Genomic DNA, 52,990 nt, shown 5'->3' with positions numbered 1-52,990 from the left:
TCTTCATGTCGCCGGGCAGCAGCCCGGTGTAGTCGTAGGTGGTGCCGGCGGTGACCGTGGGCCCGAACGGGACGCCGTCGACGAGGACCCGCACCTGGCCGGTGCCGCCGCTGGACGCGGCCGTGCTGATGGCGAGCCGCATCTTCGGCTGCCAGACGGGGTTGGAGCAGCGGGCGATGGTGGTGAAGGCGGCGGCGGTGGTGGAGGGCCACTTGGCCGGGTCGGTGGCCAGCGGCGGCATCAGCTGCAGCCAGGGCCGGGCGAGGCCGCCGGTCATGATGTCGTCGGCGAAGATCTCGTGGCTGTAGCCGTCGAAGATCCGGAACAGCGGCCGGGTGATGGTGACGCTCCCGGACGGCGCCGGCCGGAACTCGTTGACGGCGGGACGGGTGTTGACGGCCGTGGACAGGGCCTTGAGCCGGCGTTCCATCTGGTTGAGCCGGTCGATGATGTCCTCGGGCAGCTGGGGCATCAGGCCTCCTCGAGGTAGAGCTCGGCGGTGTCGGGGCGGCCGCGCTCCGGCGGGGTGATCTTGGTGCCGACGATGCGGTAGCGGGCGTCGAGGCCCTGGGAGTACCACTCGTCGGTGATCCGGATGCGGGCGACGCGGCCGAGGAGCGCCGGCGGGACGATCCCGCCGAGGTGGATGCTGATCGAGGGGATCACCACGGCGCCGCGCGCCTGCGCGAGTTCGGTGGCGGCCATCGAGTCGAGCGCGAGCGGGTCGGTGATCTCGTTGTGGTCCGAGGACAGGTCGATCAGCGGCCAGCCGTCCACGAGCAGGTCGCTGGCGTACTGCTGGGTGGAGAAGATCGGCCGGGACTCGGCGGCGGCGTTGGAGTTGGTGGAGGCGCCGCGGGCCAGGGCGGTGGTGCCGCCGCGGGTCGCGTCGTACGGGAAGGAGTACGACAGGATGACGCCGGGCCGGTCGAAGACGAGGTCGGTCGCGCCGGTGACGATCTTGGGTTCGCCGATGCGGAGCTGCCGGATCCGCCGCCCGGTGACCGGGTCGCGGTAGACCATGATCTGGTGCTCGAAGCCGTTCTCCGTGGCGGCGAGCTGGTCGAGCGCCTCCAGGTAGACGGTCTCGTCGCCCTTCCGCCACGAGGCCGTCTTCTGGAACTTGGGGATCTCGTCGCCGAACGTGATCCCGATGCGGCGGGGTTCCGCGCCGTCGGGGGCGCCGGGATAGGCCTGGACGTCGAGCTCGCGCCAGAGCCGGCGGGCGATCTCCAGCTGGTCGGTGGGGGTGTCGTACGTGATGTCCGTGCGGATGCGGCGGCGCCCGGCGTACGAGTCGAAGGTGGCGGCCTGGATGCCGAGGGTCAGCACCCCTCGGCCGCTGGACTGCAGGGTGCTGGTCCAGACGATGCCGCCCCACCACAGGTCGCCGTCGCGCTCCAGGTAGACCGCGGTGCGGCCCTCCCGGACCTTCTTGACGCGGTCGGCGATGGCCTTGTCGGGGATGGGGATCGTGCCGGAGAGCGAGCCCGCCTTGCCGATGTAGTCGTCGAACGAGACGTCCCGCAGGGGGAGGATGTCCAGCGTCTGGTCGGTGAGCAGGTCGCAGAAGATCGCCCGGTAGGGCGTGTCGATTGCCATCGAGGGCCCCCTTACAGGACGTAGGTGGCGGAGATGCGGATGTTCCGTCCGGCGGTCAGGGTGCCGTTGTAGGACCAGGTCCGCAGGTCGACGCGTCCGTCGGCGCGGATGTTGGCGGCGCCGTCGCCGTACCCGTCGCTGGCCGTGGCCTCGAAGTCCGTGGCCGGACGCCAGCCGGCCGGGATGGTGCACAGCTGCTCGTCGCCGATGTTGCCGGAGCTGTCGACGTTGACCTGGGGGCCGGTGCGGGTGACGGTGGCGGTGACGGTGCACAGGCCGCTCTTGGTCCTGCGACCGGAGAACGCCACCATCGACCAGTTGGTGAGGGCGACGGCGCCGGTATTGGTGGTCTCGATCTCGACGGGCGGCTGGTGGGCCGCCCAGGCGCTGCCGTTCCAGCGCTGGAGCTGGCCGTTGTAGTCGCGGTACTGGCCGGTGTAGCTGCCGGTCGTGACCGTGCCGCTGGGCGCGATGCCGCCGATCTCCTTGGGGTAGGCGACCCAGGCGGTGCCGTCCCAGCGCTGGAGGAAGTGGGCGTTGTCGTTGTCCTGGTACTGGCCCGGGTAGGCGCCGGGCACGCCGGCGTTGTTGTAGACGGGCAGGATGCCGCCGGAGGAGACGGTCGTGGTGCGCAGGTCGGTGGAGGCGCCGCCCGCCCAGTCGATGCCGCCGGTGCCGGCGGAGGCGCCCTTCTTCACCTTCACCGTGAACAGGGGCAGGGAGCGGGCGGGGGCGGCCGGGGCGGCCGGCACGGCCGCCGGGGTGCCCTTGACGATCTGGATGCCGGCCTCGTACTTGCCGAGGGCGTCCACGTCGTTGTCGTAGACGCGGACCACGACGAGGTCGATGCGGTCGTTGAGCGGGTCGCCGTCGGCGAAGGTGATGGTGATGTCCTCGTCGAGGGCGACCGGGTAGGCGCCGTCGGTGGTGGCCCCCTGGATGACGGCCTTGCCGTGGTAGACGGTGGCCGTCATCGGGCCGGTGGAACTCATCCACAGACCGCCGACCCGGAACTTGCCGTCGTACGTGCCGGGCAGGATGCCGGACCGTACGCCGAGCGGGTTGACGGGGGTGGTGGCGCCGATGTCGGTGATGCGGGTGTTCTGGCGGGTCTGACCGGTGGGCATCAGCCATCCGGAGCGTACGGGCATGGGGATCTCCTGGAAGTAGGGGCGGCGGCCCGGTGGACTCAGTACTGCGGGGTGACCTGGATGAAGGTGTTGTCGAACCAGGCACGCACGTTGGTGTTGGTCGTCCGGTAGTACGCGGTGATCGCGTAGGTCGCCCCCGGCGTCAGGCTGGAGAGGCGCTGGGTGGTCGAGATGGAGACGGCGTCCGTGGGGTCGGCCGACTTGGAGCCGACGACGGCGTACTCGTCGTCCACCTCGCGGACGACGGTGGTGCCCTGCGTGACGCGCACGCACATCCAGGCCGAGCTGGCGATGCCCGTGGTGCCGGAGTTCAGGTCCAGCTCCACGCGCGAACCGAAGCTGAGGATGACCTGTCGGGTCTCCGGGGCGACGAAGGTCACCGTCAGCGGGTTCGTCGCCCGGTCGATCAGCGTGTCCACGTAGGTCGTCGAGAGCGTGTAGCCCGCGTCCAGCGAGTCGTTGAAGTAAGGGCCCGGGTACGCCGACACCCACCCCGTGCCGTTCCAGCGCTGGAGCGGACCGGCCGCGGTGCCCCGGTACTGGCCCGTGTAGCTGCCCGGGGTGGTGGAGTTGACGGAGATCGGGACGATGCCGCCGACCGCCTCCGGGTAGGCGACCCACCGGCCGCCGTCCCAGCGCTGGAACTGGTTGTTGGGGGTGTCCTGGTACTGGCCCGGATGCGCGCCCGGCAGGACCTGGCCTTCGACCGGGAGGATGCCGCCGAGGGCGACGACCGGCGTGCGCAGGTCCTTCAGGGAGGTGTTCCACGGGATGCCGCCGTTGCCCGCGCTGGCGCCGGCCGGCACCGTCACCTCGTACAGCGGGAGGCTGCGCGGCGGGGCCACCGGGGCCTTGGGCGCCTGGCCCGGCGTGCCCTGGATGATCTCGATCTTCGCCTCGTTGCGGGTGCTGCCGTCGTAGAGGTTGTCGTAGATCCTCAGGACGACCAGGTCGATCCGGCCGTACTGGGCGTCGCCCGGGGCGAAGGTGATCTGCTCGGCGGCCGGCAGGGTCACCGGGTAGACGCCCTGGGAGATGTCGCCCTGGATGACGGCCCGGCCCTCGGAGACGGTCGCCGTCATCGCGGAGGCCTTGTCCATCCAGAAGCCGGACAGCCGGAACTGGCCGCTGTAGGAGCCCGGCAGGATGCCGGAGCGGACCTGGACGGGGTTGACCATGGTGGTCGCGCCGACCTGGTTGAGGCGGGTGTCCTCGCGGGTCTGGCCGGTCTCGGCGACCCAGCTGCTGCGCAGGTTCATGGGGTTCTCCTAATCGGGGTTGCGAGGAGGGCGGTTCAGGACCGGATCCACTGGGCGGTGAGGGAGGTGTAGTAGCCGGAGCCGCCGAGGGTGCGGACCGAGGGCGCCTGGTTGTGGTAGCCGGAGAGCTGGAGCACGTTGCCCGCGGTGAGCTTCACGAGGCCCTCGCCGCCGACGCTCGTGGCACCCATGGAGGCCGCGGCCATCCAGGTCATCCGGGGCACGCCGACGCCGCCGTTGACGACGCGGGCGCCGCGCACGCCGTTGGTGGAGTCGCCGTTCCAGGTGATGTTGGCGGAGACCCGCCACCAGCCGGTGCGCGGGACGACGTAGCTGTCGGTGCCGTTCCAGCCGTTGAAGTCGTCGATGTCGAGGTAGTTCATCGTGATCGGCGTCCACGCGTTGGCCGGCACGGTCTGCATCGAGGTCTGCGCGACGCTGAAGAGGACGGTCGCCTTGCCCTCGGCGTACTGCCAGGCCGCGCCGTCCCAGCGCTGCAGGACGCCGGCGTTGTCGCGGTACTGGCCGGTGTAGGCGCCGGTCGTCATCGTGCCGTGCGGGGCGATGCCGCCGATCGGCTTCGCGTAGGAGACCCAGGTCGTGCCGTCCCAGCGCTGGAGCAGGCCCGAGACGTCGCGGTACTGGCCGACGTAGGCGCCCTTGAAGCCGCTGGTCGGGATGATGCCGCCGAGCGCGGTCATCGGGTAGTGCAGGGTGGTGACGACGCCCGGGGCGTTCCACTGGACGCCGCCGGTGCCGGCCGAGGTGCCGGCCGGCACCGAGACGCTGTAGAGCGGGAAGGCGCTGCCGGGGCCCGAGGCGGGCACGGCAGGGGTGGCCGCGGGGGTGCCCTTGACCAGCCGGATGACGGCCCCGGTGGAGCCGCTGCGGTCGTACGCGTCGTCGAGCACGGCCAGTTCGATCAGGTCGATCCGGCCGTACTGCGGGTCGCCGTCCGGGACGGTCAGCGTCTCGGGGGCGGTCACCGCGAGCATGTACGGCCCCTGGGCGGTGTCGGAGCCCTGGATCACGGCCCGGCCGGTGCCGATCGAGCACTGCATCGCGGACGTGCCGGTCAGCACCAGGCCGCCGGGCACGATGCCGGGCCGCGAGCGCAGCGGAGTCTCCGCGGCGCTCTGCCCGTTGGGCGTGAGGAGCGCGGCAAGGGCGAGCCGGGTGTCCTCGCGGGTCTGGCCGGTGGATTGGAGCCAGGCGGCCCGTACGGTCATGGGTTCACCTCTTCTGTGCGGGGTGGGAAGGGGTTCGGCGCCTAGGCGGCGGCGGTCACCATTCGGCGCTGCGCCAGCGGACCGTCATCAGGGCCTCGGGGGTGGCCGAGTCGGGCCGGAACGACAGCTCCGTGCGGCCCGGTTCGAGGAGGAACAGCTCCTCCGGGCTGGAGTCGGCCATCGCCGTGTGGCGGCGGGAGGCGGTGTTGTTGAGCATCACCGTGCCGTTGGCGGTGTCGACGACGAGCTCGTCGCCGGCGGCCAGGTCGATCGCGTACCGCAGCCGGCGCTTGGAGACCCGTTCGGTGACGGTCGGCATGGAGCAGGGGCCGCGGAAGACGATCACCGGATGCGTGGCGGCGGAGCCGGTGTTCTCGGCGACGGCGTCACCGGTGGACTTGGCCTGGCCCCAGTTGAGCGGCCAGGTCAGCGGCCACGTCAGGCCCGTCTCCGGCTGCGGCGGCGTGGTGGAGGCGCTCTGCTCGTTGACGCCGTAGCGGCGCGGGTCGGAGGCGAGCCACTGGATCGACATCTTCGAGCTGCCCTGGGTGGCGAAGCCCTGGTCCGCGGGGACCACCCGTTGGGCGATCCGGGCCCGCACGGCGAGGAGTTCGCCGTGCAGCCGGACGGTGAGCCAGCGCTCCTCGTCGAGCAGGGCGAGCGACTGGCGCAGGGCGCGGACGGCCTCCGTCGCGCCGTCGTACTCCGGCATCAGCACGATCGTGCCGCTGATCTTGCGCGGCTTGGCGTACCGGGAGCCGGGCCAGGCGCCGTGCGAGGTGGGCCGGTCGGCGTCGGAGGAGTCGTACTCCGGCAGGTCCTCCCAGCCCTGGAGACCTGACCGGTCGACGTTGAACGGCGTACCGGGGCCGATGAGGAGCCCGGCCCACTGGATCTGCCCGTCCTGGGTGATCAGCGAGCCGGGCGCGAGGTCGGCGGTGAGGTCGCTTCCGGCGTATGTGGTTGTGGTCTCGGCCATGGGGCCGTCACCTCACTTCTGGGGGCTGTCGGGCTTCTGGTGTCGGAGGGGGCTTCAGCCGTGGGCGGCGACGAGGAAGAGCAGGTCCTCGGCGGTCGACCGCGGGCCGGCGCCGGGCTCCTCGTGGAACTCCGCGATGCGGTGGGGCTGCCGGGGAGCCTCGGTGAGGGCCGGGACGCGCCGGTGCTCCAGGACGGTGAGCGGGTCGATGCGCGGCGCGCTGTCGGCGCCGGGGAAGACGAGACCGCCCTCGGCGAGCATCGGGATCTTGTCGATGTCGACGCCGAAGTGCTTGCCGAGGAAGTCGAAGCTCAGCTTGTCGAGCCCGTCGATGATCCAGTTGGCGAAGGCGATCAGGCCGTTGACCGGTCCCTTGACGACCCCGAGCACGGCGCTGAGGGCGCCCTTGATCAGATCGCCCATGCCGCGCAGGGCCTTGGCGACGGCGTCCTTCGCGTGCCGGAAGAAGCCGGGGATCTTGTCGGTGATGAAGGACAGCACCGGCTTGACGGCGTCCTTGACGCCGCCGATCGTGCGCGTGGCGATGCCGCGCAGGGCCTGGGAGGCGGAGCTGACGGTGGTGCGGACCCTGGAGATGCCGCTGATGCCGGAGCCGATGAGCTTCAGCGCGGTCGTGAACAGGGTGAGGTAGGCCTTGAAGTAGGTCCCGACGGCCTGGCCGATGAGCTTGATGACCGGCTGCAGGAACTTCCAGACGGACTGGAAGCCCTTCAGCGCCTGCTGCATGACCTGCTTGATGATCTTCTGTCCGGTCTCGCTGTTCACCGCGTACTCGACGAGCCAGGAGATGACCGGCACGAGGATGCCGAGGACGAAGCCGAGCGGGTTGCCGCGCATGGCGAGGTTGACACCGGTCATGGCGACCGAGGCGATGGTCATGACGGTGCCGTAGGTGTCCATCAGCTTGGTGATGGTGTCGGTGATCGGGAGCAACGGGGCCAGGATCGCCAGGACGGCGCCGACCGCGGGGCCGAACTTCCCCGCGGCGGTACGGACCTTGCCGGCCGCGACGCCGAGCTTCTGGATGCCGACGGCCGCCTTCGACCGCTGGATCCGGCCGACGGAGGTCGCGGCGCCGGACGCGGTGTTCCCGAGGGTGCGGACGGAGGTGCCGGCGGTCCGCAGGTCGGTGGCGAGCCTGGCGATGCCGCCGGCCGCCGCCTGGACGTCCTGCTTGAGCCGCTTGAGCGTGCCGCCGGCCGTGTCGGCGCCCTGCCGCAGGGAGGTCATCGTCGGCGTCAGGCGCCCGAACGCCGGCATGCGGACGGCGGCGGCACTCATCCGCGTGCCTTCGCCAGGTACATCAGCGCGTCCGCCGTGGACTGCGGGTCGCTGTTACGGGCCGCGTGGTAGTGCTCGATGTGCAGTCCGGCCCCGCCGCCGCTGCCCGACTGCAGCTGCGCCGTCATGCGGGCGCGCCGGGCGGTGAGGGCGAGCAGCCGGTCCAGCTTGGACAGCGGCAGGACGGCCTCGGCCTCGCCGGCCTCGGCGAGGATCGCCGGGACGCCGCCGCTGCGGGGCATGACGACGCCGCCGGTGGCGAGCATGGGGATGGTGGGGATGTTGACGCCGAAGGTCTTGCCGCCGACGATCGGCACCCAGCCGGGGACGCTGACCTTGACGCCGTTGACGGCCCTGATCATGCGGTTGATCAGGCCGATGACGGCGTTGATCGGGCCGGACACACCGCTCTTGATGCCCTCGAACGCCCGGGACGCGATGTCCTTGAGGCCGTTCCAGATGGAGGACATCTTGTCCTTGACGGCGGTGAAGGCGTTGGGGATCGCGGACTTGATCCAGTTCACGACCGGGGTGATGACGGCCTTGATGCCGTTCCAGACGGCGCCGACGACCGTCTTGATCGCCTTCATGACGGTCGTGATGACCGTCTTCCAGATGTTGACGTAGGTCTTGATGACGGTGGCGACGGCCTTGACGACGGTGGAGACGGCCTTCTTGATGCCGTTCCAGACGGTCTTGATCAGGTCGCCGGCCTTCTTCATGATCGGACCGATGGCCTTCATGACCGAGCTGATCACGGTCTTGACGGCGTCGAAGGCCTTCTTCAGGATCTTCTGCATCGTCTTCGACTGCATCGCCATCTCGACGATCTTCTCGATGAGAGGCATGAAGAGTTCGATCAGGCGGGCGAGGAAGTTGCCCTTCATGGACTTGTTGAGCTTGTCCTGGCCCTTGGACGCCTTGCCCGCTCCGGATTCGTACTTGCCCATCTTCTTGCCGGCGGACTCGGCGGTCGTGCCGGCCTTCGACATGGACTTCTCGGCCTGGTCCGTGGCCGTCTTGAGGTTCTTGAGCTGGGTGTTGGAGCCCTGGGCGTTGGTCTTGAGGGTCTTGAGCTGCCCGGACGCGGACTTTCCGGCGTCGCCGACCTTCTTGACCGAGGTGCCGGCGCCGGAGGCCTGGGTCTTGAGGTTGCGCAGACCGTCGGACGCGTTCTTGAGGGACTTGACGAGAGACATGGGTTACCTCCTTTCGGGGTGGTGGGGGATCAGGCGGTGGCAGCGCCGATGGCCTGGTCGAGGGACTGGACCGACTGCCTGAGCTCGTTGAACTTCGTGCGCAGGGTCCCGCTCGCCGTGGCGAGGTTGGTCATTCCCGTGGCCGAGGCCTCCAGCTTGGGGCCGTCGGGAATCTTGGTCGGGGTGAAGCCGAGCATGGCGGTCTTGAGCTTTCCGACGGCCTTGGCGACCTTCTCGACCTTGCGGGGTTCGGCGTTCCGCATCGCGTTGTTGATCTTGTTGACGCCCTCGGCGACCGGTCGCAGTTGCGCGTGGTCGACGCCCGCGACGGCATCGGAGATCTTCTGGATGGCGTTCGCGGCCTTGGTGGCCTTGCCCTCGGCGGGCAGCTTGCGGAACGACTGGATGAAGGCGGGCGCCCGGTTGTTGAACTTCAGCAGCTCCGGGTTCAGCTGCTGGAGCTGGGCGCGCAGGTTGTCGAAGTTCGCGTCGGCCGGGATCTGGTCGAGCAGATTGCCGCCGCCGTTCTGCTGGGCCTGGATGTCCGTGAGCCGCTGGCGCGTCCAGGTGCCTTCCTGGTTCGGGCCGTAGGTGAAGCCGCCGTTCCTGCCGGCGTGCCACGTCTGCAGCTTCAGGATCAGCCACGCGCCCAGGGCGGCGGTGAGGATGGGGACGACGACGACCGCGAGGGCGGTCCCGATGGCGCCGAGGGCGCCGAGGATGCCGCCCTCCAGTCCCGCCTTGATGATCTCGGCCAGGGTGCCGAGGCCCACCGTCTCCATCCATTCTTCCCAGGGGGCCTTGGCGGCCTCTTCGGCGACCTTGTCCTGCTGTGCCTTGAGTTCCTCGACCAGCTTGTTGATGGGCGCCAGCTGCTGCTTCATCCAGTCGGTCGTGGGCAGCCAGCCCCCGTCCACCTTCCGCAGGTAGTGCCTGAGGCCGGCCACCTGGATCGAGAGGTCCTCGTTCGTTACTTCTGCCATGGTTGCTCCGCTTCCGGCCGGTGACGGCCAAGCGCCGAAAAGCCCCTGCCGTCATGGAGCGTCGGCAGGGGCTCGTGCGTGGGGCGGGCGGTTCGGGCGGCTAGGCGTCGTCCCGGCGGGAGCCGTGGCGCATCGTCGCGAGGGCGTCGTTCCAGCCCGCCGCGTACGCGAGGGTCTCGTAGCGGCTGACCTCGGCACACAGCGTGCCGAGCAACGCTCTCTTGTCGAGGGCGACGGGTCCGTCGAGGAGCTGGCGGAGGCGGTCCTGGAGGGGGATGTGCGGTCGGGATCCCTCGGCCTGCTGAGTCATGGACGCCTGCCTTCCGGTTACTTGCCCGTGCGTGCGTGGCGGCGCCGCGGAGTGAGGCGGGGGCACCACGTTATCGAACTACTGTGCGAACAGAGTCTGGGGTACCTGTTCGGGATTTGTCGAGCGGGAAACGTCTGACGGTGCGTCTTCTTGCCATTCCTCCCCATGGGTTGGTCCTCGAACAGAGCTTCTGTTCGACCGGGGTACCCTGGAAGGCGCGTTCCCCGGACCTGACTTATTCGGGGAGCCGGGGGCGCGAGGGGCGCGTGGGGACCCCAGGGGGTCGGAAGGCAGTGCTGACGCATGGACACGGAGCCGGGCGGTAACCGGCGCGAGCAGGTCACCGACTGGCTCGAATCCCACCCTGATCTGCCTCACCTCTTCGCGCGGCTCGCCGAACTCGTCCACGTCGCCGGGTACGCCCCCGAGGACCTCGTCGTACTGCCCCGCACCGAGGTGGACCGCCGCGAGACCGCCGCGTTCACCGCCGGCTGGGCCGAAGCCGTCTCCGACGAACTCCCCCGCATCCGCAGGGAGTACGAGCGGCGCGTGGCCGACGCCTACGCGCAGGGCCAGGGTGACGCGCGTGGAGTGCGGCGCCCGCAGCGGCGCACGGACGCCGCCCACCCGGACGGGGCCCGCGTCATCCCGCTGCCCTTCGCCCGGCTCATGGAACCCCCGGCCGCGGTGGTCAGGGCCGAGGAGCGCGTCCGCCGGGAGCGCGAACTGTTCGAACAGCGCCCCGAGCCGGAGCACGAGGAGTACGAGCCGGAGCCCCCGCCCGCACCCGTCTCCCTGCCCGGGTACGAGTCCGGGCCGGAGCGCGCCCCCGAACCCGAACCGGCGGCCGGGCCGGAGCCCGAACCCGACGCGGACGTGCGGACGAGCGCCCAGGAAGGACGCCCCCGCAGGAACGCCCAGCCGGTGCGGAAGGTGGTCCGGGGCAAGGGCGGCCGTCCGATCGTGCCGCCGATCGGCGGCGTGCCCGGCCAGGCCGGGGGGACCCCCGAGCGGCGTGGCCGTCGGCTCTCCGAGCGGGCCAGGACCCTGGAGGAGGAGCTGGCCGCCGAGCGAGCACGGGAAGCGCCCCCGGATCCCGCTTCCTGACGGGAGCGGGAGCCGGGGGCGAAGGGGGCGTCAGCCGAAGAAGCGGGCCAGGGCCGAGGAGGAGATCGTCTCGGTCGCGCCCTCCGGAGCGGACTCCCCGTCCTGTTCCTCCCCGTCCTCGTCCGTGCCGCCGGGACGCGGAACGGGCTTCGGCGGATCCGGGGTCTCGTCGTCCTCACCGGTGTTGACGCACTGGAACATCCAGTTGGCGACGGCCAGATGGTCCACGGCCGCGGCGAGGAGATGGTCGGTGAGGGACCACTCCGCCGCTTCGCCGTGGATCTGCCGCTGCGCCGCGCTGTCCGCCGGCAGGTGCTTGATCATGACCATCAGGCGCCGGCTGGAGAGCTCGCCCCGGTACCAGTCCAGAAGGTCGGTGGCGTAGTAGCGGAGCAGGTCCGCCTCGAGGGCCTCGGCGTGTTCGTCGACGAACTCGACGAGGCTCAGTCTTCCCCCAGGCCGAGCCCGGTCTCCTTGCCGTAGGCCTCCAGGATGGCGGCGATGTCCTGCATCGTGAGGTCGTGCTCCTCGAAGCGGACGTACTGCTCCTCACCCATCAGGAGTTCGAGCAGACCGTCCACGTCGTTGTCGTCGAGCTTCCGCAGGGCCTTCGCGGTCTTGCGGGAGAGCTCGGTGGGAAGCGTGTAGGACTCGCCGTCCAGCTCGAAGGACCAGGTGCGGCCGTGGGCCTCCAGGCGCTGGGCGCGGGCGGCGTTGACGTCGAAACGGGCCATGGTGATGCGTACTCCTTGTTCGGGTGAGTGAGGAGGAGAGGGGCGGGGCGGGACGGCGGTGCGCCGTCCCGCCCCGGGGGGAGAAGGATCAGACGGTCGCGGAGTACTGGCTGTCCTTCATGAGGAAGGTCGCCAGCGGCTTGCCGTCGCCCTTCGACATGGCGGTGAAGGTGACGCCCAGCTGGGAGGCCGCCTTGCGGGCCAGCTTGATGTCGTCGGTGGCGGTGACCTGGCCGCGCGGGATGATGAAGCGGTACTTCACCGCGGTCGTGCCACCGGCCTTGACGTCGGTGAACTCCAGGCCGAGGGCGCGGACGTCCGCGAACGGACGCTCGGCGATCTCGTACCGGTAGGTGTCGACCGCCGGGGTCGGCTCGGCCTTCACCGCGTCGCCGCCCATGAAGAACGGCAGCGTGTCCTCGTTGAACTGGAGCAGCGAGAACTTCAGCGACAGGTCACGGCTCGAGTAGATGTAGTGGACCGGGGAGACCGACTGCCACGAGTCGATGGCCTCCAGCTTGTCCTTCTTCGAGAACGTGACGCCGTCGCCGGAGGTGAAGCCGAGGTCCTTCCAGCCCGCGCCGGACCAGTCGGCGGCGGAGTCCGTGCCGAAGGTGGCGGGGAGGGAGGTGCCGGCGTCGGCGACGTAGAGCTTGCCGATGCCTGCGACGCGGATCTCGGCGGAGTTGTTTCCTGCCATGGTGGTGTTTCTCCTTGGGTTGTGAGGGCTGCCGGTGCCCGGAGGCCGGCTCCGGGTACGGCAAAGGCCCCGCCGGACGGCGAGGCCTGGTCTGTGGGTCGCTGGGTGTCTAGAAGACGTTCAGCGAGAGCTGGATGACGCAGAGGTAGCGGTTGGCGCCCCGGTAGAGGTAGTCGGGCATCCAGCGCGGCCCGTCCTGCTCCTCGACGTCGCTGACGAAGTGGGCGCCGAGCTGCTTGCCGATGGTGGCGAGCAGCGCCTTGCGGGCGGCGTTGGCGAGGACGTGGGCCGCGGTCTTGGTCGGGCCGTACACCTCGAACTCGATCAGCGGCTTGTCGACGTGCAGGTCGCCGATCCAGGCGCCGCCGCGGCGGTTCACCAGGACGGCGCTCTGCGTGCCGTCGAAGCCGGCCGGCGCCTGGGCGGCGACCGTGACGCCGGCCAGCGCCGGGTCGGCCTTGAGGACGTCGACGACCAGCTTCTCGACGTCCGGGAACGCACTCGGGGGAGTGGTCATGACGGTTCTCCTCGGGAGAAGGGGAGGCGGGACGGGCGGTACGGGGGCCGCCCGGGGCGCTCGACGCGGGGAAGGGGGCGGGGGCGCGGAGCGCCCCCGGACGGCGAACGGCGGAGACTGCGGCCCGTCTCGCGGGCACAGCTCCGCCGCTGCACCAACTGTGACAGAGAGCGTGCGCGCACGCAACTAGTTGTGGGGCTCGGCGGGAGAAGCGGTGCGGCGGAGCCCCGGTGCGGGGCCCTGTCCCGGACTCCGCGCCCCTCGCGGACCCCCGCGGGAGCCGTCGGAAGCAGTCGGGAGCCGTCGGAAGCAGTCGGGAGCCGTCGGAAGCAGTGGGGAGCCGTCGCGGGCCGGTGCGAGGGGACCGCCCCCACCCTCCGGGCCGCCCGTCGGAAGGGCCCCGTTAGGTTGGGCGCCCCCGAACCACCAGGAGCCGCCCCGTGTCCCGCCCCCGCCTGCTCTACGTGACCGACCTCGCCTACCCCGCCCGTGGCCGCCGGTACGGCGACGAGGACGTCCACCTCACCGCCCGGCTGCGCGAGAGCTTCGACCTGGCGCTCTGCCATCCGCTCGACGCCGCCGCCCTCATGGACCGCTTCGACGCCCTCGTCGTCCGCAACACCGGCCCGGTCATCGGGTACCGGAAGGAGTACGAGGCCTTCCGCGAGCGGGCCCGCGCCCTCGGCACCCGGGTCTACAACCCCCTCCACGGCCGCGGCGACATGGCCGGCAAGCAGTACCTCCTCGACCTCACCGCCGCCGGGTACCCCGTCATCCCCACCGTCGACCGGGCCGAGGACCTCCACCTCCTGCCGGAGGCCGCCGAGTACGCGGTCAAGCCGAAGGCCGGCGCCGACTCCATAGGCCTGCGCTTCCTGCGGCCCGAGGACCTCACGGAACTCGCCGGGCTCGCCCACGGCGAGCTCCTCGTCCAGCCGCGCGTCGACTTCCGGTACGAGGTCTCCTTCTACTTCGTCGACGACCTCTTCCAGTACGCCCTGTACGCCCCCGACCCCGAGCGCCGCTGGGTCCTGGAGCCGTACGAACCCACCGCCGACGACCTCGCCCTCGCGCGCCGCTTCATCGACTGGAACACCCTCGACCACGGCGTCCAGCGCGTCGACGCCTGCCGCGCCCCCGGCGGCGAGCTGCTCCTCGTCGAGCTGGAGGACCTCAACCCGTACCTCTCCCTCGACCGCGTCCCCGAGGAGACCCGCGACCGCTTCGTCACCGCCCTCACCGACTCCCTCCACCGCTTCCTGGAGGCGTGACGGCGGCACGGCGAAGCGCCCCGGGTCCGGAGGGGACGCGGGGCGCTTCGCCGTGCGGGTGGGGGCGGGGGATCAGGCGGTGCGGGGCCGGCGGCGGGCCAGGCGCTCCGCCGCGAAGACGTCCTCCAGGCGGAAGAGCTGCGCCCGGCCGGCCCGGCCCGCGGCCCGCAGGTGCCCGAGCTGGACCCACTTGCGGATCGTCGCGGGCGCCACCCCCGCCTCCTCGGCGGCCAGCGGGCCGGGGACCAGCGTGGGCAGGGCGGGGGAGCTCAGCACGAGGTCTCCTTCGGGTCGTCCATCGCGGCCTCGATCTCCTCGGTACGGGTCCCCGAGGCCTCCGACAGCTCCTCCCACCGGTCCTCCGTCCACAGGTGCCGGTAGGCCGGATCGTCCTGGCAGCCGCAGACCTCGTCCGTGCAGATGCAGGCCGGGTTCACGCACAGCACCGCGCGCCGGTCCGGGAACGCCCGCAGCGACACCGAGTCGCACCAGGGGCAGCGGCCCGAGACCCGCACGATCGTCTCCGCGTCGCCGAGCGTCCGGGCGCAGCGCCGGGCCATCCTGCGGATCTCGTCCCGCACGTGCCGGGCCAGGTCCGGGTGGACCGCGATCCGGTCGAGCAGCGCCACGAGGCGCCGGAGGCGGTCGATCACCCCGGCGCGGGGCGGCCGGGGCAGCGCGAGCCGGGCGCAGACCGCCTCCTCCAGCTCCACCACCCCGTCGGTGATGTCACGGATGGCGTCGGAGACGTGCAGCCGGATCGGGGCGGCTCCGTGGCCGGGGACGGCGAGCCCGTGCCGCTGTTCGAGCAGCAGTGCCTCCCGGCGCTCCTCGCGGATCAGCTCGTCGCGGCCGGCGGGGGAGGGGCCGGTGGGGGAGGGGGCGGGCCCGCGCCGGCCGGGCGCGAGCTCCTCGGCGAGCTCGGGGAACTGCCGTACCAGGGAGGCGGTCCAGAGCGTGATGTCCCGCAGCACGGGCTCGGTGTCGGTGCGGTCAGCCACGGCGGACGCTCCCCGCCGGGGCGAGCGCCTTCGCCACGCGCCGGGCGTCCGCCGGGCGTCCGTTGCGCCAGAGGCGGCCCGCGCAGACGCCGTCGAAGTAGCTCTCGGCCGGGGCCACCGCGGTCTCGCACTCGCTCCGCACGGGGCAGGAGCCGCAGGCCCGCAGGGCGGGGGCGGCCTCCTTGGCGCGGCGGGCGAAGACGACGGACGGGGAGAGGCCGGCGCACGCGGCGGAGGCCTGCCAGGGGGACGGGTCGGGACGGAACAAGGGGTTCTCCACGGTCCGGGGCCCGCCGGGGCCGTCCATGGGGCCGGTGGGGCGCCTGGGGCTCAGGGGGCCGACGAGTGCGGCGGCGAGCCAGACTTACACGTTGCGTGCGAGCGCGCAACAAAAATCGAAAGAGCCCTGACCGGCCCTTCACCGATTCGACACGATTGCGTGCCCGAAAGCACGTAATTCCGTGCGCGCAAGCACGCTAAGGTATGGGATCCGGAGGGTGGGGAGCGAGGAGCGGTACACATGAGCACTCAAGGGCTCGACGAATTCGCAGGCTGGGTGGAAGGCCTGATGAGACAGCGCGGCTACGACATCGACAGCCCGCGCGGGGGCGGCAAGTCCCGGATCGCGGACGAGGCCGGCGTCCATCGCGCCGCCGTCACCCGCCTGCTGCAGCGGCAGAGCATGCCCGATCTGGAGACCATGCGCCGGATCGCCCCGCTGCTCGGCGTCTCCGTCCGCGACATGCTCATCCGGTCCGGCCGCGTGACCCCCGAAGAACTCCCGATGGCCGCGGACCTGCTGCCGCCGAGCGACTGGCAGCCCTCGCTGGAGGACTTCGCCCGCTGGCTGGGGGTCCCCGACGAGCGCATGGGCGTCTTCGTCAAGGTCGTCAACCAGTTCCTGGAACCCGACACCGACGCGGCGGACGCCGGCGAGGCCCCCGAGCCCCGTCGCACCGCCCGGGACTGACCGGGGGCCCGCCGGCACCGACCGGCGCCGGGCCGCTTCCGGGCGGCCCGGAGGCCGGGCCCGGCGCCCGGTCCGGGCCCCGGTGCAGGAACGATCCGGACCCGCCCCCGACCCGCCCCGGACGGGGGCGGGTGCGCGTGGGCATTTGTTTTGACCGGAGTCCGTGCGATAGGTACGCTCAAGCCTTGTGCCTGGGGTGTGCCTGGGCTCCCGTGCGTGTCCTCAACCGCACGGCGAGTCATATACCGGCCACCGCGATCCGCGCTTTTTCCGCCTCGTGCGGAGGTCCGCGAGATTCGACACACCCGACCGCGTGGGTCGGTGAATGTTCCAGGTTAGTTTTACCGACGGCACACAGAAACCGGAGAAGTAGTGCCTACGATCCAGCAGCTGGTCCGTAAGGGCCGGCAGGACAAGGTCGAGAAGAACAAGACGCCCGCACTCGAGGGTTCCCCTCAGCGTCGCGGCGTCTGCACGCGTGTGTTCACGACCACCCCGAAGAAGCCGAACTCGGCCCTCCGTAAGGTCGCGCGTGTGCGTCTGACCTCCGGCATCGAGGTCACGGCCTACATCCCGGGTGAGGGTCACAACCTGCAGGAGCACTCCATCGTGCTCGTGCGCGGTGGCCGTGTGAAGGACCTGCCGGGTGTTCGTTACAAGATCATCCGCGGTTCCCTCGACACGCAGGGCGTCAAGAACCGTAAGCAGGCTCGCAGCCGCTACGGCGCCAAGAAGGAGAAGTAAGAATGCCTCGTAAGGGCCCCGCCCCGAAGCGCCCGGTCATCATCGACCCGGTCTACAGCTCTCCTCTTGTCACCTCGCTGATCAACAAGATCCTGCTGGACGGCAAGCGTTCCACCGCCGAGCGCATCGTGTACGGCGCCATGGAGGGTCTTCGTGAGAAGACCGGCCAGGACCCGGTCATCACGCTGAAGCGCGCTCTCGAGAACGTCAAGCCGGCCCTCGAGGTCAAGTCCCGCCGTGTCGGTGGCGCCACCTACCAGGTGCCGATCGAGGTCAAGCCGGGCCGCGCGTCCACGCTGGCCCTCCGCTGGCTCGTCGGTTACTCCCGCGCCCGTCGCGAGAAGACCATGACCGAGCGCCTCATGAACGAGCTCCTCGACGCCTCGAACGGCCTCGGAGCCGCGGTCAAGAAGCGCGAGGACACGCACAAGATGGCCGAGTCCAACAAGGCCTTCGCGCACTACCGCTGGTAGTCGCAACCCACATCGAGACCGAGAGAAGACTGAAGCCTTATGGCTACCACTTCGCTTGACCTGGCCAAGGTGCGCAACATCGGCATCATGGCCCACATCGACGCGGGCAAGACGACCACCACCGAGCGGATCCTGTTCTACACCGGTGTCTCGTACAAGATCGGTGAAGTCCACGACGGCGCTGCCACGATGGACTGGATGGAGCAGGAGCAGGAGCGCGGCATCACGATCACGTCCGCCGCGACGACCTGCCACTGGCCGCTCGAGAATGTCGATCACACGATCAACATCATCGACACGCCGGGTCACGTCGACTTCACCGTCGAGGTGGAGCGTTCGCTGCGCGTGCTCGACGGTGCTGTCACCGTGTTCGACGGTGTGGCCGGCGTCGAGCCCCAGTCCGAGACCGTCTGGCGTCAGGCGGACCGCTACGGCGTTCCGCGCATCTGCTTCGTCAACAAGCTCGACCGGACCGGTGCCGACTTCCTCCGCTGCGTCGACATGATCGTGGACCGCCTCGGCGCGACCCCGATCGTCATGCAGCTCCCGATCGGTGCCGAGGCCGACTTCCAGGGCGTCATCGACCTCGTCCGCATGAAGGCCCTCGTCTGGTCCGCCGAGGCCAGCAAGGGCGAGATGTACGACGTCGTCGACATCCCGGCGGACAAGCTCGAGCTCGCCGAGGAGTACCGCGGCAAGCTCGTCGAGACGGTCGCGGAGAACGACGAGGAGCTCATGGAGCTCTTCCTCGAGGGCGTCGAGCCCACCGAGGAGCAGCTCTACGCCGCCGTCCGTCGCATCACCATCGCCTCCGGCAAGGGCGGCGAGACCACGGTCACCCCCGTGTTCTGTGGCACCGCGTTCAAGAACAAGGGCGTCCAGCCCCTGCTCGACGCCGTCGTCCGCTACCTGCCGTCCCCCCTGGACGTCGAGGCCATCGAGGGCCACGACGTCAAGGACGCCGAGACCGTCGTCAAGCGCAAGCCGTCCGACGACGAGCCGCTGGCCGCCCTCGCGTTCAAGATCGCGAGCGACCCGCACCTCGGCAAGCTCACCTTCGTCCGGATCTACTCCGGTCGCCTGGAGGCCGGCACTGCGGTGCTGAACTCCGTCAAGGGCAAGAAGGAGCGCATCGGCAAGATCTACCGCATGCACGCGAACAAGCGTGAGGAGATCGACTCGGTGGGCGCCGGCGACATCGTCGCCGTCATGGGCCTCAAGCAGACCACCACCGGTGAGACGCTGTGCGACGAGAAGAACCCGGTCATCCTGGAGTCCATGGACTTCCCGGCGCCGGTCATCCAGGTCGCCATCGAGCCCAAGTCCAAGGGTGACCAGGAGAAGCTGGGTGTCGCCATCCAGCGTCTCGCGGAGGAGGACCCCTCCTTCCAGGTCCACTCGGACGAGGAGACCGGCCAGACCATCATCGGTGGTATGGGCGAGCTTCACCTCGACATCCTCGTCGACCGCATGCGTCGCGAGTTCAAGGTCGAGGCGAACGTCGGCAAGCCGCAGGTCGCGTACCGCGAGACGATCCGCAAGGCCGTCGAGCGCGTGGACTTCACCCACAAGAAGCAGACCGGTGGTACCGGTCAGTTCGCCAAGGTGCAGATCGCGATCGAGCCCATCGAGGGTGGCGACGCCTCCTACGAGTTCGTGAACAAGGTCACCGGTGGCCGCATCCCGAAGGAGTACATCCCTTCGGTCGACGCGGGTGCGCAGGAGGCCATGCAGTTCGGCATCCTGGCCGGCTACGAGATGACGGGCGTCCGCGTCATTCTTCTCGACGGTGCCTACCACGAGGTCGACTCCTCCGAGCTCGCGTTCAAGATCGCCGGTTCGCAGGCCTTCAAGGAGGCCGCGCGCAAGGCTTCTCCCGTCATCCTTGAGCCGATGATGGCCGTCGAGGTCGTCACGCCCGAGGACTACATGGGCGAGGTCATCGGTGACATCAACTCCCGCCGTGGCCAGATCCAGGCCATGGAGGAGCGCAGCGGCGCCCGCGTCGTGAAGGGCCTCGTGCCGCTCTCGGAGATGTTCGGCTACGTCGGAGACCTCCGCAGCAAGACCTCGGGTCGCGCAAGCTACTCGATGCAGTTCGACTCCTACGCCGAGGTTCCGCGGAACGTCGCCGAGGAGATCATCGCGAAGGCCAAGGGCGAGTAACTCTCCCGAGTTCACGCTTTAGGCTTGACACCAGTCGCCGGGGCCCAGCCCCCCGAAACCCGAGGGATCGGGCCCCGGTTTACTGGCATCCCAGCAAAGATCACCTGGCGCCGATGAAGCAAGGCGTTCAGAACCACTCCAGGAGGACCCCAGTGGCGAAGGCGAAGTTCGAGCGGACTAAGCCGCACGTCAACATCGGCACCATCGGTCACATCGACCACGGTAAGACGACCCTCACGGCCGCCATTACCAAGGTGCTGCACGACGCGTACCCGGACCTGAACGAGGCCTCGGCCTTCGACCAGATCGACAAGGCTCCCGAGGAGCGCCAGCGCGGTATCACCATCTCGATCGCGCACGTCGAGTACCAGACGGAGTCGCGTCACTACGCGCACGTCGACTGCCCCGGTCACGCTGACTACATCAAGAACATGATCACGGGTGCCGCGCAGATGGACGGCGCCATCCTCGTGGTCGCCGCCACCGACGGCCCGATGCCGCAGACCAAGGAGCACGTCCTCCTTGCTCGCCAGGTCGGCGTTCCGTACATCGTCGTCGCCCTGAACAAGGCCGACATGGTGGACGACGAGGAGATCCTGGAGCTCGTCGAGCTCGAGGTCCGTGAGCTCCTCTCCGAGTACGAGTTCCCGGGCGACGACCTGCCGGTCGTCCGCGTCTCGGCGCTCAAGGCGCTCGAGGGCGACAAGGAGTGGGGCGAGAAGCTCCTCGGCCTCATGCACGCCGTCGACGAGTCCATCCCGCAGCCCGAGCGTGACGTCGACAAGCCGTTCCTGATGCCGATCGAGGACGTCTTCACGATCACCGGTCGTGGCACCGTCGTCACCGGTCGCATCGAGCGTGGTGTCCTCAAGGTCAACGAGACCGTCGACATCATCGGCATCAAGACCGAGAAGACCACCACCACGGTCACCGGCATCGAGATGTTCCGCAAGCTGCTCGACGAGGGCCAGGCCGGTGAGAACGTCGGTCTGCTCCTCCGTGGCATCAAGCGCGAGGACGTCGAGCGCGGCCAGGTCATCATCAAGCCGGGCTCGGTCACGCCGCACACCAAGTTCGAGGCCCAGGCCTACATCCTGTCGAAGGACGAGGGTGGCCGTCACACCCCGTTCTTCAACAACTACCGCCCGCAGTTCTACTTCCGTACCACGGACGTGACCGGCGTCGTGACCCTCCCCGAGGGCACCGAGATGGTCATGCCGGGCGACAACACCGCCATGTCCGTCGAGCTGATCCAGCCCGTCGCCATGGAGGAGGGCCTCAAGTTCGCCATCCGTGAGGGTGGCCGGACCGTCGGCGCCGGCCAGGTCGTCAAGATCACTGCCTGATCTTGAACCGGCCTGGTGGCTCGTAAGAGCCGCTGAGCAGTGAGGGAAGGCCCCGCACCGAGAGGTGCGGGGCCTTCTCGCGTGTCCGGGGCCCTACGGCCGCCAGCTCCACGGGTGGGCGTCCGCGCCCAGACCCACCACCGTCGCCCCGCGGGCGTCCAGATGGAGCGCGGTCGAGACGGCCGCCCCCTTCCGCGTACGGAGCCGGCCGCCGCTCCTGAGCGCCACCCGCCCCTTCCCGTCCGTGCCGAGCAGCACGGTCCCGAGCGCCGCCGACCGCGCGGCGACCACGTCCCCGTAGCCGTCGAGACCGGCGTCGCCGCCCGGGCCGGTGAGCCGCGCGGACGCCGGCGCCCGGTGGTACAGCGCGCCGTCCGCGCTCGCCACCGTGGACCCGGAGAGCGGCAGCGCGGCCCGCTGGAGGACCCCGTCCACCCAGTGCCGCACGGCGTCCCGGCCCGCCGCGTACACGTGCACCCGTCCGGCCGCGTCCGCCGAGACGGCCAGACCGTCCTGGACCTCCGCGTCGCCGGGGAGCCGCCGCCACGGGGACCAGGAGCCGTCCGCCGTCCGGACCCGCGTCGAGACGCCCTTGTCCGCGTTCCGCACGAAGAGGTGGACCCGGCCGTCGGGGGCCGTCACCGCCACCGGGGCGCCGATCCGGCGGCCCCGGTCGTCCCCGCGCTCCGGGTTCCCCAGGCCCCGCCAGGCCAGGAAGGCGCCGCCGGGGGAGCGCTGCTCCAGGAGCACCACCTCGCGCCGGTTGGCCCCGCCGTGCCCGTCGAGCGCGGCGAACCGCACCCCGAGGAGCAGCACCCGGCCGTCGCCGAGCACCGCCGAGCCGAGCGCGGGCGCGAGCGGGCCGCCGCCCAGGTCCACCGGCTCGCCCCAGACGCCGGGCGCGGTCTCCCGCCAGCGGACGGCGCGCAGCCCCAGCACCCCGTACGCCGCGAGCCGGCCGTCCGGTTCCCCGGCGAGGGCAGGGCCGGCGCCCGGCCAGCGGTGGTGCGTGGAGCGCACCCAGCCCTTGCGGTTGGTCAGCGGCCGGTCGCCGCCGACGCCGTAGTCGCCGCAGCCGGAGGGGTTCCCGCACGGCCAGGACGGGGCGCCGCCGTACGGGACGAGCCGGGCGGCCTTCTCCGCCAGGACCGCGGGCGGGAGGTTCTTGGGCCAGTGGCGGTTGTAGTAGCCGCGGAAGGCGGTGGTGGTGAAGGCCGGGACCGGCTCGCCGTCCCGGACCGCGTCCGTGACCCAGCGGCACAGCGCGGCCCAGGTGAAGGAGGCGACCGCCGTGTGGTCCCCGTGGTCGGCGTACCCCGGCTGCTCGGAGTCCCGCTGCCGGGTCGCCTCGTCGCTGTGCTGGATGTCGGGGTCGGGGTCCAGGGTGTGCACGACCGTGGGCCGGTGGCGGCGGAGCAGGGCGACGAGGGCGTCGACCAGCTGGTCGTAGTCGTAGGTGTCGACACGGGTGACGGGGGAGCCGGCCGACAGGTGGGTGCGCAGCTCCAGGGCCCGGTCCTGCCAGAGCGCGGGCACGGCCATGTAGCGGCGGTGGGTGTGCATCGGCAGGTTGAGGAAGACCAGCTCGACCCGGCGTGAGCCGTGCACGAGGGTGTCGGCCTCCGCCCGCCGGCCGCCGGGGAGCGTCAGCACCTCGCGGCGCCACGGAGTGAACGCCGGGAGGCCGAGCGCCACCGCGTACGACTGCCGCAGGCCCTGGTGGCGGGCGGAGGAGTAGGCCGCCCGGTCCGGGGGAGTCTCCGGCATCCCCGCGATCCGGTTCCGGCCGGTGTGCTCGCCGGCCGTCACGTACACGGAGACGAGCGGGACGCCCGCGTCGAGCAGCCGCTGCGTGTCCGGGTTCATGAAGTACAGGTCGTCGTCCGGGTGCGCGGAGAACTGCATGAGCAGCGCCCGCCGGGCCCGCACGGAGGCGATCGGCCTGCCCGGCGCCGGATCGGCCGTCGGCGCGGTCCGGCGCGGCTCCGGTACGGAACACCCGGCGGCGGCCGCGGTGACCGCGAGGGCGGCGGCGAGAACCGTCCGCCGGCGGGGTGGAGTGTGCAAGGCGTGATCCCCTTCGCTCATCAGTCCACGGGAAGACGGTTGTGCGAGCGGTGGGGTTGTGCCCCGGCGGCGCCCTCGGGAAGATCTCCGAAAAAAGATCTTGGAAATGGTGCGGCCGGATGTCGAGAGCGCGATCCTGGCAACGACCGAAGGGTGACAGCGCGCCACAGGGGCGGGCGGGACGGGGAGGACACCCGAGATGAAGTACGTCGCGATGATCTACGGCAACCAGGCCAAGTGGGACTCCTTCCCGGCCGAGGCCTGGCCCGAGGCGATCGCCCGGCAGGAGGCCTTCAACCGCAGGTACCGGGAGAGCGGCGAGCTGATCGGCGCGTACGGCCTCGCCGACGCGGCCGCCGCCCAGCTCGTCCGGCGCGAGGGGGGCGCCCCCGCGGTCACCGACGGCCCCTACCTGGAGACCAAGGAGTACCTCGCCAGCTTCTACCTGCTCGACTGCGACAGCCTGGAGCGGGCCCAGGAGATCGCCGCCGACATGCCCTTCGCGGACGTCGACCCCGTCGAGCTGTGGCCGGTCCTGCACGAGTCCGCGGCGGACGTGTGACCGGCACGCACGGGATCGAGGACCTGCTGCGCACCCACGCGCCGCAGGTCCTCGGCGCGCTCGTCCGCCGCCACGGCGCCTTCGACCTCTGCGAGGACGCCGTGCAGGAGGCCCTGATCGCGGCCGCGCGGCAGTGGCCCGAGGAGGGGGTGCCCGAGAACCCGCGCGGCTGGCTGCTGACCGTCGCCGGCCGGAGGTTCGTCGACCTGGTGCGCGCCGAGGCCGCCCGCCGGCGCCGGGAGGACGCCGTCGCGCTCGCCACCCCGGACGCCGAACTCCTCGCGCGCGCCGCCGACGACGCCCCGGACACCGACCGGGACGACTCCCTGTCCCTGCTCTTCCTCTGCTGCCACCCGGACCTGTCGCCGCCCAGCCGGATCGCGCTCACCCTGCGGGCCGTCGGCGGCCTCACCACCGCGCAGATCGCCGCCGCCTTCCTCGTGCCCGAGTCGACCATGGCGCAGCGGATCAGCCGGGCCAAGCAGACGATCAGGGCCGGCGGCTGGTCGCTCGCGCTGCCCGAGGGCGAGGACCGCACCGCCCGTCTCGCCGAGGTGCGGCACGTGCTCTACCTCGTCTTCAACGAGGGCTACACGGCCAGCGGCGGCGACGCGCTCACCGCGCCCGAGCTGTCCACGGAGGCGATCCGGCTGACCCGGATGCTGCACCGGCTGGTCCCCGACGACGCCGAGACGGCGGGCCTGCTCGCGCTGATGCTGCTCACCGACGCCCGCCGCCCGGCCCGCACGGGCCCGCGCGGGGAGCTCGTACCGCTCGCGGAGCAGGACCGGGGGAGCTGGGACGGCGGGCTGATCGCCGAGGGCGTGGACCTCCTCGGCCGCACCCTGCCGCTGGGCCGGGTCGGGCCGTACCAGCTCCAGGCGGCGATCGCGGCCGTGCACGACGAGGCCCCGTCCGCCGAGGCCACGGACTGGCCGCAGATCCTCGCCCTGTACGACCTCCTGGAGCGCACCGGACCGAACCCGATGGTCACCCTCAACCGCGCGGTCGCGGTCGCCATGGTCCACGGCCCGCAGGCGGGTCTGGAGCTGCTCGACGGCCTCGCGGCGGACCGGCTGCTCGCCCGGAACCACCGCCTCCTGGCGACCCGCGCGCACCTCCTCGAACTCCTCGGCGAGAAGGAGGGGGCGGCCGCCGCCTACCGGGAGGCGGCCCGGCACACCACGAGCGCGCCCGAGCGGCGGCATCTGACGGAGCGGGCCCGGCGCCTGGGATGAGGTCCCGGCGGACGGGGGAGCGGGGGCGCGTACGACAGGCGCATGCGCCCCGGCGCATGGCTGTGCGTGACGTGGGGTACAGTCTTCGCCCCCGATTGGCGGCCGGATGGCCCCGTATGGCAGACTGTCGGGGTTGCTCGGTTGAGTGCCGATGCTGCGCGCCTCCCGTCGGGAGGACCGGAAGCGAGTCCCACAGTACTCGTCGCTCCTTCTCAGGAGCGGACGTACGGGAATCTTCTGGGAAGCGTCAGCGGGGTGCCGGCCAGGCGCCCGGTGGGTGTTTCGCCCCCGGCCTGCGGTCATGGCGACCGCGCCCCCTTGGTTGGGAGATCCCTAGGGATTTCTGCGTAGAGGGAGCGCGACACGCCCGACCGCGTGGGTCGGAGGAGAACGCGAACGCGCCGGGTTCCAGAGCGTTACGAGACAAAGGACTACTAGTAGCCATGGCGGGACAGAAGATCCGCATCCGGCTCAAGGCCTACGACCACGAGGTCATCGACTCCTCGGCGAAGAAGATCGTCGAGACGGTGACCCGCACTGGTGCGTCGGTCGCGGGCCCGGTGCCGCTGCCCACTGAGAAGAACGTGTACTGCGTCATCAAGTCGCCGCACAAGTACAAGGACTCGCGCGAGCACTTCGAGATGCGCACGCACAAGCGCCTCATCGACATCCTCGACCCCACGCCGAAGACGGTTGACTCGCTCATGCGTCTCGACCTGCCGGCGGGCGTCGACATCGAGATCAAGCTCTGAGGTGACGCGCGAGATGGCTAAGAACATCAAGGGCATCCTGGGCGAGAAGCTCGGCATGACGCAGGTCTGGGACGAGAACAACCGGGTCGTCCCGGTGACCGTCGTCAAGGCCGGCCCGAATGTCGTGACCCAGGTCCGTACGAACGACGTCGACGGCTACGAGTCGGTCCAGATCGCCTTCGGCGAGATCGACCCGCGCAAGGTGAACAAGCCCCTCAAGGGTCACTTCGCCAAGGCCGACGTCACCCCGCGCCGCCACCTGGTGGAGCTCCGCACCGCTGACGCCTCCGAGTACACGCTCGGCCAGGAGATCACCGCCGAGGTCTTCGAGGCCGGCGTGAAGGTCGACGTCACCGGCAAGAGCAAGGGCAAGGGCTTCGCCGGTGCGATGAAGCGCCACAACTTCCGTGGTGGCAAGGCCTCGCACGGTGCCCACCGCGTGCACCGCAAGCCCGGTTCGATCGGTGGCTGCGCCACCCCGGGCCGTGTCTTCAAGGGCATGCGCATGGCCGGTCGCATGGGCAACGAGCGTGTGACCACCCAGAACCTGACCGTCCACGCCGTTGACGCCGAGAAGGGTCTGCTGCTCATCAAGGGCGCCGTCCCCGGCCCCAACGGTGGCCTCGTCCTGGTCCGCACCGCGGCCAAGGGGGTTTGAGGAACCGATGAGCACCATTGACATCCTTTCGCCGTCTGGCGACAAGGCCGGGACCGTCGAGCTCCCCGAGGAGATCTTCGGCGCCAAGGTCAGCGTCCCGCTGATCCACCAGGTCGTCGTCGCGCAGCTGGCCGCGGCCCGTCAGGGCACGCACAAGACCAAGACCCGTGGCGAAGTCCGCGGTGGTGGCAAGAAGCCTTACCGCCAGAAGGGCACCGGCCGCGCCCGTCAGGGTTCGACCCGCGCCCCGCAGTTCGCCGGTGGTGGCGTCGTGCACGGTCCCGTGCCGCGTGACTACTCGCAGCGGACCCCGAAGAAGATGAAGGCCGCCGCCCTCCGCGGTGCCCTGTCGGACCGGGCGAACCACTCCCGCATCCACGTCGTCACCGGCGTGGTCGAGGGTGAGATCTCCACCAAGGCCGCCAAGACGCTGTTCGGCAAGATCTCGGAGCGCAAGAACCTGCTCCTGGTCGCCGAGCGCTCCGACGAGGCCGCGTGGCTGTCCGCTCGTAACCTGCCCCAGGTGCACATCCTGGAGCCGGGCCAGCTCAACACGTACGACGTGATCGTCTCCGACGACGTGGTCTTCACCCAGGCCGCCCTCGAGTCCTTCGTGTCTGGCCCCCAGACCGCTGAGACCGAAGGGAGCGACGCCTGATGACTGAGGCCGTCGTCACCAGCAAGACCTTCTCGGACCCGCGCGACATTCTCGTCAAGCCGGTCGTCTCGGAGAAGAGCTACGCCCTGCTGGACGAGAACAAGTACACGTTCATCGTCGCGCCTGGCTCCAACAAGACCCAGATCAAGCAGGCCGTCGAGGCGGTCTTCTCGGTCAAGGTCACCGGGGTCAACACGATCAACCGGCAGGGCAAGCGCAAGCGCACCCGCACCGGTTTCGGTAAGCGCGCCAACACCAAGCGCGCCATCGTGACCCTTGCCGAGGGCAACCGTATCGACATCTTCGGCGGTCCGACCGCCTAACGGCGGTCTGGATCGTCCGGAATCGGACGAGGACTGAGAAATGGGAATCCGCAAGTACAAGCCGACTACGCCGGGCCGTCGTGGCTCCTCCGTAGCCGACTTCGTCGAGATCACGCGGTCCACGCCGGAGAAGTCGCTGGTCCGCCCCCTGCACAGCAAGGGCGGCCGTAACAACACCGGTCGTGTGACCGTCCGCCACCAGGGCGGTGGCCACAAGCGCGCCTACCGTGTGATCGACTTCCGTCGTCACGACAAGGACGGCGTGCCGGCCAAGGTCGCTCACATCGAGTACGACCCCAACCGCACCGCGCGCATCGCGCTCCTCCACTACGTGGACGGCGAGAAGCGCTACATCATCGCCCCCAAGGGTCTGACCCAGGGCGACCGCGTCGAGAACGGCCCGGGCGCGGACATCAAGCCCGGCAACAACCTGGCGCTCCGCAACATCCCGGTCGGTACCACGATCCACGCGATCGAGCTCCGTCCCGGTGGCGGCGCCAAGTTCGCCCGCTCGGCCGGTGCCTCCGTGCAGCTGCTGGCGAAGGAGGGCACGATGGCCCACCTCCGCATGCCGTCCGGTGAGATCCGTCTCGTCGACGCCCGCTGCCGCGCCACCATCGGCGAGGTCGGCAACGCCGAGCAGTCGAACATCAACTGGGGCAAGGCCGGCCGCAAGCGCTGGCTGGGCGTTCGCCCGACCGTCCGCGGTGTGGCGATGAACCCGGTCGACCACCCGCACGGTGGTGGTGAGGGCAAGACCTCCGGTGGTCGCCACCCGGTCTCCCCGTGGGGTCAGAAGGAGGGTCGTACTCGTTCGCCGAAGAAGGCTTCGAACAAGTACATCGTCCGCCGCCGCAAGACGAACAAGAAGCGCTAGGAGCGGGTTTAGATGCCGCGCAGTCTCAAGAAGGGACCCTTCGTCGACGGCCACCTCGTCAAGAAGGTGGACGCCCAGAACGAAGCCGGTACCAAGAACGTCATCAAGACCTGGTCCCGTCGCTCGATGATCATCCCGGCCATGCTCGGCCACACGATCGCGGTGCACAACGGCAAGACCCACATTCCGGTGTTTGTCACCGAGTCGATGGTCGGCCACAAGCTCGGCGAGTTCTCGCCGACGCGCACCTTCCGGGGTCACGTGAAGGACGACCGGAAGTCGAAGCGCCGCTAACAGCGGGGTGGAATGACCATGACAGACACTGGAAGGACAACCATGGAAGCCAGGGCCCAGGCGCGGTACATCCGCGTCACGCCCATGAAGGCCCGCCGCGTGGTGGACCTTATCCGTGGCATGGACGCCACGGAGGCTCAGGCGGTCCTGCGTTTCGCCCCGCAGGCCGCGAGCGTGCCGGTTGGCAAGGTGCTGGACAGCGCCATCGCCAACGCCGCGCACAACTACGACCACACGGACGCCTCTTCGCTGTACATCAGCGAGGCGTTCGTCGATGAGGGCCCGACCCTGAAGCGGTTCCGTCCGCGTGCCCAGGGCCGTGCCTACCGGATCCGTAAGCGGACCAGCCACATCACCGTGGTCGTCAGCAGCAAGGAAGGAACCCGGTAATGGGCCAGAAGGTTAACCCGCATGGGTTCCGGCTCGGCATCACCACGGACTTCAAGTCCCGCTGGTACGCCGACAAGCTGTACAAGGACTACGTCAAGGAAGACGTCGCCATCCGTCGGATGATGACGTCCGGCATGGAGCGCGCCGGCATCTCGAAGGTCGAGATCGAGCGCACCCGTGACCGCGTGCGTGTGGACATCCACACCGCCCGTCCGGGCATCGTCATCGGCCGCCGTGGCGCCGAGGCCGACCGCATCCGCGGCGACCTCGAGAAGCTCACGGGCAAGCAGGTCCAGCTGAACATCCTCGAGGTCAAGAACCCCGAGATGGACGCCCAGCTGGTCGCCCAGGCCGTTGCCGAGCAGCTCTCCTCCCGCGTCTCCTTCCGTCGTGCCATGCGCAAGAGCATGCAGGGCACGATGAAGGCCGGCGCCAAGGGCATCAAGATCCAGTGCGGCGGTCGTCTCGGCGGCGCCGAGATGTCCCGCTCGGAGTTCTACCGCGAGGGCCGCGTGCCCCTGCACACGCTCCGCGCGAACGTCGACTACGGCTTCTTCGAGGCCAAGACCACCTTCGGCCGCATCGGCGTGAAGGTCTGGATCTACAAGGGCGACGTCAAGAACATCGCCGAGGTCCGCGCCGAGAACGCCGCTGCCCGTGCGGGTAACCGCCCGGCCCGTGGCGCCGGCGCCGGCGACCGCCCGGCCGGTCGTGGCCGCGGTGGCGAGCGTGGCGGCCGCGGCCGCAAGCCGCAGCAGTCGGCTCCGGCCGCCGAGGCCCCCAAGGCCGAGGCTGCCGCCGCTGCTCCGGCTGAGAGCACCGGAACGGAGGCCTGACCGACATGCTGATCCCCCGTAGGGTCAAGCACCGCAAGCAGCACCACCCGAAGCGCTCCGGCGCGAGCAAGGGTGGTACGCAGGTCGCGTTCGGCGAGTACGGCATTCAGGCCCTCACGCCGGCGTACGTGACCAACCGCCAGATCGAGGCGGCTCGTATCGCGATGACCCGCCACATCAAGCGTGGCGGCAAGGTCTGGATCAACATCTACCCGGACCGCCCGCTGACGAAGAAGCCCGCCGAGACCCGCATGGGTTCCGGTAAGGGTTCTCCGGAGTGGTGGATCGCGAACGTCAAGCCGGGTCGGGTGATGTTCGAACTGTCCTACCCGAACGAGAAGATCGCGCGCGAGGCCCTGACCCGTGCGGCCCACAAGCTGCCGATGAAGTGCAAGATCGTGAAGCGCGAAGCAGGTGAGCTGTGATGTCGGCCGGTACCAAGGCGTCCGAGCTGCGCGAGCTGGGCAACGAGGAGCTTCTCAACAAGCTCCGCGAGGCCAAGGAAGAGCTGTTCAACCTCCGCTTCCAGGCGGCGACCGGTCAGCTCGAGAACCACGGTCGGCTCAAGTCCGTCCGTAAGGACATCGCCCGGATCTACACCCTGATGCGCGAGCGTGAGCTGGGCATCGAGACGGTGGAGAACGCCTGATGAGCGAGAACAACGTGACTGAGAAGACCGAGCGCAACGCCCGCAAGGTCCGTGAGGGCCTCGTCGTCAGCGACAAGATGGACAAGACCGTCGTCGTCGCTGTCGAGGACCGCGTCAAGCACGCGCTGTACGGCAAGGTCATCCGCCGTACGAACAAGCTCAAGGCTCACGACGAGCAGAACGCTGCCGGCATCGGCGACCGCGTCCTCCTGATGGAGACCCGGAAGCTGTCCGCCACGAAGCACTGGCGCGTCGTCGAGATCCTCGAGAAGGCCAAGTAATCACTCGCGGGGTTTCCCGCGAGTCAGTTCCGCCAGGCTCGGCCGGGGCTTCCTCTGAAGCCCCGGCCGGGAACCGGCAGACAATCAGGAGATAGACGTGATCCAGCAGGAGTCGCGACTGCGTGTCGCCGACAACACTGGTGCCAAGGAGATCCTTTGCATCCGTGTTCTCGGTGGCTCGGGTCGCCGCTACGCGGGCATCGGTGACGTCATCGTCGCCACCGTCAAGGACGCGATCCCCGGTGGCAACGTGAAGAAGGGTGACGTCGTCAAGGCGGTCATCGTTCGCACCGTCAAGGAGCGCCGCCGCCAGGACGGCTCGTACATCCGCTTCGACGAGAACGCCGCTGTCATTCTCAAGAACGACGGCGACCCTCGTGGCACCCGTATCTTCGGCCCGGTCGGCCGTGAGCTGCGCGAGAAGAAGTTCATGAAGATCATCTCGCTCGCGCCGGAGGTGCTGTAAGCATGAAGATCAAGAAGGGCGACCTGGTCCAGGTCATCACCGGTAAGGACAAGGGCAAGCAGGGCAAGGTCATCACGGCCTTCCCCGCCGAGAACCGCGTCCTGGTCGAGGGTGTCAACCGGGTCAAGAAGCACACCAAGGCCGGTCCCTCGCAGGCCGGCGGCATCGTGACGACCGAGGCTCCGGTCCACGTCTCCAACGTCCAGCTGGTCGTGGAGAAGGACGGCAAGAAGGTCGTCACGCGTGTCGGTTACCGCTTCGACGACGAGGGCAACAAGATCCGCGTTGCCAAGCGGACGGGTGAGGACATCTGATGGCTACCACCACTCCGCGTCTCAAGACGAAGTACCGCGAGGAGATCGCGGGCAAGCTGCGTGACGAGTTCAAGTACGAGAACGTCATGCAGATCCCCGGCCTCGTGAAGATCGTGGTCAACATGGGTGTCGGCGACGCCGCCCGTGACTCGAAGCTCATGGACGGTGCCGTCCGTGACCTCACCACGATCACCGGCCAGAAGCCGGCGATCACCAAGGCTCGCAAGTCCATCGCGCAGTTCAAGCTGCGTGAGGGCCAGCCGATCGGTGCGCACGTCACCCTCCGTGGCGACCGCATGTGGGAGTTCCTGGACCGCACCCTGTCGCTCGCGCTCCCGCGCATCCGCGACTTCCGCGGCCTGTCCCCCAAGCAGTTCGACGGCCGTGGCAACTACACCTTCGGTCTCACGGAGCAGGTCATGTTCCACGAGATCGACCAGGACAAGATCGACCGTGTCCGGGGTATGGACATCACCGTGGTGACCACGGCGACCAACGACGACGAGGGCCGTGCCCTTCTGCGTCACCTCGGCTTCCCGTTCAAGGAGGCGTAAGCGAGATGGCGAAGAAGGCTCTCATCGCGAAGGCTGCCCGCAAGCCCAAGTTCGGCGTGCGTGGCTACACGCGCTGCCAGCGCTGTGGTCGTCCCCACTCCGTGTACCGCAAGTTCGGCCTGTGCCGCGTGTGCCTTCGTGAGATGGCTCACCGTGGCGAGCTGCCGGGCGTGACCAAGAGCTCCTGGTAGTCCCTTAGTTGGGATGACCGGAGTCTCTCGGTAAGCATTGGGTCGGCGGAGGCCCACCCCCGCATGCCTTAGGCTTGTGGGGTTGGGCGTCCGCCGCCCGTACGACTTACTACGCCGTAGGTCCCCGCGCCGCACCCGTCCCGCCCCTGTGTGGGGAGAGGGATGGCGCATACAGGAAACCCCGGCGAGAGAGGCCGAAGGCCAATTCATGACCATGACTGATCCGATCGCGGACATGCTGACTCGTCTGCGTAACGCGAACTCGGCATACCACGACTCCGTGACGATGCCGCACAGCAAGATCAAGTCTCACATCGCGGAAATCCTCCAGCAGGAGGGCTTCATCACGGGCTGGAAGGTCGAGGACGCCGAGGTCGGCAAGAACCTCGTGCTCGACCTCAAGTTCGGTCCGAACCGTGAGCGCTCCATCGCGGGCATCAAGCGGATCTCGAAGCCGGGCCTCCGGGTTTACGCAAAGTCCACCAACCTGCCGAAGGTCCTCGGCGGCCTGGGCGTGGCGATCATCTCCACGTCCCACGGTCTCCTGACCGGCCAGCAGGCGCAGAAGAAGGGCGTGGGTGGGGAAGTCCTCGCCTACGTCTGGTAGTCGGGAACGGAGGAATAGCTAATGTCGCGTATTGGCAAGCTCCCCATCACGGTTCCCGCCGGCGTGGACGTCACCATCGAGGGCCGCACGGTCACGGTCAAGGGTTCCAAGGGCACCCTGACCCACACCGTCGCCGCGCCGATCGAGATCGTTAAGGGCGAGGATGGCGTGCTCAACGTCAACCGTCCGAACGACGAGCGTCAGAACAAGGCCCTGCACGGCCTGTCCCGCACGCTGGTGGCCAACATGATCACCGGTGTGACCCAGGGGTACGTGAAGGCACTCGAGATCAGCGGTGTCGGTTACCGCGTGGCCGCGAAGGGCTCCGCTCTGGAGTTCCAGCTCGGCTACAGCCACCCGATCCTGGTCGAGGCGCCCGAGGGCATCTCGTTCAAGGTCGAGTCGCCGACCAAGTTCTCGGTCGAGGGCATCGACAAGCAGAAGGTCGGCGAGGTCGCCGCCAACATCCGCAAGCTTCGCAAGCCCGACCCCTACAAGGCCAAGGGCGTGAAGTACGCGGGCGAGGTCATCCGCCGCAAGGTCGGAAAGGCTGGTAAGTAAGCCATGGCATACGGTGTGAAGATCGCCAAGGGCGACGCCTACAAGGGCGCCGCCAAGAAGCGCCGCCACATCCGCATCCGCAAGAACGTGTCGGGTACGGCGGAGCGTCCGCGCCTCGTCGTGACGCGTTCCAACCGCGGTATCACCGCTCAGGTCATCGACGACCTCAAGGGCCACACCCTTGCGTCGGCGTCGACCCTGGACGCGTCGATCCGCGGCGGCGAGGGTGACAAGTCCGCGCAGGCCAAGCAGGTCGGCGCCCTGGTCGCCGAGCGCGCCAAGGCCGCCGGCGTCGAGGCTGTCGTGTTCGACCGTGGTGGCAACAGGTACGCCGGGCGCATTGCCGCTCTGGCTGACGCCGCCCGCGAAGCCGGGCTGAAGTTCTAAGCCCCGGTTCCGGGACTAACGGACGTAACAGAGAGAGGTAATCCAATGGCTGGACCCCAGCGCCGCGGCAGCGGTGCCGGTGGCGGCGAGCGGCGGGACCGGAAGGGTCGCGACGGTGGCGCTGCCGCCGAGAAGACCGCGTACGTTGAGCGCGTTGTCGCGATCAACCGCGTCGCCAAGGTTGTCAAGGGTGGTCGTCGCTTCAGCTTCACCGCGCTCGTCGTGGTGGGTGACGGTGACGGCACCGTAGGTGTCGGTTACGGCAAGGCCAAGGAAGTTCCCGCGGCCATCGCCAAGGGCGTCGAGGAAGCCAAGAAGAACTTCTTCAAGGTTCCCCGCATCCAGGGCACCATCCCGCACCCGATCCAGGGCGAGAAGGCGGCCGGCGTTGTCCTGCTGAAGCCTGCTTCCCCCGGTACCGGTGTTATCGCCGGTGGCCCGGTGCGCGCCGTCCTGGAGTGCGCCGGCGTTCACGACATCCTGTCGAAGTCGCTCGGCTCCGACAACGCGATCAACATCGTGCACGCGACCGTGGAGGCCCTGAAGGGCCTGCAGCGTCCCGAGGAGATCGCGGCTCGCCGTGGTCTGCCCCTCGAGGACGTCGCTCCCGCGGCTCTGCTCCGTGCGCGTGCTGGGGCGGGTGTGTAATGGCTCGCCTCAAGGTCACGCAGACGAAGTCGTACATCGGCAGCAAGCAGAACCACCGCGACACCCTCCGTTCCCTGGGCCTCAAGCGCCTGGGTGACGTGGTTGTCAAGGAGGACCGCCCCGAGTTCCGCGGCATGGTGCACACCGTCCGCCACCTCGTGACGGTCGAGGAGGTTGACTGACATGGCGGAGAACAACCCGCTGAAGGCCCACAACCTCCGTCCGGCCCCCGGCGCCAAGACCGCCAAGACCCGTGTCGGTCGTGGTGAGGCGTCGAAGGGTAAGACGGCCGGTCGTGGTACGAAGGGTACGAAGGCCCGTTACCAGGTTCCGGAGCGCTTCGAGGGTGGCCAGATGCCCCTCCACATGCGTCTTCCGAAGCTGAAGGGCTTCAAGAACCCCTTCCGCACCGAGTACCAGGTCGTGAACCTGGACAAGCTGGCCGCGCTCTACCCGCAGGGTGGCGAGGTCACGGTGGCCGATCTGGTCGCCAAGGGTGCCGTTCGCAAGAACCAGCTCGTCAAGGTCCTGGGCCAGGGCGAGGTCTCCGTGGCGCTGCAGGTGACGGTCGACGCCGTCTCCGGCTCCGCCAAGGAGAAGATCGCCGCCGCCGGCGGCACCGTCACCGAGCTCGTCTGAGCTTCGGTCGACAGCTGAAGAAGCCCGGCCGGTTCCCCCACGGGGGAGCCGGCCGGGCTTCTTTCGTGTGCCGAGGGGACCGGGCCGCGGCCGGCGCGGGTCCCCGGGCCCCGGGGCGGGCCCGGAGCGGGCGGCGGCGGTCGTCGTCCACGAGGACGTCGTCACGGACCGGCCGGCGGCCGGTGGAACCGTCTCCCCGGGCTCGGCCCGGCCGACGGCGCCCACGGTGCCCACGGCGCCCACCGCGGTCGCGACGGTGGACGACGTCCTCGCGGCCGTTCCCCCGGAAGTGGTAACGGTGGGTGTCCCGCCGTCACCCCCGGTCGACCCGGAACGGGCGTCCGACCGAGGTCGTGCGCCCGGGACCGGGAGGGCGGCTCCCGGCCGGGAGCGCCTCCCAAAAGGTGCATCCCCGGTTGGTCGTTCCTAGGGGGGCATGGTCGCCGGTAAGGTGGCGTGCACTGTCTAAACTCCGTGCGGTATGCCCGCACGGGATTGATGACCGATAACCAATCGTCGAACCTCAAGACCGTCACCCTTGACGCATAGCGCGGGGGTCGCAGGAGGCACCGTGCTCACCGCGTTCGCCCGGGCGTTCAAGACGCCCGACCTGCGCAAGAAGCTGCTCTTCACGCTCGGCATCATCGTGCTGTACCGCCTCGGGGCCCACATCCCGGTCCCCGGCGTCAGCTATGAGGCCGTCCAGCAGTGTGTCAAGCAGGCCAGCGAGGGCAACAACAGCCTGTTCGGCCTGGTCAACATGTTCAGTGGCGGAGCGCTGCTGCAGATCACCATCTTCGCGCTCGGCATCATGCCGTACATCACGGCGAGCATCATCCTGCAGCTGCTGACCGTCGTGATCCCGCGCCTCGAAGCCCTCAAGAAGGAGGGTCAGGCCGGTACTGCCAAGATCACGCAGTACACCCGGTACCTGACCGTGGCCCTCGCCATCCTCCAGGGCACCGGTCTCGTCGCGACCGCCAAGAGCGGTGCGCTCTTCAGCGGCTGCATCGTCGCCGACCAGGTCGTGCCCGACCAGTCGATCTTCACCATCGCCACGATGGTCATCACCATGACCGCGGGCACCGGTGTCGTCATGTGGCTCGGTGAGCTGATCACGGACCGCGGCATCGGCAACGGCATGTCGATCCTGATGTTCATCTCGATCGCGGCCGGCTTCCCGGGCGCCCTGTGGGCCATCAAGAAGAGCGGCAAGCTCGCCCAGGGCTGGATCGAGTTCGGCGTCGTCATCCTCATCGGCTTCGTGATGGTGGCCCTCGTGGTCTTCGTCGAGCAGGCCCAGCGACGCATCCCGGTCCAGTACGCGAAGCGCATGATCGGCCGCAGGTCGTACGGCGGTACGTCCACTTACATCCCTTTGAAGGTGAACCAGGCCGGTGTGATTCCTGTCATCTTCGCGTCGTCGCTGCTCTACATCCCGGCCTTGATCGCGCAGTTCTCGAACAGCACCGCGGGCTGGAAGACCTGGATCGAAGCCCACTTCGTCAAGGGTGACCACCCCTACTACATCGCCGCGTACTTCCTCCTGATCGTGTTCTTCGCCTTCTTCTACGTGGCGATCTCGTTCAACCCCGAGGAAGTTGCGGACAACATGAAGAAGTATGGTGGCTTCATCCCGGGTATCCGGGCTGGTCGACCTACTGCCGAGTACCTGAGCTACGTGCTCAACCGGATCACTTGGCCGGGCTCGCTGTACTTGGGTCTGATCGCTCTTGTGCCGACGATGGCGTTGGCAGGCTTCGGTGGGGCCAATTCCAACTTCCCCTTCGGCGGGACGAGCATCCTCATCATCGTGGGTGTGGGGCTGGAGACCGTGAAGCAGATCGAGAGCCAGCTCCAGCAGCGCAATTACGAAGGGTTCCTCCGCTGATGCGAATCGTCCTCGTCGGACCGCCCGGTGCGGGCAAGGGCACGCAGGCCGCGTACCTCGCCAAGAACCTGGGCATCCCGCACATCTCTACGGGCGACCTGTTCCGTGCCAACATCTCGCAGGGCACGCCGCTGGGCGTAGAGGCGCAGTCGTACATGAAGGCCGGCCAGCTCGTGCCGGACTCCGTGACGATCGGGATGGCCGAGGACCGCATGCGCCAGGCGGACGCCGAGGGCGGCTTCCTGCTCGACGGGTTCCCGCGGAACGTGGCCCAGGCCCAGGCTCTGGACGCGTTCCTCAAGGCCGACGGCATCGAGCTGGACGCGGTCCTGGACCTCGAGGTCCCCGAGGACGAGGTCGTGAAGCGGATCGCGGGTCGCCGCATCTGCCGCAAGGACTCCTCGCACGTGTTCCACGTGACGTACAACGCTCCGAAGACCGAGGGCGTCTGCGACGTCTGCGGCGGCGAGCTGTACCAGCGCGACGACGACACGGAGGAGACCGTCCGCAAGCGCCTGTCGGTCTACCACACGGAGACCGAGCCGATCATCGACTACTACCGGGCGCAGAACCTGGTCGAGACGATCTCGGCGCTCGGCAAGGTGGACGAGGTCACCGCCAAGGCGATGGCCGCGCTCAAGAAGTAACCCCTGGTTCGTTCGATACGGCCGCGGTGCCCCTCGGGGGCGTCGCGGCCGTATCGTTGTTCTGTTCCCCGTACTCGATGGAAAGGCCGCGGCCACGATGGTGCAGATCAAGACCCCCGAGCAGATCGCGAAGATGCGCGAGGCGGGGCTGGTCGTCGCCGCCATCCACGCGGCGACCCGCGAGGCGGCCGTGCCGGGCGCCACGACGAAGGACCTCGACGAGGTCGCGCGGAAGGTCATCGCCGACCACGGGGCGAAGTCGAACTTCCTCGGGTACGGCGGCTTCCCCGCGACGATCTGCACCTCGGTCAACGAGGTCGTCGTCCACGGCATCCCCGACGAGAAGACCGTCCTCAAGGACGGCGACATCATCTCGATCGACTGCGGCGCGATCGTGGACGGCTGGCACGGCGACGCGGCGTACACCGCCTTCGTCGGCACCGGTCACGCCCCGGAGCTGGTCGAGCTCTCCCGGGTGACCGAGGAGTCGATGTGGGCGGGCATCGCGGCGATGAAGCTCGGCAACCGGCTGGTGGACATCTCGAAGGCGATCGAGACGTACATCAAGCGGCAGCCGCGGCCGGCCGTGGGCGACCACAGCCTGGGCCGCTACGGCATCATCGAGGACTACGGCGGCCACGGCATCGGCACCGAGATGCACATGGACCCACACCTGCTGAACTACGTCTCCCGCAAGCGCGGCAAGGGCCCGAAGCTGGTCCCCGGCCTCTGCCTGGCGATCGAGCCGATGGTCTCCCTGGGCACCCCGCGCACGGAGGTCCTGGAGGACGACTGGACGGTCATCACGACCGACGGCACCTGGTCCTCCCACTGGGAGCACTCCATCGCCCTGACGGAGGAGGGCCCCCTGGTCCTCACGGCCGTGGACGGCGGCAAGGCGAAGCTGGCGGAGCTGGGCGTCACGGCGGCGCCGGACCCGCTGGCGTAGCGAGGGACCTGGCGGCCGGCCGCAGCCGAGTCCGCGAGGGATGCGTCAGGAATAGGGATCTTCTACGGTGGGCAGACTTCCCGATTCGTCTTTTCCTGGTGCCTGACGTAGACTGATGCGTCGGCTCTCGTGTACCCGTGTGCCTGCACACGGCGGCGAGAGTCGATCAAGGTAGCCGATTCGAAAGGCGAAGCGTGGCCAAGAAGCAAGGTGCCATCGAAATCGAGGGCACCGTGATCGAGTCCCTCCCGAACGCCATGTTCAAGGTGGAGCTCCAGAACGGTCACAAGGTCCTCGCGCACATCTCCGGCAAGATGCGGATGCACTACATCCGAATCCTCCCGGACGACCGGGTCGTCGTGGAGCTCTCTCCGTACGACCTGACGCGTGGCCGGATCGTCTACCGGTACAAGTAGATCTTGCCCGCACCCGCCTTCCGCGCGGGTGGTGGCACTGACCCGGAGAACCTCACATCCCATGAAGGTCAAGCCGAGCGTCAAGAAGATCTGCGACAAGTGCAAGGTGATCCGCCGTCACGGCCGGGTCATGGTCATCTGCGACAACCTGCGCCACAAGCAGCGCCAGGGCTGACGCACGCCGACCGACCTGCAACTTCGCAGTTCTTCGCGCGACGCATAGCAACACGTACATACGCAGAGCCCGTCGGGCCGTTCTCGAACGGTTGACGGCACCTCCGGCGGGGGCCGGGGACCCGACCTGTACCTCATACGGCAGCCGGGAACGGTTCTGCAGCAGACCCCCGAGAACACAGGAGCCATTGAATGGCACGCGTTTCCGGTGTTGACATCCCGCGCGAAAAGCGTGTGGTGGTCGCACTCACCTACGTCTTCGGCATCGGGCGTACCCGGTCCGAGGAGATTCTCGCCGCGACCGGCGTGAACCCGTCCACCCGTGTCCGCGACCTCGCCGAGGAAGACCTCGTCAAGATCCGCGAGTACGTGGACGCCAACCTCCAGACCGAGGGTGACCTCCGCCGCGAGATCGCCGCCGACATCCGCCGCAAGGTCGAGATCGGCTGCTACCAGGGCCTGCGTCACCGTCGTGGCCTGCCCGTCCGCGGTCAGCGCACCAGCACGAACGCCCGTACCCGCAAGGGCCCGCGTCGCGCCATCGCCGGCAAGAAGAAGCCGGGCAAGAAGTAGTCCTCAGCGGACGCTTGACCAAGCGGTCTTCGCTGTAGGACCGACCACCTCCCGTAGGAGTAAGAGATGCCCCCCAAGGGTCGTCAGGGCGCTGCCAAGAAGGTGCGCCGCAAGGAAAAGAAGAACGTCGCTCACGGCCACGCGCACATCAAGAGCACGTTCAACAACACGATCGTCTCGATCACGGACCCGTCCGGCAACGTGATCTCCTGGGCCTCCGCCGGCCACGTCGGCTTCAAGGGCTCGCGCAAGTCCACCCCCTTCGCCGCGCAGATGGCCGCCGAGTCGGCCGCCCGCCGCGCGCAGGAGCACGGCATGCGCAAGGTCGACGTCTTCGTCAAGGGTCCCGGCTCCGGCCGTGAGACCGCGATCCGCTCCCTCCAGGCCACGGGCCTCGAGGTCGGTTCGATCCAGGACGTCACCCCCACGCCGCACAACGGCTGCCGTCCCCCCAAGCGCCGCCGCGTCTGACGCTTTCGGCTGCTTGACCTGGGCTTTCGGGCGGTGCGCCCCTCTTTTGGGGCGTACCGCCCGTACCCTTGTAGTACCTGTCGGGCGTCAAATAGTGGGCGTCCACGACTGAAGGAAACACAGACATGCTTATCGCTCAGCGTCCGTCGCTGACCGAAGAGGTCGTCGACGAGTTCCGCTCCCGGTTCGTCATCGAGCCGCTGGAGCCGGGCTTCGGCTACACCCTCGGCAACTCCCTCCGCCGTACCCTCCTCTCCTCGATCCCGGGTGCCGCTGTCACCAGCATCCGCATCGACGGCGTCCTGCACGAGTTCACCACCGTGCCGGGCGTCAAGGAGGACGTCACCGACCTCATCCTGAACATCAAGCAGCTGGTCGTCTCCTCGGAGCACGACGAGCCGGTCGTGATGTACCTGCGCAAGCAGGGCCCGGGTCTGGTCACCGCCGCCGACATCGCGCCCCCGGCCGGTGTCGAGGTGCACAACCCCGACCTCGTTCTGGCGACCCTGAACGCCAAGGGCAAGCTGGAGATGGAGCTGACCGTCGAGCGCGGTCGCGGCTACGTCTCCGCCGTCCAGAACAAGCAGGTCGGCCAGGAGATCGGCCGCATCCCGGTCGACTCGATCTACTCGCCGGTCCTCAAGGTCACCTACAAGGTCGAGGCGACCCGAGTCGAGCAGCGCACCGACTTCGACAAGCTCATCGTCGACGTCGAGACCAAGCAGGCCATGCGCCCGCGTGACGCCATGGCGTCCGCCGGCAAGACCCTGGTCGAGCTGTTCGGTCTGGCGCGCGAGCTCAACATCGACGCCGAGGGCATCGACATGGGCCCGTCCCCGACGGACGCCGCCCTCGCCGCCGACCTGGCGCTGCCGATCGAGGAGCTCGAGCTCACCGTTCGTTCGTACAACTGCCTCAAGCGTGAGGGCATCCACTCCGTGGGTGAGCTCGTCGCCCGCTCCGAGGCCGACCTGCTCGACATCCGCAACTTCGGTGCGAAGTCGATCGACGAGGTCAAGGCGAAGCTGGCCGGTATGGGCCTCGCGCTGAAGGACTCGCCGCCCGGATTCGACCCGACCGCCGCGGCGGACGCCTTCGGCGCCGACGACGACGCGGACGCGGGCTTCGTGGAGACCGAGCAGTACTAAGAGCTCGGGCCTGACGGTCCGTACTCGGGCGCGGGTGCGCCGTGCCTCGTCGCACAGTTCCCCGCGCCCCTCCGGGAGCGCCCCTTCGGGGCTGCTCCCGGATCTCCGACGGGTATCCGCCCGCTCGGACACTGACATCGGTACCTCATACGGCCGGTGCAGATCACAAGGAGAAACACCATGCCGCGTCCCGCGAAGGGTGCCCGCCTCGGCGGTTCCGCCGCGCACGAGAAGCTGCTCCTCGCCAACCTGGCGAAGTCGCTCTTCGAGCACGGCCGCATCACCACGACCGAGGCCAAGGCCCGTCGCCTGCGTCCGGTCGCCGAGCGCCTGATCACCAAGGCGAAGAAGGGCGACATCCACAACCGTCGCCTGGTGCTGCAGTCGATCACGGACAAGGGCGTCGTCCACACGCTCTTCACCGAGATCGCCCCGCGCTACTCGGAGCGCCCGGGTGGCTACACCCGCATCACCAAGATCGGCAACCGTCGTGGCGACAACGCCCCGATGGCCGTGATCGAGCTGGTCGAGGGCGAGATCGCCAAGAAGGCGACCGTCGCCGAGGCCGAGGCCGCCACCAAGCGCGCCGTCAAGGAGGCCGACGAGGCCGCCGCCGTCGAGGCGACCGAGGACGAGGCGAAGGACGCGTAAGCGTTCCGCCGACGTTTCTCGTGAGCGGGCCCGTACCCCCTGGGGTGCGGGCCCGTTCCCGTGTGTTTGAGAGGATCTCCGCGTGAGCGATGACGTGCAGGACGGTTTCGTACGGGTTCGGCTGGACCTCTCGTACGACGGCAAGGACTTCTCCGGCTGGGCCAAGCAGGCCCAGGGACAGCGGACCGTGCAGGGAGAGATCGAGGACGCCCTGCGGACCGTCACCCGGTCCAAGGAGACGTACGAGCTGACCGTCGCCGGCCGGACCGACGCCGGCGTGCACGCGCGCGGCCAGGTCGCCCACGTCGACCTGCCCGCGGAGGTGTGGGAGGAGCACCGCGACAAGCTGCTCCGGCGGCTCGCCGGGCGGCTCTCCCACGACGTGCGGGTGTGGTCCCTCGCCGAGGCCCCCGCGGGCTTCAACGCCCGGTTCTCCGCCGTCTGGCGCCGCTACGCCTACCGCGTCACCGACAACCCCGGCGGCGTGGACCCGCTGCTCCGCGGACACGTGCTGTGGCACGACTGGACCCTCGACATGGACGCCATGAACGAGGCCGCCACCGCGCTCGTCGGCGAGCACGACTTCGCCGCGTACTGCAAGAAGCGCGAGGGCGCCACCACCATCCGCACGCTCCAGGTGCTGCGCTGGGAGCGGCGCGAGGACGGGATCCTGGAGGCGACCGTCAAGGCGGACGCCTTCTGCCACAACATGGTCCGCTCGCTCGTCGGCGCCCTGCTCTTCGTCGGCGACGGCCACCGGCCGGTCGACTGGCCCGGCAAGGTGCTCGCCGCCGGCGTCCGTGACTCGGCCGTGCACGTCGTGCGGCCGCACGGCCTCACCCTCGAAGAGGTCGGCTACCCGGAGGACGCGCTGCTCGCCGCCCGTAGCCGGGAGGCCCGCAACAAGCGGTCACTCCCCGGGAGCGCCGGCTGCTGCTGAGGCCTGGGCGCGGCCCCGGGCGTAGATCTGGTTGAAGGCGAAGGTGCCGAGGTCGTCGCTGGCCTGGAAGACGGGCCTGTCGGCCTTGGTGACCTTCTTGCCGCTGGTGAAGCCGCCCTGGGTGAAGTACGCGTACCGGCCGATCGCGTTGGAGCGGCGCAGGCAGACCGTGGCGTGGCAGAAGTCACCCACGCCCGCGCCCGTGAGGGGGGCGACGCCGCCGGTGGCCTGGTCCTTCGCCTTCTGGGCCGCCGCCTCGGACGGGAAGACGGCGACGCCGACGGTGATGGCCACGCCGTCCTTCACATAGGTCGCGCGCAGCACCCGCTGGCAGCCGTTCCGCTTCAGGACGCCGCCGAGGCCGCCCTGGGTGACGGCCGCGCAGTTCGCCGTCGCCGAGGTCGCGCCCTTCTTGTACGCGCGGCCGTTCATGCTCATCTTCTTGCCCGGGAAGAGGCCCTCGGCGGTGAGCGGGGCCTTGTCCTTCTTCGGGTCCGAGATGTAGTCCTTCGGGTTCGGCGGGGGCGGCGGCGCCACCGACGAGAAGGTCGGCTCGGGCGTCGGCGTGCCGGTGGAGGAGACCGTGCCGGTGGGGACCGGGCCGTTCTTGGCCTCGTCGTTCTTCTTGTTGGTGCTCACGATGGCGGTCGCCACGATCGCGCCCACGGCCACCGTGGCGAGGACCCCGCCGGCGATCATCAGGAGGCGCTTGCGGCGGCCGCGCGAGGCCGAGGCGTCGGCCAGGGCGCTCCAGTCGGGCGTCTCACCGCTGCCCTGCGCGCCCGGGAACGGGTTCGGCCGCGCCGGCTGCTGAGGGTGCGGGTACCCGTACCCACCGCCCTGCTGCTGGGGCTGCGGGTAGCCGTACCCGTTGCCGGCCCCCTGCTGCTGTCCCTGCCCCTGCTGTCCGTACCCGGGCTGCTGTCCGTACCCCTGCTGCCCCTGCTGCTGCGGCTCCTGCGGCCACTGCGGTCCCCCAAAGCTCATGCCGCGCATCCTAAACCGGTTGGGCGGGGCCCCAGCGGGCGGTGACAATGCATCCCATGGGACATGTCGAGGCCGCGCATCTGGAGTACTACCTTCCCGACGGGAGGGTCCTGCTCGGGGACGCCTCCTTCCGGGTCGGGGAGGGCGCCGTGGTCGCCCTCGTCGGGGCCAACGGCGCCGGAAAGACCACACTGCTCCGCATGATCGCCGGGGAGCTCCAGCCGCACGGCGGCACCGTCACGGTCAGCGGCGGCCTCGGTGTGATGCCGCAGTTCGTCGGTTCCGTACGGGACGAGTCCACCGTCCGCGACCTGCTGGTCTCGGTGGCCCAGCCCCGGATCCGGGAGGCGGCGAAGGCGGTCGACGAGGCCGAGCACCTGATCATGACGGTCGACGACGAGGCCGCGCAGATGAAGTACGCGCAGGCCCTCAGCGACTGGGCCGAGGTGCAGGGCTACGAGGCCGAGACCCTCTGGGACATCTGCACCATGGCCGCGCTCGGCGTCCCGTACGAGAAGGCGCAGTTCCGGGAGGTCCGGACGCTCTCCGGCGGCGAGCAGAAGCGGCTGGTCCTGGAGTCGCTGCTGCGGGGGCCCGACGAGGTGCTGCTCCTCGACGAGCCGGACAACTACCTCGACGTGCCGGGCAAGCGGTGGCTGGAGGAGCGGCTGCGGGAGACCCGCAAGACCGTGCTCTTCATCTCCCACGACCGGGAGCTGCTCTCCCGGGGCGCCCAGAAGATCATCGCGGTGGAGCCGGGCCCGGCCGGTTCGGACGTCTGGGTGCACGGCGGCGGCTTCGACACCTTCCACGAGGCCCGGCGGGAACGGTTCGCCCGCTTCGAGGAGCTGAAGCGGCGCTGGGACGAGAAGCACGCGCAGCTGAAGAAGCTGGTGGTCAACCTGCGGCAGGCGGCCGCGGTCAGCCACGAGATGGCCTCCCGGTACGCGGCGGCGCAGACCCGGCTGAAGAAGTTCGAGGAGGCGGGCCCGCCGCCGGAGCCGCCGCGCGAGCAGGACATCCGGATGCGGCTGCGCGGCGGACGGACCGGGGTGCGGGCCGTGACCTGCGAGAACCTTGAGCTGACCGGTCTGATGAAGCCCTTCTCGCTGGAGATCTTCTACGGGGAGCGGGTCGCGGTCCTCGGCTCGAACGGCTCCGGGAAGTCGCACTTCCTGCGGCTGCTCGCGGGGGATCCGACGGTGGCCCACACGGGGACGTGGAAGCTCGGCGCGCGGGTCGTGCCGGGGCACTTCGCGCAGACCCACGCGCACCCGGAGCTGGCCGGACGGCCGCTCGTCGACATCCTGTGGACCGAGCACGCCAAGGACCGCGGCGCGGCGATGTCGGTGCTGCGGCGGTACGAGCTGGAGCGGCAGGGGGACCAGCCGTTCGACAAGCTGTCGGGCGGGCAGCAGGCCCGCTTCCAGATCCTGCTCCTGGAGCTGGCGGGCACGACGGCGCTGCTGCTCGACGAGCCCACGGACAACCTGGACCTGGAGTCCGCCGAGGCGCTCCAGGAGGGCCTGGAGTCGTACGACGGGACCGTGATGGCCGTCACGCACGACCGCTGGTTCGCGAAGAGCTTCGACCGGTTCCTGGTCTTCGGTTCCGACGGCGTCGTACGGGAGACGGCGGAGCCGGTGTGGGACGAACGGCGGGTCGAGCGGGCGCGGTGACCTCGGGCGGTCGCGGTGGGGGCCGCGCGTTTTGACCCGTCCGGGGTGGCGCGGGTACTGTTGCGGTTTGTTATGCGTATTGGCTTCGCCGTTCTCACGCGAGGGGCCCTTACGCAAGTTCCCTGGAGCAGTTACCAGTGGCTCGCATACGGGCGTCGTCCCGGCAGTGCAGGCCCCAGCTGCATGATCGCTTCAGGTGTGTCTGGACTCCATCCACTGAAGAAGCGAAGGCTACGAAGTGCGTACGTACAGCCCTAAGCCCGGCGATGTCACTCGCCAGTGGCACATCATCGACGCGCAGGACATCGTCCTGGGCCGCCTGGCGACGACGGCTGCGAACCTCCTGCGAGGCAAGCACAAGCCCGTCTACGCCCCCCACATGGACATGGGCGACTTCGTCATCATCATCAACGCCGACAAGGTTCACCTGTCCGGCAACAAGAAGACCCAGAAGATGGCCTACCGCCACTCTGGCTTCCCGGGTGGTCTGCGCTCCGTCCGCTACGACGAGCTGCTCGACAAGAACCCCGAGAAGGCCGTCGAGAAGGCCATCAAGGGCATGATCCCCAAGAACTCCCTGGGCCGTCAGATGCTCTCGAAGCTGAAGGTCTACGCGGGCGAGAACCACCCGCACGCTGCCCAGCAGCCGGTCCCGTTCGAGATCACCCAGGTCGCGCAGTAGTTCCGGCCACACCCCCTAAGAACGAAAGAAATCTGAGGAGCATCGTGGCCGAGACCACCCCCGAGACCCCCGTCGACGAGTTCGAGGGCGTCGAGGAGTACACCACCGAGACCGAGCTCGTCGAGGGTGAGTACACCTCCGAGTCGCTCGCGTCCCGCTTCGGCGACCCGCAGCCGGCCGCCGGCCTGGGCCGTCGCAAGAACGCCATCGCCCGCGTCCGGATCGTTCCGGGCACCGGCAAGTGGAAGATCAACGGTCGCACCCTTGAGGACTACTTCCCCAACAAGGTGCACCAGCAGGAAGTCAACGAGCCCTTCAAGGTGCTCGAGCTCGACAACCGCTACGACGTCATCGCCCGCATCGCGGGTGGCGGTGTCTCCGGCCAGGCCGGCGCCCTGCGCCTCGGCGTGGCCCGTGCGCTGAACGAGGCGGACGTCGAGAACAACCGCCCGGCGCTGAAGAAGGCCGGCTTCCTCTCCCGTGACGACCGTGCGGTCGAGCGGAAGAAGGCCGGTCTCAAGAAGGCCCGCAAGGCTCCGCAGTACAGCAAGCGCTAATCGCCTGCTCGGTCTGCTTTTCGTACGCCCCGGCGGCACTGCCCGTGCCGTCGGGGCGTACGTTTTTTCATAACCTCTTTCTCTTTCGCTTGGGCACGTATTTTCGGAGGACAGCTGTGGGACGACTCTTCGGCACGGACGGCGTACGCGGCGTCGCCAACGCGGACCTGACGGCGGAGCTCGCGCTCGGCCTGTCGGTCGCGGCCGCGCACGTGCTCGCCGAGGCGGGCACCTTCGAGGGCCACCGGCCGACCGCCGTGGTCGGGCGGGACCCGCGCGCCTCCGGAGAGTTCCTCGAAGCGGCCGTCGTCGCGGGCCTCGCCAGCGCCGGCGTCGACGTGCTGCGCGTCGGCGTCCTGCCCACCCCGGCCGTGGCCCACCTCACCGGCGTCCTCGGCGCCGACCTCGGCGTGATGCTCTCCGCCAGCCACAACGCCATGCCCGACAACGGCATCAAGTTCTTCGCCCGCGGCGGCCACAAGCTCGCCGACGAGCTGGAGGACAAGATCGAGGCCGTGTACGAGGAGCACCGCACCGGCGCCCCGTGGGAGCGTCCGACCGGTGCCGGCGTCGGCCGCGTGCGCGACTTCGGCGAGGGCTTCGAGACGTACGTCTCCCACCTCATGGCGGTCCTCCCCAACCGTCTCGACGGCCTCAAGATCGTCCTCGACGAGGCCCACGGCGCCGCCGCCCGCGTCTCGCCCGAGGCCTTCTCCCGCGCCGGTGCCGAGGTCGTCACCATCGGAGCCGAGCCGGACGGCCTCAACATCAACGACGGCTGCGGCTCCACCCACCTGGAGCTGCTCAAGGCCGCCGTCGTCGAGCACGGCGCCGACCTGGGCATCGCCCACGACGGCGACGCCGACCGCTGCCTCGCCGTGGACGCGGCCGGCAACGAGGTCGACGGCGACCAGATCCTCGCCGTGCTCGCCCTCGCCATGCGCGAGGCCGGCACCCTGTGCGGGGACACCGTCGTCGCCACCGTCATGTCCAACCTGGGCTTCAAGCTCGCCATGGAGCGCGAGGGCCTGACCCTCGTCCAGACCGCGGTCGGCGACCGCTACGTCCTGGAGTCCATGAAGGAGAACGGCTACGCGCTCGGCGGCGAGCAGTCGGGGCACGTCATCGTGCTCGACCACGCCACCACCGGCGACGGCACCCTCACCGGCCTGATGCTGGCCGCCCGGGTCGCCGCCACCGGCAAGTCGCTCGCGGACCTCGCCGGCGTCATGGAGCGGCTCCCGCAGATCCTCATCAACGTCAAGGACGTCGACAAGTCCCGGGTGGCCACCTCCGGCGAGCTCGCCGCCGCCGTCGTCGACGCCGAGCGCGAGCTCGGCTCCACCGGCCGCGTCCTGCTGCGCTCCTCCGGCACCGAGCCGCTGGTCCGCGTCATGGTCGAGGCCGCCGACATCGAGCAGGCCCGCGCGGTCGCGCAGCGCCTCGCGGACGTCGTGAAGTCCGCGCTGGGCTAGCCTTTCTGAGGCACCGTCGTGCACACGGGGAGGCCCCGTCGTACCGGACTCCGGTACGGCGGGGCCTCTTCGCGTCGCGCCGGGATCAGCCCCTGCGCAGGCGGCGCTTCAGACGGCCGCGCTGGGTCCGCCACAGTCTCTTCTGGAGGGACAGGGTCGCCGTCCCCGCCAGCATGATCCCCAGCAGGTTGAGCAGCAGCTGCTGGATCGACCCCCACATCTGTCCGACCTCGCCGTAGCTGAGCGCCACCGCCGCGTTCGCCGCCGCCGGGACCGTCGTCACCGAGATCGCCACCCCCACCATGGCGCCCGACTTGGACGAGGTCAGCGAGAGGGTGCCGGCGGCGCCCGCGAGGAGCGCCACCACGAAGGAGAACGGGTCCGGCTGCCAGATGAAGCTGGTCTGCGGCCGCTGTGCGTCGAGCATGGACTGGCTGAACAGGTCCATCCAGTCCATGAGCAGGCTGAACAGGGTCGTCGCCAGGATCGCCGACGCGAAGCCGACGAGGAGCGCGATCAGCGAGCGTGCCGCCAGCCTCGGCGCCCGCTGCACGATCGCCGTGCACACTCCGGCGAGCGGGCCGAACTCCGGGCCGACCGCCATGGCGCCCACGATCAGGATCGCGTTGTCCAGGACGACGCCGCAGGCCGCGATCATCGTCGCCAGGCCCATGAAGGAGAAGTACGTGAAGGAGAGCGTCGAGTCCTCGTGGGTCGCCTCCGCCAGCTGCTCCCAGATGACGGCGTCCGCGCCCTCGCCCGGTGCCTCCTCCTCGGCCGTGTCGGCCCGCGTGGACATCGACAGGTCGATGTTCTCCACCGCGATCGAACCGTCCTGGTCGATCCCCAGTCGTCGCAGCCCGTGCAACAGCTCGTCCCCCGCCTCGCGGGCCACGTCGCACAGCACCAGGTCGCCCGAGGGGTCCCGGGCCGCCCCGGTCAGCACCACCAGATGGGCGGTGCCGACCGTCGACTCGATCAACCGGACCGCGGCGGTGGTGCGGTCGGGCGGGACGATCATCCTCAGATGCAGCATGGGGAGAGCGTACGGAGGTCAGAGCTTCCGCAGGCTCAGGCGCTGCACCTTGTGGTCGGAGCCCTTGCGGACGACGAGGGTCGCCCGGCCGCGGGTCGGGGCCACGTTCTCCAGGAGGTTCACCTTGTTGATGGTCCGCCACATCGTGCGGGCGTAGTCGAAGGCCTCCTCCTCGGAGACCTGCGTCCAGCGCCGGAAGTACGAGGACGGGTCCTGGAAGGCGGTGTCGCGGAGCTTCCGGAAGCGGTTCAGGTACCAGCGCTCGATGTCCTCCGGGCGGGCGTCCACGTACACCGAGAAGTCGAAGTAGTCGGCGAGGCCCACCCGGGTGCGTCCGTCCTTGCCGGGCAGGGCCGGCTGGAGGACGTTCAGCCCCTCCACGATGAGGATGTCCGGGCGGCGGACGACGAGCCGCTCGCCGGGCACGCGGTCGTAGATCAGGTGCGAGTAGACCGGGGCCGAGACCTCCTCCTTGCCCGCCTTGACGTCCGCGACGAAACGGGTCAGGGCCCGGCGGTCGTACGACTCGGGGAAACCCTTGCGGGACATCAGGCCGCGCGCCTTCAGCTCCTCCATCGGGTAGAGGAAGGCGTCCGTGGTCACCAGCTCCACGCGCGGGTGCTCCGGCCAGCGGGCGAGCAGCGCCTGCAGCAGCCGGGAGACCGTGGACTTGCCCACCGCCACCGAACCGGCGACCCCTATGACGAAGGGGGTGCCGCGCTGCTCGGCGCTCTCCCCGAGGAAGGTGTTCAGCGCGCCCCGGAGGCCGCTGGTGGCCTGCACGTACAGATTGAGCAGCCGGGACAGCGGGAGGTAGATGTCCCGCACCTCGTCGAGGTCGATGACGTCCCCGAGGCCGCGGAGCCGCTCGACCTCGTCGGCGCTCAGCGGGAGCGGCGTCTTGTCGCGCAGGGCGCTCCACTCGCTCCGGGTGAGGTCGACGTACGGGGTCGCCTCGGACGGCCGGCGGTGCCCGGTCCCGTTCCGGGGGCTCCCCTGGCCGGCGCCCTCTCCGGTCCCGGCACCGTTGCCGGGGTCTCCGTCGGGGGCGTCCCCGCTGGCGCTTCGTGGCGGCGAAGTGATCACCCCGCCATTGTCGGGGTTCGGCGGGCTCCGTGGGCCGTGGGGTCGGTCACGCGGCAAAAGCCGTTGTGCCGGCCGCGGACCGCGGCGATCATGCAGGAGCCGCGTGTGCTCCGCACCTCACACGGGGGAACCGTCGCCGCCGCACGGCCCGTAGAGAGCCGTCACCGCGCGGCCCGCAGAGAAAGCAGAGAACCACCACCGATGCGTACGTCCCTGAGAAGCGCCGCCGTCGCCACCACCGCCGTCTCCCTCGCGCTGCTCGTCACCGCCTGCGGCGGCGGGGAGAAGGACGGGGACAAGGGCACCGGCAAGGACACCGCGCCGAGCGCCTCCGCCACGAGCGCCGCGCCCGCCGCGAAGGCGCTGTCCGCCGCCGAGCTGGAGAAGCTGATCGTCGAGCAGGCCGACCTGCCGGGCCACCAGGTCCAGAAGGCCAAGGCCACGGACGTCGTGAAGGCCGACTCCGTCTCCGCCGACAAGCCCTCCTGCACGCCCCTCGCCCACGCGATGTCGTCCGTCGCCCCCGGCGGGCCGGGGGCGTCCGCGCAGCGCAAGACCATCGAGGTGCCCAAGACCGAAGGAGCCTCGGCCTCGCCGAAGGAGGCCCTCGGAGCGCTGGCCGCGCCCGTGACGAGCGTGACCCTCGGCTCGTACGACGGGCAGGGCGCCCAGGCGGCCTTCGCCTCCCTGAAGACCGCGGGCACCGACTGCGCGGGCGGCTTCACGCTCCTCGGCGGCGGCGAGAAGACGAAGATCAGCAAGGTCGCGCCGGAGACGGTGTCCGCCGGTGAGGAGGCGCTCGCCTGGACGGTGACCACCGACATGGACGGCGAGCCGTTCGTCACCAAGCTGGTCGTCTTCCGCAAGGGCAACACCCTGGCCTCGTTCTCCACCCTCAGCCTCGGCGGCACGGTCGAGGAACTGCCGAAGGCCGTGATCGACGCGCAGGCCGCCAAGCTCGGCTGACCCCGGCCCCCGGTGCGCCCCCGCCCCCCCCCCGCGACACGGGCGGGGCCGCGCCCCGCGTCGACTCCGGCCGGTGGGAGGGGTTCCGGCGTAGCCTGCCGTCATGTGCGGAATCGTGGGTTACGTCGGCGGGCAGTCGGCGCTTGATGTGGTGGTCACGGGCCTCAAGCGGCTCGAATACCGGGGCTACGACTCGGCCGGTGTCGCGGTGCTCTCCGACGGGGGCATCGCCGCGGCCAAGAAGGCGGGCAAGCTCGTCAACCTGGAGAAGGAGCTCGTCGACCGGCCGCTGCCCGGCGGCTCCGTCGGCATCGGGCACACCCGCTGGGCCACCCACGGCGGGCCCACCGACGCCAACGCGCACCCGCACCTGGACAACGCCGGGTGCGTCGCCGTCGTCCACAACGGCATCATCGAGAACTTCGCCGCCCTCAGGGAGGAGCTCGTCGAGCGCGGCCACAGGCTGCTCTCCGAGACCGACACCGAGACCGTCGCCCACCTCCTCGCCGAGGAGTTCTCCTCCGTCGGCGACCTCGCCGAGGCCATGCGGCTCGTCTGCCGCCGCCTCGACGGGGCCTTCACCCTCGTCGCCGTCCACGCCGACCAGCCCGACGTCGTCGTCGGCGCCCGGCGGAACTCGCCGCTCGTCGTCGGGGTGGGGGAGGGGGAGAACTTCCTCGCCTCCGACGTGTCCGCGTTCATCGCCCACACCCGCTCCGCCATCGAGCTCGGGCAGGACCAGGTCGTCGAGCTGACCAGGGACGGGGTCACCGTCACCGACTTCGACGGCGTGCCCGCCGACGTCCGGGCCTACCACGTCGACTGGGACGCCTCCGCCGCCGAGAAGGGCGGCTACGCCTCCTTCATGCTCAAGGAGATCGCCGAGCAGCCCAAGGCCGTCGCCGACACCCTCCTCGGGCGGATCGACGGGGCCGGCCGGCTCACCCTCGACGAGGTGCGCATCCCCGACGCCGTGCTCCGCGAGGCCGACAAGGTCGTCGTCGTCGCCTGCGGCACCGCCTTCCACGCCGGACTCATCGCCAAGTACGCCATCGAGCACTGGGCCCGCATCCCCTGCGAGGTCGAACTCGCCAGCGAGTTCCGCTACCGCGACCCGATCCTCGACCAGCGCACCCTCGTCATCGCGATCTCCCAGTCCGGCGAGACCATGGACACCCTCATGGCGCTCCGGCACGCCCGGGAACAGGGCGCGAAGGTGCTCGCCGTGTGCAACACGAACGGCTCGACCATCCCCCGGGAATCGGACGCCGTGCTCTACACGCACGCCGGGCCCGAGGTCGCCGTCGCCTCCACCAAGGCCTTCCTCACGCAGCTCGTCGCCTGCTACCTGCTCGCCCTCTACCTCGGTCAGGTGCGCGGCACCAAGTGGGGCGACGAGATCCACGCCGTCGTCCGCGACCTCGCCCGGATCGGCGACGGGGTCGAGCGCGTCCTGGAGACCATGGAGCCGGTACGGGCCCTCGCCCGGTCCCTGGCGGACAAGGACACCGTCCTCTTCCTCGGCCGGCACGTCGGCTACCCGGTGGCCCTGGAGGGCGCGCTCAAGCTCAAGGAACTCGCCTACATGCACGCCGAGGGCTTCGCGGCGGGCGAGCTCAAGCACGGGCCGATCGCACTCGTCGAGAAGGACCTGCCGGTCGTCGTGG

General features: G+C 69.7%; 67 protein-coding genes (2 of these 67 cut by a window edge). 46 read left to right on the top strand and 21 right to left on the bottom strand.

Features of this window, described 5'->3' with window-relative positions; all coding sequences use genetic code 11:
• The 10 genes from ACFYUZ_RS08780 to ACFYUZ_RS08735 form a co-directional block, all read right to left on the bottom strand.
• Positions 1–472, bottom strand: the 5' portion of a protein-coding gene (locus ACFYUZ_RS08780) for a hypothetical protein (protein WP_389307165.1). 98 nt of this gene lie to the left of the window's left edge; only the first 472 of its 570 coding nucleotides appear in the window; the start codon lies at positions 470–472; its stop codon lies beyond the left edge, outside the window.
• Positions 472–1,602: a hypothetical protein gene (locus ACFYUZ_RS08775; RefSeq protein WP_389307164.1), complete on the bottom strand. Its 1,131-nt coding sequence runs from the start codon at positions 1,600–1,602 to the stop codon at positions 472–474. Before ACFYUZ_RS08775 ends, ACFYUZ_RS08780 begins: the two co-directional genes overlap by 1 nt.
• A gap of 11 nt (positions 1,603–1,613) precedes the next feature.
• Positions 1,614–2,753: a hypothetical protein gene (locus tag ACFYUZ_RS08770; RefSeq protein WP_389307163.1), complete on the bottom strand. Its 1,140-nt coding sequence runs from the start codon at positions 2,751–2,753 to the stop codon at positions 1,614–1,616.
• A 38-nt stretch (positions 2,754–2,791) separates the two neighbouring features.
• Positions 2,792–4,012 carry a hypothetical protein gene (locus ACFYUZ_RS08765; RefSeq protein ID WP_389307162.1) on the bottom strand — a complete coding sequence of 407 codons (1,221 nt, stop codon included), beginning with the start codon at positions 4,010–4,012 and terminating at the stop codon, positions 2,792–2,794.
• Positions 4,013–4,047: 35 nt separating this feature from the next.
• A complete protein-coding gene (locus tag ACFYUZ_RS08760; RefSeq protein WP_389307161.1) occupies positions 4,048–5,241 on the bottom strand; it encodes a hypothetical protein in 1,194 nt (397 codons plus the stop codon).
• Between the two features lie 55 nt (positions 5,242–5,296).
• Positions 5,297–6,220: a phage distal tail protein gene (locus tag ACFYUZ_RS08755; RefSeq protein WP_389307160.1), complete on the bottom strand. Its 924-nt coding sequence runs from the start codon at positions 6,218–6,220 to the stop codon at positions 5,297–5,299.
• 54 nt (positions 6,221–6,274) lie between these two features.
• Positions 6,275–7,522, bottom strand: a complete 1,248-nt coding sequence (locus ACFYUZ_RS08750; protein ID WP_389307159.1) for a tape-measure protein — start codon at positions 7,520–7,522, stop codon at positions 6,275–6,277.
• On the bottom strand, positions 7,519–8,721 hold the full coding sequence (locus tag ACFYUZ_RS08745) for a phage tail protein (protein WP_389307158.1): 1,203 nt from the start codon (positions 8,719–8,721) through the stop codon (positions 7,519–7,521). The genes ACFYUZ_RS08750 and ACFYUZ_RS08745 overlap by 4 nt, the downstream gene beginning before the upstream one ends.
• A gap of 29 nt (positions 8,722–8,750) precedes the next feature.
• Positions 8,751–9,704, bottom strand: coding sequence for a hypothetical protein (locus tag ACFYUZ_RS08740; RefSeq protein WP_389307157.1), 954 nt, complete (start codon positions 9,702–9,704; stop codon positions 8,751–8,753).
• Positions 9,705–9,804: 100 nt separating this feature from the next.
• Positions 9,805–10,014: a hypothetical protein gene (locus ACFYUZ_RS08735; protein ID WP_389307156.1), complete on the bottom strand. Its 210-nt coding sequence runs from the start codon at positions 10,012–10,014 to the stop codon at positions 9,805–9,807.
• Between the two features lie 303 nt (positions 10,015–10,317).
• Between ACFYUZ_RS08735 and ACFYUZ_RS08730 the strand changes: the two genes are divergently transcribed.
• Complete coding sequence (locus ACFYUZ_RS08730) at positions 10,318–11,121, top strand: hypothetical protein (protein ID WP_389307154.1); 804 nt, start codon at positions 10,318–10,320, stop codon at positions 11,119–11,121.
• 30 nt (positions 11,122–11,151) lie between these two features.
• Here the strand turns inward: ACFYUZ_RS08730 and ACFYUZ_RS08725 are convergent, their stop codons facing one another.
• The 4 genes from ACFYUZ_RS08725 to ACFYUZ_RS08710 form a co-directional block, all read right to left on the bottom strand.
• Positions 11,152–11,445: a hypothetical protein gene (locus ACFYUZ_RS08725; RefSeq protein ID WP_389307153.1), complete on the bottom strand. Its 294-nt coding sequence runs from the start codon at positions 11,443–11,445 to the stop codon at positions 11,152–11,154.
• Positions 11,446–11,564: 119 nt separating this feature from the next.
• Positions 11,565–11,855, bottom strand: coding sequence for a hypothetical protein (locus tag ACFYUZ_RS08720; RefSeq protein ID WP_030687847.1), 291 nt, complete (start codon positions 11,853–11,855; stop codon positions 11,565–11,567).
• 88 nt (positions 11,856–11,943) lie between these two features.
• Positions 11,944–12,555 (bottom strand): hypothetical protein, encoded by a 612-nt coding sequence (locus tag ACFYUZ_RS08715; RefSeq protein WP_030687846.1) that lies wholly within the window; start codon positions 12,553–12,555, stop codon positions 11,944–11,946.
• A 109-nt stretch (positions 12,556–12,664) separates the two neighbouring features.
• The gene (locus ACFYUZ_RS08710; RefSeq protein ID WP_389307152.1) at positions 12,665–13,072 is read right to left on the bottom strand and encodes a hypothetical protein; all 408 of its coding nucleotides are present in this window, start codon (positions 13,070–13,072) and stop codon (positions 12,665–12,667) included.
• A 440-nt stretch (positions 13,073–13,512) separates the two neighbouring features.
• On the opposite strand from ACFYUZ_RS08710, the gene ACFYUZ_RS08705 reads away from it, so the two are divergent.
• The gene (locus tag ACFYUZ_RS08705) at positions 13,513–14,343 is read left to right on the top strand and encodes a hypothetical protein (RefSeq protein ID WP_389307151.1); all 831 of its coding nucleotides are present in this window, start codon (positions 13,513–13,515) and stop codon (positions 14,341–14,343) included.
• A 72-nt stretch (positions 14,344–14,415) separates the two neighbouring features.
• On the opposite strand, the gene ACFYUZ_RS08700 is transcribed toward ACFYUZ_RS08705, so the two are convergent.
• Genes ACFYUZ_RS08700 through ACFYUZ_RS08690 form a run of 3 tightly spaced genes read right to left on the bottom strand, consistent with a single transcriptional unit; the run spans position 14,416 to position 15,612 of the window.
• Positions 14,416–14,619 (bottom strand): hypothetical protein, encoded by a 204-nt coding sequence (locus tag ACFYUZ_RS08700; protein WP_030687838.1) that lies wholly within the window; start codon positions 14,617–14,619, stop codon positions 14,416–14,418.
• Positions 14,613–15,344, bottom strand: coding sequence for a hypothetical protein (locus ACFYUZ_RS08695; RefSeq protein ID WP_389307150.1), 732 nt, complete (start codon positions 15,342–15,344; stop codon positions 14,613–14,615). The genes ACFYUZ_RS08700 and ACFYUZ_RS08695 overlap by 7 nt, the downstream gene beginning before the upstream one ends.
• Positions 15,337–15,612, bottom strand: a complete 276-nt coding sequence (locus ACFYUZ_RS08690; protein ID WP_389307149.1) for a WhiB family transcriptional regulator — start codon at positions 15,610–15,612, stop codon at positions 15,337–15,339. Before ACFYUZ_RS08690 ends, ACFYUZ_RS08695 begins: the two co-directional genes overlap by 8 nt.
• A 252-nt stretch (positions 15,613–15,864) precedes the next feature.
• Between ACFYUZ_RS08690 and ACFYUZ_RS08685 the strand changes: the two genes are divergently transcribed.
• The 5 genes from ACFYUZ_RS08685 (at position 15,865) to tuf (ending at position 21,043) form a co-directional block, all read left to right on the top strand.
• Entirely contained in the window at positions 15,865–16,314 is a 450-nt protein-coding gene (locus tag ACFYUZ_RS08685; RefSeq protein ID WP_389307148.1) for a helix-turn-helix domain-containing protein, read from the top strand.
• A gap of 372 nt (positions 16,315–16,686) precedes the next feature.
• Positions 16,687–17,058, top strand: coding sequence for a 30S ribosomal protein S12 (gene rpsL / locus ACFYUZ_RS08680; RefSeq protein WP_003948652.1), 372 nt, complete (start codon positions 16,687–16,689; stop codon positions 17,056–17,058).
• Between the two features lie 2 nt (positions 17,059–17,060).
• Positions 17,061–17,531, top strand: a complete 471-nt coding sequence (gene rpsG, locus ACFYUZ_RS08675; RefSeq protein ID WP_015035567.1) for a 30S ribosomal protein S7 — start codon at positions 17,061–17,063, stop codon at positions 17,529–17,531.
• A gap of 39 nt (positions 17,532–17,570) precedes the next feature.
• Positions 17,571–19,697, top strand: a complete 2,127-nt coding sequence (gene fusA, locus ACFYUZ_RS08670) for an elongation factor G (RefSeq protein ID WP_389307146.1) — start codon at positions 17,571–17,573, stop codon at positions 19,695–19,697.
• A gap of 152 nt (positions 19,698–19,849) precedes the next feature.
• On the top strand, positions 19,850–21,043 hold the full coding sequence (gene tuf / locus ACFYUZ_RS08665; protein ID WP_093874538.1) for an elongation factor Tu: 1,194 nt from the start codon (positions 19,850–19,852) through the stop codon (positions 21,041–21,043).
• A gap of 93 nt (positions 21,044–21,136) precedes the next feature.
• On the opposite strand, the gene ACFYUZ_RS08660 is transcribed toward tuf, so the two are convergent.
• A complete protein-coding gene (locus tag ACFYUZ_RS08660) occupies positions 21,137–23,131 on the bottom strand; it encodes a PIG-L family deacetylase (protein WP_389307145.1) in 1,995 nt (664 codons plus the stop codon).
• Positions 23,132–23,309: 178 nt separating this feature from the next.
• Here ACFYUZ_RS08660 and ACFYUZ_RS08655 point away from each other — a divergent pair, with 178 nt between their 5' ends.
• The 33 genes from ACFYUZ_RS08655 (at position 23,310) to truA (ending at position 42,855) form a co-directional block, all read left to right on the top strand.
• The gene (locus ACFYUZ_RS08655) at positions 23,310–23,672 is read left to right on the top strand and encodes a YciI family protein (protein WP_030687822.1); all 363 of its coding nucleotides are present in this window, start codon (positions 23,310–23,312) and stop codon (positions 23,670–23,672) included.
• Positions 23,669–24,910, top strand: a complete 1,242-nt coding sequence (locus ACFYUZ_RS08650) for an RNA polymerase sigma factor (protein WP_389307144.1) — start codon at positions 23,669–23,671, stop codon at positions 24,908–24,910. The genes ACFYUZ_RS08655 and ACFYUZ_RS08650 overlap by 4 nt, the downstream gene beginning before the upstream one ends.
• Positions 24,911–25,353: 443 nt before the next feature.
• On the top strand, positions 25,354–25,662 hold the full coding sequence (rpsJ, locus tag ACFYUZ_RS08645; RefSeq protein ID WP_003948644.1) for a 30S ribosomal protein S10: 309 nt from the start codon (positions 25,354–25,356) through the stop codon (positions 25,660–25,662).
• Positions 25,663–25,675: 13 nt separating this feature from the next.
• Entirely contained in the window at positions 25,676–26,320 is a 645-nt protein-coding gene (rplC, locus tag ACFYUZ_RS08640) for a 50S ribosomal protein L3 (RefSeq protein WP_030687820.1), read from the top strand.
• A 7-nt stretch (positions 26,321–26,327) separates the two neighbouring features.
• A complete protein-coding gene (gene rplD / locus ACFYUZ_RS08635; protein ID WP_123454675.1) occupies positions 26,328–26,978 on the top strand; it encodes a 50S ribosomal protein L4 in 651 nt (216 codons plus the stop codon).
• Positions 26,978–27,301: a 50S ribosomal protein L23 gene (gene rplW, locus ACFYUZ_RS08630; protein ID WP_041130775.1), complete on the top strand. Its 324-nt coding sequence runs from the start codon at positions 26,978–26,980 to the stop codon at positions 27,299–27,301. Before rplD ends, rplW begins: the two co-directional genes overlap by 1 nt.
• A gap of 40 nt (positions 27,302–27,341) precedes the next feature.
• Positions 27,342–28,178, top strand: coding sequence for a 50S ribosomal protein L2 (gene rplB / locus ACFYUZ_RS08625; protein ID WP_030208986.1), 837 nt, complete (start codon positions 27,342–27,344; stop codon positions 28,176–28,178).
• Positions 28,179–28,190: 12 nt separating this feature from the next.
• Positions 28,191–28,472, top strand: coding sequence for a 30S ribosomal protein S19 (gene rpsS, locus ACFYUZ_RS08620; RefSeq protein WP_015035577.1), 282 nt, complete (start codon positions 28,191–28,193; stop codon positions 28,470–28,472).
• Positions 28,473–28,514: 42 nt separating this feature from the next.
• Positions 28,515–28,862, top strand: coding sequence for a 50S ribosomal protein L22 (gene rplV / locus ACFYUZ_RS08615; RefSeq protein ID WP_031012097.1), 348 nt, complete (start codon positions 28,515–28,517; stop codon positions 28,860–28,862).
• Positions 28,862–29,698 carry a 30S ribosomal protein S3 gene (gene rpsC / locus ACFYUZ_RS08610; protein ID WP_123454677.1) on the top strand — a complete coding sequence of 279 codons (837 nt, stop codon included), beginning with the start codon at positions 28,862–28,864 and terminating at the stop codon, positions 29,696–29,698. The genes rplV and rpsC overlap by 1 nt, the downstream gene beginning before the upstream one ends.
• Positions 29,699–29,703: 5 nt before the next feature.
• A complete protein-coding gene (gene rplP / locus ACFYUZ_RS08605) occupies positions 29,704–30,123 on the top strand; it encodes a 50S ribosomal protein L16 (protein WP_017239579.1) in 420 nt (139 codons plus the stop codon).
• On the top strand, positions 30,123–30,347 hold the full coding sequence (rpmC, locus tag ACFYUZ_RS08600; RefSeq protein ID WP_017239580.1) for a 50S ribosomal protein L29: 225 nt from the start codon (positions 30,123–30,125) through the stop codon (positions 30,345–30,347). The genes rplP and rpmC overlap by 1 nt, the downstream gene beginning before the upstream one ends.
• A complete protein-coding gene (gene rpsQ, locus ACFYUZ_RS08595) occupies positions 30,347–30,628 on the top strand; it encodes a 30S ribosomal protein S17 (RefSeq protein WP_123454679.1) in 282 nt (93 codons plus the stop codon). Before rpmC ends, rpsQ begins: the two co-directional genes overlap by 1 nt.
• Before the next feature lie 97 nt (positions 30,629–30,725).
• Positions 30,726–31,094: a 50S ribosomal protein L14 gene (gene rplN, locus ACFYUZ_RS08590; protein ID WP_003956455.1), complete on the top strand. Its 369-nt coding sequence runs from the start codon at positions 30,726–30,728 to the stop codon at positions 31,092–31,094.
• A gap of 2 nt (positions 31,095–31,096) precedes the next feature.
• A complete protein-coding gene (gene rplX / locus ACFYUZ_RS08585; protein WP_041130777.1) occupies positions 31,097–31,408 on the top strand; it encodes a 50S ribosomal protein L24 in 312 nt (103 codons plus the stop codon).
• The gene (gene rplE / locus ACFYUZ_RS08580) at positions 31,405–31,962 is read left to right on the top strand and encodes a 50S ribosomal protein L5 (RefSeq protein ID WP_351657769.1); all 558 of its coding nucleotides are present in this window, start codon (positions 31,405–31,407) and stop codon (positions 31,960–31,962) included. Before rplX ends, rplE begins: the two co-directional genes overlap by 4 nt.
• A gap of 5 nt (positions 31,963–31,967) precedes the next feature.
• On the top strand, positions 31,968–32,153 hold the full coding sequence (locus ACFYUZ_RS08575; RefSeq protein WP_003948630.1) for a type Z 30S ribosomal protein S14: 186 nt from the start codon (positions 31,968–31,970) through the stop codon (positions 32,151–32,153).
• A gap of 208 nt (positions 32,154–32,361) precedes the next feature.
• Entirely contained in the window at positions 32,362–32,760 is a 399-nt protein-coding gene (gene rpsH, locus ACFYUZ_RS08570; RefSeq protein ID WP_041130779.1) for a 30S ribosomal protein S8, read from the top strand.
• A 21-nt stretch (positions 32,761–32,781) separates the two neighbouring features.
• Complete coding sequence (gene rplF, locus ACFYUZ_RS08565) at positions 32,782–33,321, top strand: 50S ribosomal protein L6 (RefSeq protein WP_086827576.1); 540 nt, start codon at positions 32,782–32,784, stop codon at positions 33,319–33,321.
• A gap of 3 nt (positions 33,322–33,324) precedes the next feature.
• On the top strand, positions 33,325–33,708 hold the full coding sequence (gene rplR, locus ACFYUZ_RS08560) for a 50S ribosomal protein L18 (RefSeq protein ID WP_030687809.1): 384 nt from the start codon (positions 33,325–33,327) through the stop codon (positions 33,706–33,708).
• Between the two features lie 45 nt (positions 33,709–33,753).
• Positions 33,754–34,356, top strand: a complete 603-nt coding sequence (gene rpsE / locus ACFYUZ_RS08555; protein ID WP_007265914.1) for a 30S ribosomal protein S5 — start codon at positions 33,754–33,756, stop codon at positions 34,354–34,356.
• Entirely contained in the window at positions 34,356–34,538 is a 183-nt protein-coding gene (rpmD, locus tag ACFYUZ_RS08550; RefSeq protein WP_041130781.1) for a 50S ribosomal protein L30, read from the top strand. The genes rpsE and rpmD overlap by 1 nt, the downstream gene beginning before the upstream one ends.
• Position 34,539: 1 nt before the next feature.
• Positions 34,540–34,995 carry a 50S ribosomal protein L15 gene (gene rplO / locus ACFYUZ_RS08545; RefSeq protein WP_030209011.1) on the top strand — a complete coding sequence of 152 codons (456 nt, stop codon included), beginning with the start codon at positions 34,540–34,542 and terminating at the stop codon, positions 34,993–34,995.
• A 571-nt stretch (positions 34,996–35,566) separates the two neighbouring features.
• Entirely contained in the window at positions 35,567–36,886 is a 1,320-nt protein-coding gene (gene secY, locus ACFYUZ_RS08540; protein WP_123454685.1) for a preprotein translocase subunit SecY, read from the top strand.
• A complete protein-coding gene (locus ACFYUZ_RS08535) occupies positions 36,886–37,533 on the top strand; it encodes an adenylate kinase (protein ID WP_190157449.1) in 648 nt (215 codons plus the stop codon). Before secY ends, ACFYUZ_RS08535 begins: the two co-directional genes overlap by 1 nt.
• A 97-nt stretch (positions 37,534–37,630) precedes the next feature.
• Positions 37,631–38,482: a type I methionyl aminopeptidase gene (map, locus tag ACFYUZ_RS08530; RefSeq protein ID WP_030687801.1), complete on the top strand. Its 852-nt coding sequence runs from the start codon at positions 37,631–37,633 to the stop codon at positions 38,480–38,482.
• Positions 38,483–38,676: 194 nt separating this feature from the next.
• Complete coding sequence (gene infA, locus ACFYUZ_RS08525) at positions 38,677–38,898, top strand: translation initiation factor IF-1 (protein ID WP_003956442.1); 222 nt, start codon at positions 38,677–38,679, stop codon at positions 38,896–38,898.
• A gap of 61 nt (positions 38,899–38,959) precedes the next feature.
• Positions 38,960–39,073: a 50S ribosomal protein L36 gene (gene rpmJ / locus ACFYUZ_RS08520; RefSeq protein ID WP_003956441.1), complete on the top strand. Its 114-nt coding sequence runs from the start codon at positions 38,960–38,962 to the stop codon at positions 39,071–39,073.
• 191 nt (positions 39,074–39,264) lie between these two features.
• Positions 39,265–39,645: a 30S ribosomal protein S13 gene (gene rpsM / locus ACFYUZ_RS08515; RefSeq protein ID WP_015035595.1), complete on the top strand. Its 381-nt coding sequence runs from the start codon at positions 39,265–39,267 to the stop codon at positions 39,643–39,645.
• 66 nt (positions 39,646–39,711) lie between these two features.
• The gene (gene rpsK, locus ACFYUZ_RS08510; protein ID WP_003956432.1) at positions 39,712–40,116 is read left to right on the top strand and encodes a 30S ribosomal protein S11; all 405 of its coding nucleotides are present in this window, start codon (positions 39,712–39,714) and stop codon (positions 40,114–40,116) included.
• Positions 40,117–40,241: 125 nt separating this feature from the next.
• Entirely contained in the window at positions 40,242–41,264 is a 1,023-nt protein-coding gene (locus ACFYUZ_RS08505; RefSeq protein WP_004946635.1) for a DNA-directed RNA polymerase subunit alpha, read from the top strand.
• Positions 41,265–41,444: 180 nt separating this feature from the next.
• Complete coding sequence (gene rplQ / locus ACFYUZ_RS08500; RefSeq protein ID WP_123454693.1) at positions 41,445–41,915, top strand: 50S ribosomal protein L17; 471 nt, start codon at positions 41,445–41,447, stop codon at positions 41,913–41,915.
• An 82-nt stretch (positions 41,916–41,997) separates the two neighbouring features.
• Entirely contained in the window at positions 41,998–42,855 is an 858-nt protein-coding gene (gene truA, locus ACFYUZ_RS08495; protein WP_389307143.1) for a tRNA pseudouridine(38-40) synthase TruA, read from the top strand.
• Here truA and ACFYUZ_RS08490 read toward each other — a convergent pair.
• Positions 42,826–43,842: a hypothetical protein gene (locus tag ACFYUZ_RS08490; RefSeq protein WP_389307141.1), complete on the bottom strand. Its 1,017-nt coding sequence runs from the start codon at positions 43,840–43,842 to the stop codon at positions 42,826–42,828. The genes truA and ACFYUZ_RS08490 overlap by 30 nt on opposite strands.
• A 56-nt stretch (positions 43,843–43,898) precedes the next feature.
• Between ACFYUZ_RS08490 and ACFYUZ_RS08485 the strand changes: the two genes are divergently transcribed.
• The 4 genes from ACFYUZ_RS08485 (at position 43,899) to glmM (ending at position 48,235) form a co-directional block, all read left to right on the top strand.
• The gene (locus ACFYUZ_RS08485) at positions 43,899–45,521 is read left to right on the top strand and encodes an ABC-F family ATP-binding cassette domain-containing protein (protein WP_389307139.1); all 1,623 of its coding nucleotides are present in this window, start codon (positions 43,899–43,901) and stop codon (positions 45,519–45,521) included.
• A 238-nt stretch (positions 45,522–45,759) separates the two neighbouring features.
• Positions 45,760–46,203 (top strand): 50S ribosomal protein L13, encoded by a 444-nt coding sequence (rplM, locus tag ACFYUZ_RS08480; RefSeq protein WP_041130788.1) that lies wholly within the window; start codon positions 45,760–45,762, stop codon positions 46,201–46,203.
• A 44-nt stretch (positions 46,204–46,247) separates the two neighbouring features.
• On the top strand, positions 46,248–46,760 hold the full coding sequence (gene rpsI, locus ACFYUZ_RS08475) for a 30S ribosomal protein S9 (protein ID WP_015035601.1): 513 nt from the start codon (positions 46,248–46,250) through the stop codon (positions 46,758–46,760).
• A gap of 116 nt (positions 46,761–46,876) precedes the next feature.
• On the top strand, positions 46,877–48,235 hold the full coding sequence (gene glmM, locus ACFYUZ_RS08470; RefSeq protein ID WP_389307138.1) for a phosphoglucosamine mutase: 1,359 nt from the start codon (positions 46,877–46,879) through the stop codon (positions 48,233–48,235).
• A gap of 85 nt (positions 48,236–48,320) precedes the next feature.
• On the opposite strand, the gene ACFYUZ_RS08465 is transcribed toward glmM, so the two are convergent.
• Both ACFYUZ_RS08465 and coaA read right to left on the bottom strand, forming a co-directional pair.
• Positions 48,321–49,271 carry a DUF389 domain-containing protein gene (locus tag ACFYUZ_RS08465; protein ID WP_389307136.1) on the bottom strand — a complete coding sequence of 317 codons (951 nt, stop codon included), beginning with the start codon at positions 49,269–49,271 and terminating at the stop codon, positions 48,321–48,323.
• 18 nt (positions 49,272–49,289) lie between these two features.
• Positions 49,290–50,357: a type I pantothenate kinase gene (coaA, locus tag ACFYUZ_RS08460; RefSeq protein ID WP_389307135.1), complete on the bottom strand. Its 1,068-nt coding sequence runs from the start codon at positions 50,355–50,357 to the stop codon at positions 49,290–49,292.
• Positions 50,358–50,558: 201 nt separating this feature from the next.
• Here coaA and ACFYUZ_RS08455 point away from each other — a divergent pair, with 201 nt between their 5' ends.
• Both ACFYUZ_RS08455 and glmS read left to right on the top strand, forming a co-directional pair.
• On the top strand, positions 50,559–51,323 hold the full coding sequence (locus tag ACFYUZ_RS08455; RefSeq protein ID WP_389307134.1) for a hypothetical protein: 765 nt from the start codon (positions 50,559–50,561) through the stop codon (positions 51,321–51,323).
• A 103-nt stretch (positions 51,324–51,426) separates the two neighbouring features.
• Positions 51,427–52,990 carry the 5' portion of a glutamine--fructose-6-phosphate transaminase (isomerizing) gene (gene glmS, locus ACFYUZ_RS08450; protein ID WP_389307133.1) on the top strand. The gene runs 284 nt beyond the window's last position, so only the first 1,564 of its 1,848 coding nucleotides appear in the window; its start codon is at positions 51,427–51,429; its stop codon lies beyond the right edge, outside the window.

This window comes from Streptomyces sp. NPDC004266, assembly GCF_042874095.1.
In the GTDB taxonomy this organism is placed as follows: Bacteria; Actinomycetota; Actinomycetes; order Streptomycetales; family Streptomycetaceae; genus Streptomyces.
The sequence above is the reverse complement of the archived record's forward strand: the minus strand, read 5'-3'. Positions and strand labels throughout refer to the sequence as shown.

What these genes read in the sequence shown, in the direction of transcription:
- ACFYUZ_RS08775 (WP_389307164.1), bottom strand. Translation starts at nt 1,602, where the DNA reads ATGGCAATCGACACGCCCTACCGGGCGATCTTCTGCGACCTGCTCACC.
- ACFYUZ_RS08770 (WP_389307163.1), bottom strand. Translation starts at nt 2,753, where the DNA reads ATGCCCGTACGCTCCGGATGGCTGATGCCCACCGGTCAGACCCGCCAG.
- ACFYUZ_RS08765 (WP_389307162.1), bottom strand. Translation starts at nt 4,012, where the DNA reads ATGAACCTGCGCAGCAGCTGGGTCGCCGAGACCGGCCAGACCCGCGAG.
- ACFYUZ_RS08760 (WP_389307161.1), bottom strand. Translation starts at nt 5,241, where the DNA reads ATGACCGTACGGGCCGCCTGGCTCCAATCCACCGGCCAGACCCGCGAG.
- ACFYUZ_RS08755 (WP_389307160.1), bottom strand. Translation starts at nt 6,220, where the DNA reads ATGGCCGAGACCACAACCACATACGCCGGAAGCGACCTCACCGCCGAC.
- ACFYUZ_RS08750 (WP_389307159.1), bottom strand. Translation starts at nt 7,522, where the DNA reads ATGAGTGCCGCCGCCGTCCGCATGCCGGCGTTCGGGCGCCTGACGCCG.
- ACFYUZ_RS08745 (WP_389307158.1), bottom strand. Translation starts at nt 8,721, where the DNA reads ATGTCTCTCGTCAAGTCCCTCAAGAACGCGTCCGACGGTCTGCGCAAC.
- ACFYUZ_RS08740 (WP_389307157.1), bottom strand. Translation starts at nt 9,704, where the DNA reads ATGGCAGAAGTAACGAACGAGGACCTCTCGATCCAGGTGGCCGGCCTC.
- ACFYUZ_RS08735 (WP_389307156.1), bottom strand. Translation starts at nt 10,014, where the DNA reads ATGACTCAGCAGGCCGAGGGATCCCGACCGCACATCCCCCTCCAGGAC.
- ACFYUZ_RS08730 (WP_389307154.1), top strand. Translation starts at nt 10,318, where the DNA reads ATGGACACGGAGCCGGGCGGTAACCGGCGCGAGCAGGTCACCGACTGG.
- ACFYUZ_RS08725 (WP_389307153.1), bottom strand. Translation starts at nt 11,445, where the DNA reads ATGATCAAGCACCTGCCGGCGGACAGCGCGGCGCAGCGGCAGATCCAC.
- ACFYUZ_RS08720 (WP_030687847.1), bottom strand. Translation starts at nt 11,855, where the DNA reads ATGGCCCGTTTCGACGTCAACGCCGCCCGCGCCCAGCGCCTGGAGGCC.
- ACFYUZ_RS08715 (WP_030687846.1), bottom strand. Translation starts at nt 12,555, where the DNA reads ATGGCAGGAAACAACTCCGCCGAGATCCGCGTCGCAGGCATCGGCAAG.
- ACFYUZ_RS08710 (WP_389307152.1), bottom strand. Translation starts at nt 13,072, where the DNA reads ATGACCACTCCCCCGAGTGCGTTCCCGGACGTCGAGAAGCTGGTCGTC.
- ACFYUZ_RS08685 (WP_389307148.1), top strand. Translation starts at nt 15,865, where the DNA reads ATGAGCACTCAAGGGCTCGACGAATTCGCAGGCTGGGTGGAAGGCCTG.
- rpsG (WP_015035567.1), top strand. Translation starts at nt 17,061, where the DNA reads ATGCCTCGTAAGGGCCCCGCCCCGAAGCGCCCGGTCATCATCGACCCG.
- fusA (WP_389307146.1), top strand. Translation starts at nt 17,571, where the DNA reads ATGGCTACCACTTCGCTTGACCTGGCCAAGGTGCGCAACATCGGCATC.
- ACFYUZ_RS08660 (WP_389307145.1), bottom strand. Translation starts at nt 23,131, where the DNA reads ATGAGCGAAGGGGATCACGCCTTGCACACTCCACCCCGCCGGCGGACG.
- ACFYUZ_RS08655 (WP_030687822.1), top strand. Translation starts at nt 23,310, where the DNA reads ATGAAGTACGTCGCGATGATCTACGGCAACCAGGCCAAGTGGGACTCC.
- rpsJ (WP_003948644.1), top strand. Translation starts at nt 25,354, where the DNA reads ATGGCGGGACAGAAGATCCGCATCCGGCTCAAGGCCTACGACCACGAG.
- rplC (WP_030687820.1), top strand. Translation starts at nt 25,676, where the DNA reads ATGGCTAAGAACATCAAGGGCATCCTGGGCGAGAAGCTCGGCATGACG.
- rplD (WP_123454675.1), top strand. Translation starts at nt 26,328, where the DNA reads ATGAGCACCATTGACATCCTTTCGCCGTCTGGCGACAAGGCCGGGACC.
- rplW (WP_041130775.1), top strand. Translation starts at nt 26,978, where the DNA reads ATGACTGAGGCCGTCGTCACCAGCAAGACCTTCTCGGACCCGCGCGAC.
- rplB (WP_030208986.1), top strand. Translation starts at nt 27,342, where the DNA reads ATGGGAATCCGCAAGTACAAGCCGACTACGCCGGGCCGTCGTGGCTCC.
- rpsS (WP_015035577.1), top strand. Translation starts at nt 28,191, where the DNA reads ATGCCGCGCAGTCTCAAGAAGGGACCCTTCGTCGACGGCCACCTCGTC.
- rplV (WP_031012097.1), top strand. Translation starts at nt 28,515, where the DNA reads ATGGAAGCCAGGGCCCAGGCGCGGTACATCCGCGTCACGCCCATGAAG.
- rpsC (WP_123454677.1), top strand. Translation starts at nt 28,862, where the DNA reads ATGGGCCAGAAGGTTAACCCGCATGGGTTCCGGCTCGGCATCACCACG.
- rplP (WP_017239579.1), top strand. Translation starts at nt 29,704, where the DNA reads ATGCTGATCCCCCGTAGGGTCAAGCACCGCAAGCAGCACCACCCGAAG.
- rpmC (WP_017239580.1), top strand. Translation starts at nt 30,123, where the DNA reads ATGTCGGCCGGTACCAAGGCGTCCGAGCTGCGCGAGCTGGGCAACGAG.
- rpsQ (WP_123454679.1), top strand. Translation starts at nt 30,347, where the DNA reads ATGAGCGAGAACAACGTGACTGAGAAGACCGAGCGCAACGCCCGCAAG.
- rplX (WP_041130777.1), top strand. Translation starts at nt 31,097, where the DNA reads ATGAAGATCAAGAAGGGCGACCTGGTCCAGGTCATCACCGGTAAGGAC.
- ACFYUZ_RS08575 (WP_003948630.1), top strand. Translation starts at nt 31,968, where the DNA reads ATGGCGAAGAAGGCTCTCATCGCGAAGGCTGCCCGCAAGCCCAAGTTC.
- rpsH (WP_041130779.1), top strand. Translation starts at nt 32,362, where the DNA reads ATGACCATGACTGATCCGATCGCGGACATGCTGACTCGTCTGCGTAAC.
- rplF (WP_086827576.1), top strand. Translation starts at nt 32,782, where the DNA reads ATGTCGCGTATTGGCAAGCTCCCCATCACGGTTCCCGCCGGCGTGGAC.
- rplR (WP_030687809.1), top strand. Translation starts at nt 33,325, where the DNA reads ATGGCATACGGTGTGAAGATCGCCAAGGGCGACGCCTACAAGGGCGCC.
- rpsE (WP_007265914.1), top strand. Translation starts at nt 33,754, where the DNA reads ATGGCTGGACCCCAGCGCCGCGGCAGCGGTGCCGGTGGCGGCGAGCGG.
- rpmD (WP_041130781.1), top strand. Translation starts at nt 34,356, where the DNA reads ATGGCTCGCCTCAAGGTCACGCAGACGAAGTCGTACATCGGCAGCAAG.
- rplO (WP_030209011.1), top strand. Translation starts at nt 34,540, where the DNA reads ATGGCGGAGAACAACCCGCTGAAGGCCCACAACCTCCGTCCGGCCCCC.
- ACFYUZ_RS08535 (WP_190157449.1), top strand. Translation starts at nt 36,886, where the DNA reads ATGCGAATCGTCCTCGTCGGACCGCCCGGTGCGGGCAAGGGCACGCAG.
- map (WP_030687801.1), top strand. Translation starts at nt 37,631, where the DNA reads ATGGTGCAGATCAAGACCCCCGAGCAGATCGCGAAGATGCGCGAGGCG.
- rpmJ (WP_003956441.1), top strand. Translation starts at nt 38,960, where the DNA reads ATGAAGGTCAAGCCGAGCGTCAAGAAGATCTGCGACAAGTGCAAGGTG.
- rpsM (WP_015035595.1), top strand. Translation starts at nt 39,265, where the DNA reads ATGGCACGCGTTTCCGGTGTTGACATCCCGCGCGAAAAGCGTGTGGTG.
- rpsK (WP_003956432.1), top strand. Translation starts at nt 39,712, where the DNA reads ATGCCCCCCAAGGGTCGTCAGGGCGCTGCCAAGAAGGTGCGCCGCAAG.
- ACFYUZ_RS08505 (WP_004946635.1), top strand. Translation starts at nt 40,242, where the DNA reads ATGCTTATCGCTCAGCGTCCGTCGCTGACCGAAGAGGTCGTCGACGAG.
- rplQ (WP_123454693.1), top strand. Translation starts at nt 41,445, where the DNA reads ATGCCGCGTCCCGCGAAGGGTGCCCGCCTCGGCGGTTCCGCCGCGCAC.
- ACFYUZ_RS08490 (WP_389307141.1), bottom strand. Translation starts at nt 43,842, where the DNA reads ATGAGCTTTGGGGGACCGCAGTGGCCGCAGGAGCCGCAGCAGCAGGGG.
- ACFYUZ_RS08485 (WP_389307139.1), top strand. Translation starts at nt 43,899, where the DNA reads ATGGGACATGTCGAGGCCGCGCATCTGGAGTACTACCTTCCCGACGGG.
- ACFYUZ_RS08465 (WP_389307136.1), bottom strand. Translation starts at nt 49,271, where the DNA reads ATGCTGCATCTGAGGATGATCGTCCCGCCCGACCGCACCACCGCCGCG.
- ACFYUZ_RS08455 (WP_389307134.1), top strand. Translation starts at nt 50,559, where the DNA reads ATGCGTACGTCCCTGAGAAGCGCCGCCGTCGCCACCACCGCCGTCTCC.